64 protein-coding genes and 2 pseudogenes (2 of these 66 running past the window's edge) are annotated in these 54,751 nt (G+C 57.5%); 20 read left to right on the forward strand and 46 right to left on the reverse strand.

What is annotated here, in order from left to right:
- The 9 genes in view from B9P63_RS14140 to atpD are tightly spaced (at most 4 nt apart) and all read right to left on the reverse strand, a layout consistent with a single transcriptional unit that may run on beyond the window.
- Positions 1–468: the 5' portion of a F0F1 ATP synthase subunit gamma gene (locus B9P63_RS14140; protein ID WP_085309910.1), read on the reverse strand. 378 nt of this gene lie to the left of the window's left edge; the window shows 468 of its 846 coding nt (coding positions 1–468); the start codon lies at positions 466–468; its stop codon lies off the left edge, out of view.
- Entirely contained in the window at positions 465–2,018 is a 1,554-nt protein-coding gene (locus B9P63_RS14145) for a F0F1 ATP synthase subunit alpha (protein WP_085309912.1), read from the reverse strand. The genes B9P63_RS14140 and B9P63_RS14145 overlap by 4 nt, the downstream gene beginning before the upstream one ends.
- A complete protein-coding gene (locus B9P63_RS14150) occupies positions 2,008–2,742 on the reverse strand; it encodes a F0F1 ATP synthase subunit B (protein WP_085309914.1) in 735 nt (244 codons plus the stop codon). The genes B9P63_RS14145 and B9P63_RS14150 overlap by 11 nt, the downstream gene beginning before the upstream one ends.
- Before the next feature lie 4 nt (positions 2,743–2,746).
- On the reverse strand, positions 2,747–2,992 hold the full coding sequence (locus B9P63_RS14155; protein ID WP_085309916.1) for a F0F1 ATP synthase subunit C: 246 nt from the start codon (positions 2,990–2,992) through the stop codon (positions 2,747–2,749).
- Complete coding sequence (locus tag B9P63_RS14160) at positions 2,992–3,705, reverse strand: F0F1 ATP synthase subunit A (RefSeq protein WP_085309917.1); 714 nt, start codon at positions 3,703–3,705, stop codon at positions 2,992–2,994. The genes B9P63_RS14155 and B9P63_RS14160 overlap by 1 nt, the downstream gene beginning before the upstream one ends.
- Positions 3,702–3,992 (reverse strand): N-ATPase subunit AtpR, encoded by a 291-nt coding sequence (locus tag B9P63_RS14165; RefSeq protein ID WP_176219169.1) that lies wholly within the window; start codon positions 3,990–3,992, stop codon positions 3,702–3,704. Before B9P63_RS14165 ends, B9P63_RS14160 begins: the two co-directional genes overlap by 4 nt.
- The gene (locus tag B9P63_RS14170; protein ID WP_085309921.1) at positions 3,989–4,273 is read right to left on the reverse strand and encodes an AtpZ/AtpI family protein; all 285 of its coding nucleotides are present in this window, start codon (positions 4,271–4,273) and stop codon (positions 3,989–3,991) included. The genes B9P63_RS14165 and B9P63_RS14170 overlap by 4 nt, the downstream gene beginning before the upstream one ends.
- On the reverse strand, positions 4,270–4,680 hold the full coding sequence (locus B9P63_RS14175) for a F0F1 ATP synthase subunit epsilon (RefSeq protein WP_085309923.1): 411 nt from the start codon (positions 4,678–4,680) through the stop codon (positions 4,270–4,272). The genes B9P63_RS14170 and B9P63_RS14175 overlap by 4 nt, the downstream gene beginning before the upstream one ends.
- On the reverse strand, positions 4,677–6,125 hold the full coding sequence (atpD, locus tag B9P63_RS14180) for a F0F1 ATP synthase subunit beta (RefSeq protein ID WP_085309925.1): 1,449 nt from the start codon (positions 6,123–6,125) through the stop codon (positions 4,677–4,679). The genes B9P63_RS14175 and atpD overlap by 4 nt, the downstream gene beginning before the upstream one ends.
- A 231-nt stretch (positions 6,126–6,356) precedes the next feature.
- Here atpD and B9P63_RS14185 point away from each other — a divergent pair, with 231 nt between their 5' ends.
- Together B9P63_RS14185 and B9P63_RS14190 are read left to right on the forward strand one after the other, a co-directional pair.
- Entirely contained in the window at positions 6,357–6,776 is a 420-nt protein-coding gene (locus tag B9P63_RS14185) for a cupin domain-containing protein (RefSeq protein WP_085309927.1), read from the forward strand.
- Positions 6,777–6,869: 93 nt separating this feature from the next.
- Positions 6,870–7,175: an ElaB/YgaM/YqjD family protein gene (locus B9P63_RS14190; RefSeq protein WP_085309929.1), complete on the forward strand. Its 306-nt coding sequence runs from the start codon at positions 6,870–6,872 to the stop codon at positions 7,173–7,175.
- Positions 7,176–7,606: 431 nt separating this feature from the next.
- On the opposite strand, the gene B9P63_RS14200 is transcribed toward B9P63_RS14190, so the two are convergent.
- The 7 genes from B9P63_RS14200 to B9P63_RS14230 all read right to left on the reverse strand — a co-directional run bounded on the left by B9P63_RS14200 (position 7,607) and on the right by B9P63_RS14230 (position 13,314).
- Complete coding sequence (locus tag B9P63_RS14200) at positions 7,607–7,843, reverse strand: thioredoxin family protein (RefSeq protein WP_085309933.1); 237 nt, start codon at positions 7,841–7,843, stop codon at positions 7,607–7,609.
- 14 nt (positions 7,844–7,857) lie between these two features.
- Positions 7,858–8,868 carry a permease gene (locus B9P63_RS14205; RefSeq protein WP_085309935.1) on the reverse strand — a complete coding sequence of 337 codons (1,011 nt, stop codon included), beginning with the start codon at positions 8,866–8,868 and terminating at the stop codon, positions 7,858–7,860.
- Positions 8,869–8,964: 96 nt separating this feature from the next.
- Positions 8,965–9,921 (reverse strand): cation diffusion facilitator family transporter, encoded by a 957-nt coding sequence (locus B9P63_RS14210; RefSeq protein WP_281252360.1) that lies wholly within the window; start codon positions 9,919–9,921, stop codon positions 8,965–8,967.
- Between the two features lies 1 nt (position 9,922).
- Entirely contained in the window at positions 9,923–10,102 is a 180-nt protein-coding gene (locus B9P63_RS14215; RefSeq protein ID WP_085309937.1) for a hypothetical protein, read from the reverse strand.
- Positions 10,103–10,250: 148 nt separating this feature from the next.
- Positions 10,251–10,940 carry an ABC transporter ATP-binding protein gene (locus tag B9P63_RS14220; protein WP_085309939.1) on the reverse strand — a complete coding sequence of 230 codons (690 nt, stop codon included), beginning with the start codon at positions 10,938–10,940 and terminating at the stop codon, positions 10,251–10,253.
- Complete coding sequence (locus B9P63_RS14225; RefSeq protein ID WP_085309940.1) at positions 10,937–12,154, reverse strand: ABC transporter permease; 1,218 nt, start codon at positions 12,152–12,154, stop codon at positions 10,937–10,939. The genes B9P63_RS14220 and B9P63_RS14225 overlap by 4 nt, the downstream gene beginning before the upstream one ends.
- Positions 12,154–13,314, reverse strand: coding sequence for an efflux RND transporter periplasmic adaptor subunit (locus tag B9P63_RS14230; protein WP_245830688.1), 1,161 nt, complete (start codon positions 13,312–13,314; stop codon positions 12,154–12,156). Before B9P63_RS14230 ends, B9P63_RS14225 begins: the two co-directional genes overlap by 1 nt.
- 209 nt (positions 13,315–13,523) lie before the next feature.
- Between B9P63_RS14230 and B9P63_RS14235 the strand changes: the two genes are divergently transcribed.
- The 4 genes from B9P63_RS14235 to B9P63_RS14250 all read left to right on the forward strand — a co-directional run bounded on the left by B9P63_RS14235 (position 13,524) and on the right by B9P63_RS14250 (position 17,277).
- A complete protein-coding gene (locus B9P63_RS14235) occupies positions 13,524–14,471 on the forward strand; it encodes a DnaJ C-terminal domain-containing protein (RefSeq protein ID WP_085309945.1) in 948 nt (315 codons plus the stop codon).
- Positions 14,468–14,797 (forward strand): chaperone modulator CbpM, encoded by a 330-nt coding sequence (locus B9P63_RS14240; protein WP_085309946.1) that lies wholly within the window; start codon positions 14,468–14,470, stop codon positions 14,795–14,797. Before B9P63_RS14235 ends, B9P63_RS14240 begins: the two co-directional genes overlap by 4 nt.
- 34 nt (positions 14,798–14,831) lie before the next feature.
- Entirely contained in the window at positions 14,832–16,655 is a 1,824-nt protein-coding gene (locus B9P63_RS14245; RefSeq protein ID WP_085309948.1) for a heavy metal translocating P-type ATPase, read from the forward strand.
- 103 nt (positions 16,656–16,758) lie between these two features.
- Complete coding sequence (locus B9P63_RS14250; protein ID WP_217806510.1) at positions 16,759–17,277, forward strand: cytochrome b; 519 nt, start codon at positions 16,759–16,761, stop codon at positions 17,275–17,277.
- 210 nt (positions 17,278–17,487) lie between these two features.
- Here B9P63_RS14250 and B9P63_RS14255 read toward each other — a convergent pair whose 3' ends face one another.
- Positions 17,488–17,718 carry a BON domain-containing protein gene (locus tag B9P63_RS14255; RefSeq protein WP_176219170.1) on the reverse strand — a complete coding sequence of 77 codons (231 nt, stop codon included), beginning with the start codon at positions 17,716–17,718 and terminating at the stop codon, positions 17,488–17,490.
- Positions 17,719–18,089: 371 nt separating this feature from the next.
- Between B9P63_RS14255 and B9P63_RS14260 the strand changes: the two genes are divergently transcribed.
- The 8 genes from B9P63_RS14260 (at position 18,090) to B9P63_RS14295 (ending at position 25,426) form a co-directional block, all read left to right on the forward strand.
- Positions 18,090–18,302: a YgaP family membrane protein gene (locus B9P63_RS14260; protein ID WP_085309952.1), complete on the forward strand. Its 213-nt coding sequence runs from the start codon at positions 18,090–18,092 to the stop codon at positions 18,300–18,302.
- 5 nt (positions 18,303–18,307) lie between these two features.
- Positions 18,308–18,739 (forward strand): YeeE/YedE family protein, encoded by a 432-nt coding sequence (locus B9P63_RS14265; RefSeq protein WP_085310073.1) that lies wholly within the window; start codon positions 18,308–18,310, stop codon positions 18,737–18,739.
- A gap of 3 nt (positions 18,740–18,742) precedes the next feature.
- On the forward strand, positions 18,743–19,183 hold the full coding sequence (locus B9P63_RS14270) for a DUF6691 family protein (RefSeq protein ID WP_085309954.1): 441 nt from the start codon (positions 18,743–18,745) through the stop codon (positions 19,181–19,183).
- Between the two features lie 17 nt (positions 19,184–19,200).
- On the forward strand, positions 19,201–20,085 hold the full coding sequence (locus tag B9P63_RS14275; RefSeq protein ID WP_085310075.1) for an MBL fold metallo-hydrolase: 885 nt from the start codon (positions 19,201–19,203) through the stop codon (positions 20,083–20,085).
- Positions 20,086–20,110: 25 nt separating this feature from the next.
- Positions 20,111–21,799, forward strand: a complete 1,689-nt coding sequence (locus B9P63_RS14280) for a bifunctional protein tyrosine phosphatase family protein/NAD(P)/FAD-dependent oxidoreductase (protein WP_085309956.1) — start codon at positions 20,111–20,113, stop codon at positions 21,797–21,799.
- Positions 21,800–21,850: 51 nt separating this feature from the next.
- Positions 21,851–23,614: a SulP family inorganic anion transporter gene (locus B9P63_RS14285; protein WP_085309958.1), complete on the forward strand. Its 1,764-nt coding sequence runs from the start codon at positions 21,851–21,853 to the stop codon at positions 23,612–23,614.
- A gap of 267 nt (positions 23,615–23,881) precedes the next feature.
- Positions 23,882–24,460, forward strand: coding sequence for a hypothetical protein (locus tag B9P63_RS14290; RefSeq protein ID WP_085309961.1), 579 nt, complete (start codon positions 23,882–23,884; stop codon positions 24,458–24,460).
- A gap of 366 nt (positions 24,461–24,826) precedes the next feature.
- Positions 24,827–25,426: a DedA family protein gene (locus B9P63_RS14295; protein ID WP_085309963.1), complete on the forward strand. Its 600-nt coding sequence runs from the start codon at positions 24,827–24,829 to the stop codon at positions 25,424–25,426.
- Positions 25,427–25,466: 40 nt separating this feature from the next.
- On the opposite strand, the gene B9P63_RS14300 is transcribed toward B9P63_RS14295, so the two are convergent.
- Complete coding sequence (locus B9P63_RS14300; RefSeq protein WP_085309965.1) at positions 25,467–26,093, reverse strand: peroxiredoxin; 627 nt, start codon at positions 26,091–26,093, stop codon at positions 25,467–25,469.
- Between the two features lie 142 nt (positions 26,094–26,235).
- On the opposite strand from B9P63_RS14300, the gene B9P63_RS14305 reads away from it, so the two are divergent.
- Positions 26,236–26,682: a thioredoxin domain-containing protein gene (locus B9P63_RS14305; protein ID WP_085309967.1), complete on the forward strand. Its 447-nt coding sequence runs from the start codon at positions 26,236–26,238 to the stop codon at positions 26,680–26,682.
- 70 nt (positions 26,683–26,752) lie between these two features.
- On the opposite strand, the gene B9P63_RS14310 is transcribed toward B9P63_RS14305, so the two are convergent.
- Positions 26,753–27,598 (reverse strand): universal stress protein, encoded by an 846-nt coding sequence (locus B9P63_RS14310; RefSeq protein ID WP_085309969.1) that lies wholly within the window; start codon positions 27,596–27,598, stop codon positions 26,753–26,755.
- A 276-nt stretch (positions 27,599–27,874) separates the two neighbouring features.
- Between B9P63_RS14310 and B9P63_RS14315 the strand changes: the two genes are divergently transcribed.
- Complete coding sequence (locus B9P63_RS14315) at positions 27,875–28,579, forward strand: endonuclease/exonuclease/phosphatase family protein (protein ID WP_245830689.1); 705 nt, start codon at positions 27,875–27,877, stop codon at positions 28,577–28,579.
- Positions 28,576–29,856 (forward strand): phospholipase D family protein, encoded by a 1,281-nt coding sequence (locus B9P63_RS14320; RefSeq protein WP_245830691.1) that lies wholly within the window; start codon positions 28,576–28,578, stop codon positions 29,854–29,856. The genes B9P63_RS14315 and B9P63_RS14320 overlap by 4 nt, the downstream gene beginning before the upstream one ends.
- A 303-nt stretch (positions 29,857–30,159) precedes the next feature.
- On the opposite strand, the gene B9P63_RS14325 is transcribed toward B9P63_RS14320, so the two are convergent.
- The 7 genes and pseudogenes from B9P63_RS14325 to B9P63_RS14350 form a co-directional block, all read right to left on the reverse strand.
- The gene (locus tag B9P63_RS14325; RefSeq protein ID WP_085309973.1) at positions 30,160–30,837 is read right to left on the reverse strand and encodes a type 1 glutamine amidotransferase domain-containing protein; all 678 of its coding nucleotides are present in this window, start codon (positions 30,835–30,837) and stop codon (positions 30,160–30,162) included.
- A pseudogene (locus tag B9P63_RS14330) lies at positions 30,834–31,235 on the reverse strand (NADP-dependent oxidoreductase); the annotation flags it as partial. The gene B9P63_RS14325 and the pseudogene B9P63_RS14330, both read right to left, overlap by 4 nt.
- A 67-nt stretch (positions 31,236–31,302) precedes the next feature.
- Complete coding sequence (locus tag B9P63_RS19260; protein ID WP_176219163.1) at positions 31,303–31,446, reverse strand: hypothetical protein; 144 nt, start codon at positions 31,444–31,446, stop codon at positions 31,303–31,305.
- Positions 31,443–31,973, reverse strand: a complete 531-nt coding sequence (locus B9P63_RS14335; RefSeq protein ID WP_085309974.1) for a hypothetical protein — start codon at positions 31,971–31,973, stop codon at positions 31,443–31,445. The genes B9P63_RS19260 and B9P63_RS14335 overlap by 4 nt, the downstream gene beginning before the upstream one ends.
- On the reverse strand, positions 31,970–32,704 hold the full coding sequence (locus B9P63_RS14340; RefSeq protein WP_085309976.1) for a hypothetical protein: 735 nt from the start codon (positions 32,702–32,704) through the stop codon (positions 31,970–31,972). Before B9P63_RS14340 ends, B9P63_RS14335 begins: the two co-directional genes overlap by 4 nt.
- 23 nt (positions 32,705–32,727) lie before the next feature.
- Entirely contained in the window at positions 32,728–33,678 is a 951-nt protein-coding gene (locus B9P63_RS14345; protein WP_085309978.1) for an IS1595 family transposase, read from the reverse strand.
- Between the two features lie 69 nt (positions 33,679–33,747).
- A pseudogene (locus B9P63_RS14350) lies at positions 33,748–34,416 on the reverse strand (NADP-dependent oxidoreductase); the annotation flags it as partial.
- 470 nt (positions 34,417–34,886) lie between these two features.
- Between B9P63_RS14350 and B9P63_RS14355 the strand changes: the two are divergent.
- The gene (locus B9P63_RS14355) at positions 34,887–36,152 is read left to right on the forward strand and encodes an MFS transporter (protein ID WP_342743604.1); all 1,266 of its coding nucleotides are present in this window, start codon (positions 34,887–34,889) and stop codon (positions 36,150–36,152) included.
- Between the two features lie 213 nt (positions 36,153–36,365).
- Here the strand turns inward: B9P63_RS14355 and B9P63_RS14360 are convergent, their stop codons facing one another.
- From B9P63_RS14360 to B9P63_RS14435, 16 genes are all read right to left on the reverse strand, one after another.
- Positions 36,366–36,782 carry a CopG family transcriptional regulator gene (locus B9P63_RS14360; RefSeq protein WP_085309984.1) on the reverse strand — a complete coding sequence of 139 codons (417 nt, stop codon included), beginning with the start codon at positions 36,780–36,782 and terminating at the stop codon, positions 36,366–36,368.
- 10 nt (positions 36,783–36,792) lie between these two features.
- Positions 36,793–38,781, reverse strand: coding sequence for a conjugal transfer protein TraG (locus tag B9P63_RS14365; protein WP_085309986.1), 1,989 nt, complete (start codon positions 38,779–38,781; stop codon positions 36,793–36,795).
- Between the two features lie 30 nt (positions 38,782–38,811).
- Positions 38,812–40,551 carry a relaxase/mobilization nuclease domain-containing protein gene (locus B9P63_RS14370; protein ID WP_085309988.1) on the reverse strand — a complete coding sequence of 580 codons (1,740 nt, stop codon included), beginning with the start codon at positions 40,549–40,551 and terminating at the stop codon, positions 38,812–38,814.
- A gap of 243 nt (positions 40,552–40,794) precedes the next feature.
- Positions 40,795–41,469 (reverse strand): lytic transglycosylase domain-containing protein, encoded by a 675-nt coding sequence (locus B9P63_RS14375; protein WP_342743602.1) that lies wholly within the window; start codon positions 41,467–41,469, stop codon positions 40,795–40,797.
- A gap of 88 nt (positions 41,470–41,557) precedes the next feature.
- Positions 41,558–41,896: a DUF736 domain-containing protein gene (locus B9P63_RS14380; protein ID WP_085309992.1), complete on the reverse strand. Its 339-nt coding sequence runs from the start codon at positions 41,894–41,896 to the stop codon at positions 41,558–41,560.
- A gap of 12 nt (positions 41,897–41,908) precedes the next feature.
- Positions 41,909–42,487: a S26 family signal peptidase gene (locus B9P63_RS14385; protein WP_085309994.1), complete on the reverse strand. Its 579-nt coding sequence runs from the start codon at positions 42,485–42,487 to the stop codon at positions 41,909–41,911.
- Positions 42,484–43,005, reverse strand: coding sequence for a DUF2840 domain-containing protein (locus B9P63_RS14390; RefSeq protein ID WP_085309996.1), 522 nt, complete (start codon positions 43,003–43,005; stop codon positions 42,484–42,486). Before B9P63_RS14390 ends, B9P63_RS14385 begins: the two co-directional genes overlap by 4 nt.
- Entirely contained in the window at positions 42,995–44,059 is a 1,065-nt protein-coding gene (locus B9P63_RS14395) for a replication initiator protein A (RefSeq protein WP_085309998.1), read from the reverse strand. Before B9P63_RS14395 ends, B9P63_RS14390 begins: the two co-directional genes overlap by 11 nt.
- Before the next feature lie 21 nt (positions 44,060–44,080).
- Positions 44,081–44,362: a helix-turn-helix transcriptional regulator gene (locus tag B9P63_RS14400; protein ID WP_085310000.1), complete on the reverse strand. Its 282-nt coding sequence runs from the start codon at positions 44,360–44,362 to the stop codon at positions 44,081–44,083.
- Positions 44,363–44,548: 186 nt separating this feature from the next.
- On the reverse strand, positions 44,549–44,950 hold the full coding sequence (locus B9P63_RS14405) for a DUF2285 domain-containing protein (protein ID WP_245830692.1): 402 nt from the start codon (positions 44,948–44,950) through the stop codon (positions 44,549–44,551).
- Between the two features lie 121 nt (positions 44,951–45,071).
- Positions 45,072–45,320, reverse strand: a complete 249-nt coding sequence (locus B9P63_RS19650) for a transcriptional regulator domain-containing protein (protein WP_085310004.1) — start codon at positions 45,318–45,320, stop codon at positions 45,072–45,074.
- A gap of 113 nt (positions 45,321–45,433) precedes the next feature.
- Positions 45,434–45,697: a DNA -binding domain-containing protein gene (locus B9P63_RS19455; protein ID WP_281252357.1), complete on the reverse strand. Its 264-nt coding sequence runs from the start codon at positions 45,695–45,697 to the stop codon at positions 45,434–45,436.
- Between the two features lie 121 nt (positions 45,698–45,818).
- On the reverse strand, positions 45,819–46,073 hold the full coding sequence (locus tag B9P63_RS14420; RefSeq protein WP_085310008.1) for a helix-turn-helix domain-containing protein: 255 nt from the start codon (positions 46,071–46,073) through the stop codon (positions 45,819–45,821).
- A 190-nt stretch (positions 46,074–46,263) separates the two neighbouring features.
- Positions 46,264–46,587, reverse strand: coding sequence for a DUF736 domain-containing protein (locus B9P63_RS14425; RefSeq protein ID WP_085310010.1), 324 nt, complete (start codon positions 46,585–46,587; stop codon positions 46,264–46,266).
- 702 nt (positions 46,588–47,289) lie between these two features.
- Positions 47,290–47,613 carry a hypothetical protein gene (locus B9P63_RS14430; RefSeq protein ID WP_245830694.1) on the reverse strand — a complete coding sequence of 108 codons (324 nt, stop codon included), beginning with the start codon at positions 47,611–47,613 and terminating at the stop codon, positions 47,290–47,292.
- Between the two features lie 276 nt (positions 47,614–47,889).
- Complete coding sequence (locus tag B9P63_RS14435; RefSeq protein WP_217806511.1) at positions 47,890–48,831, reverse strand: DUF2493 domain-containing protein; 942 nt, start codon at positions 48,829–48,831, stop codon at positions 47,890–47,892.
- Here B9P63_RS14435 and B9P63_RS14440 point away from each other — a divergent pair.
- On the forward strand, positions 48,830–49,123 hold the full coding sequence (locus B9P63_RS14440; RefSeq protein ID WP_176219164.1) for a hypothetical protein: 294 nt from the start codon (positions 48,830–48,832) through the stop codon (positions 49,121–49,123). The genes B9P63_RS14435 and B9P63_RS14440 overlap by 2 nt on opposite strands.
- Here the strand turns inward: B9P63_RS14440 and B9P63_RS14445 are convergent.
- The 4 genes from B9P63_RS14445 to B9P63_RS14460 all read right to left on the reverse strand — a co-directional run bounded on the left by B9P63_RS14445 (position 49,120) and on the right by B9P63_RS14460 (position 53,917).
- Positions 49,120–50,202, reverse strand: coding sequence for a DUF7146 domain-containing protein (locus B9P63_RS14445; RefSeq protein ID WP_085310016.1), 1,083 nt, complete (start codon positions 50,200–50,202; stop codon positions 49,120–49,122). The two genes, B9P63_RS14440 and B9P63_RS14445, sit on opposite strands and share 4 nt — an antisense overlap.
- 60 nt (positions 50,203–50,262) lie before the next feature.
- Positions 50,263–50,463: a hypothetical protein gene (locus B9P63_RS14450; protein ID WP_085310018.1), complete on the reverse strand. Its 201-nt coding sequence runs from the start codon at positions 50,461–50,463 to the stop codon at positions 50,263–50,265.
- A 74-nt stretch (positions 50,464–50,537) separates the two neighbouring features.
- The gene (locus B9P63_RS14455; RefSeq protein WP_085310020.1) at positions 50,538–52,601 is read right to left on the reverse strand and encodes a ParB/RepB/Spo0J family partition protein; all 2,064 of its coding nucleotides are present in this window, start codon (positions 52,599–52,601) and stop codon (positions 50,538–50,540) included.
- Positions 52,602–52,723: 122 nt separating this feature from the next.
- A complete protein-coding gene (locus B9P63_RS14460) occupies positions 52,724–53,917 on the reverse strand; it encodes a DUF932 domain-containing protein (RefSeq protein ID WP_085310021.1) in 1,194 nt (397 codons plus the stop codon).
- A 212-nt stretch (positions 53,918–54,129) separates the two neighbouring features.
- On the opposite strand from B9P63_RS14460, the gene B9P63_RS14465 reads away from it, so the two are divergent.
- Positions 54,130–54,751, forward strand: partial view of a DUF6088 family protein gene (locus B9P63_RS14465; RefSeq protein WP_085310077.1) — the 5' portion only. Its footprint extends 35 nt past the window's final position; only the first 622 of its 657 coding nucleotides appear in the window; its start codon is at positions 54,130–54,132; its stop codon lies off the right edge, out of view.

Genomic DNA, 54,751 nt, shown 5'->3' on the forward strand with positions numbered 1-54,751 from the left:
CCGCGCTGCGACCGCCGCGTAGATTGCCGTTGTGATCTCGCCTGCCAATTTCGGAATGCCGGGCGTGTGGGAGGGCAGGGGTGCGCTCCAATGCGGTTTCATACCGCGTGCTGTCGCAATAGATAGCCCCCTCGTGCCGATGAGGAACAAGGTTTCGGTGCCCGATGCCCCGTTGATGCTGTCGAGCACACGTTCGCTGAATGCGCCTGCGAAACCTTGCTCGGCACAAAAGACGAGTAGACCCATTCGGTTGCCCGCGTCTTGGTCGGGGCCAGTTTTGGCGATGTCAGGCCCAAGAACACGCGACATCGCCATAGCAATGGTTGCGGCGTAACTGTCCACGGCGTCAACTTGCCCTCGGGCGACATGCGCACGGGCAGCGGCGATGCCTTTCATGGCATTCACCACCGCGCCCAACTCGCGAATACCTTCGATCCGGGCGCTGATATCGGCCAGTCTTTCGGTCATGGGCCGTCTGCTGCGGCTGTGTCTGTCTTCGCCGCTGTCTGCTCTCCGCCCAGTGACGTGGCGAGTTCGGCGAGCGTTTCCATCAGGCGCTCGCGAACTTTATCGTCAAGGTCTCCTGTCTCGGTCAGAGCTTTGAGCATCTCGGGCGCGTTCTTGTCCAGATGCGCTGGTAGACCTGTCCGATAGGCGGCCACCGCCGCAAGCGGCAAGGGATCCAGCAGCCCGGCCTGCACTGCGAGCATAAGTGCGACTTCATCCACCAAACGGAACGGCATATGCTGGGATTGACGCAGCGCTTCACGGATCCGCGCGCCACGGGTCAGCTGCTCGCGGACGCGGCCATCGGGCATGCCGCCGAAGCGAGTAAAGACCTCAAGTTCCAGAAACTGCGCATAGTCCAGACGCAGCGTGCCTGCGGCTTTGCGAAGGATAGGTGCCTGTGTCTTGCCGCCGACGCGGCTGACGCTCAGGCCAACATCCACGGCCGGTTTCTGACCCTGATGGAACAAGGCGGCGTCCAGGACGATTTGTCCATCGGTGATCGAGATCAGGTTGGTTGGTATGTAGGCCGACAAGTTGCCTGAATCAGTCTCTGCAATCGGTAGGGCCGTCAGTGACCCGCCGCCGCGGTCTTTGGACAGTTTAGCCGCCCGTTCCAGAAGTCGTGCATGGATGTAGAAGACATCACCGGGATAGGCCTCGCGACCCGGCGACTGACGGGTGAGGAGTGCGATTTCACGGTGGGTGGCGGCGTGTTTGGATAGATCATCAATGATGATCAGCGCATGCTGGCCCTTGTCGCGGAAGTATTCGGCCATGGTCATGCCTGCATAGGGTGCAATCCATTGCAGACCCGGCGCCTCAGACGAGCCCGCCACGACGACGATACAGCGTGCAAAATTGCCCTGTGCCTGAAGCGCATCGATGGCGCGGCGGACGCTGGATGTCTTCTGCCCCACGGCGACGTAGATGCAGATCATGTCGCTGTCACGTTGCGCGATCAGCGCGTCTATGGCCAGCGTCGTCTTACCCGTCGAATGATCGCCGACGATCAACTCGCGCTGGCCTCGGCCAAGCGCAAAAAGCGTATCCATCACCACGATACCGGTCTGGACAGGTTCTGTTACCAGATCCCGTTCGATAATAGAGGGCGCGGGTCGTTCTATTGGCAGATGTGTCTTGGCCTCTACGGGCCCTTTGCCGTCTAGGGCGCGTCCCAGCGGGTCCACGATCCGACCCAACAGCGCCTCGCCAACTGGAACATTCACAACCTCGCCGGTCCCGAAAACCGCGTCACCCGCTTCCACATCCGTGGCGGCGTCCAGAAGAACACATCCGATCAGATCGGGGTCGAGCACGCGGGCGAAACCCGTCTGACCGCCCTCAAAACGCAAGACCTCATCAAGTCGCACATCGCGCAGTCCGGAGATCATGGCAACGCCGTCGCCGATCTCTTCGACCCGCCCCTTGTGCATGGTGCGAGGGCCAAGGGCTGTGTTCTTCAATGCGTCTGCTGTTCTCGCGACCCAGTTTGACGTGTCAGGCGGCATCTTTCACCGCCTTCCGGACCTGTTTTAAGTCCTCAGCCCACGAGTTGTGGAGGGTGAAGTGCGGGCTGCGCAGCTCCAGACCGGCAATCAGGTCGGGATCGGTGGTGAAACGTATCTCTGTGGTGCCGCCTAAAGCGGTCTGAATTTCTTTTTCGACCTTCCCCTGCTCCGCCCCAGTATCGGTCGCCGAAACGATCTCGATGCCTTTTGGATCACTCGCTAGTGCTTTGCGGTCGGCGGCGGGCATATCTGCGATGGCGTCCACCAGTTGCGACAGAAAGGCGGATTGTACAGTGGGACCGTTCAGGCGTTCCAGCAGCCGGGCGGCAATTTTGAGCGACAACTCCGAGGCCTGGGCGTCATTGGCTTTGCGGGCGGCTGCGGCTTCATGGTTGATGGTGTCTTTCGCTGTGGCCAATATCGCCTCGGCTTTGGTGCGGGCCTCGGCGAGGGTGGATTTTGCTGCGGATTCAGCTTCTATCCTTGCCGCATCGCGCATCGCGGCGCGTTCTTCTGCGATGCCGGCGCGGGCCTTGGTGGCTTCGGCCAGTGCGGTGTCGGCCTTGGCCTGCGTGGCCTTTGCAGACCCGATCACCTCCTCTGCCGTTTCCTGACGCTTGGCAATGGCCGCCGCGACAGGACGCCAGAAGACCCGTGACAATAGCCAGATAAGGATCAGGACGTTGACCGCCTGCAGGCCGAGGCCCCAGAAATCGATTGTCATCGGCTCAGCTCAGCAGCGGGTTGGCAAAGATCAACAAGAGCGCGATGACCAGACAGTAGATCGCGGTCGTCTCGATCATCGCGAGGCCGACAAACAGTGTGCGGGATATCGTGTTCGCAGCCTCTGGCTGTCGGGCGATGGCCTCCATTGCGGCGGCAACGGCGCGGCCTTCTGCGAGTGCGGGGCCAAGTGCGCCAAAGGCCACGGCAAAAGCCGCACCGATGATACTGGCTAGAGAGAGGTAATCCATTAAGTGTCCTTTTGGTTCGGGGGAGTGGCCGGAGCGGCATCGCGCTCGGAGCGCTGTCCGTCCTCCACCGTGGATGTGATGAAAACCATCGCCAGCACGGCAAAGATGTAGGCCTGCACCAATCCGGTCAGCAGATCGAGCGCCATCAGCGGGATCGGCACCAGAAGGCCCGCCAACGAAGCGACGATGCCGATGACAAAAACGCCGCTCATTACATTGCCGAACAGGCGCACAAACATGGAAAAAACGCGCGTCAGGCTTTGCAATATGTTCAAAGGGATCATGATCGGGTTCGGCGCTGCGAAGGATTTGAGATAGCCACCAATGCCGTCGCCGCGCACACCAAACCAGATCACCGACAGAAAGACGAGAACGGCCAATGCGGCGTCGGTTTCCAGCCCGGCGGTTGGCGGTTCGACCCCCGGGATCAGCGACGACCAGTTGGCCACAAGAATGAACATGAACAGCGTGCCGATGAAGGCGCGATAGGGGGAAGGGTTTGCGCCGCTCGTCTCGACGATCTGGGTGTCCATTGTGGTGACGATCAGTTCAAGGGCGGCCTGCCGTTTGCCGGGTACAAGGTCCATCCGTTGGGTCAGTAGATAGGACCCGATGACCAGTATCGCCATGATCGCCCAGGTCGTCAGCACGGCCTGCGTGATGGGCAGAGGGCCAAGGTAGAAGAGTGCGATTGAGTCCAGTGGCGAATTCAAACCTCGTCCCTCCGCACCTTGTAGAGCATCAGAGCTTTGGCGCAGAGTACCCCTGCAAAAGTCGCCAGTAAGGCCAGCCCGCCAATCAACACAGCGATGAAAAAGCCCGTGACCAAAAGGGACAGACGCCCGAGGGTCAGGGCCAATCCCATCAGCGGTTGACCCTCGTGCACGATCAGATCAGCCGTCGCGCGTAGGGCGCGGAAATAACCATATCCGATAAAAAGCCCAGCCAGAAAACAGCTTGCTAGGAGGATGAACAGCGGCAGGCCTGAGAGATCAATCATTCCGCATTCATCCATTTCCATGCGGTCCAGCCGCCAAGGCAAACACCCAAAAACATTAAAGGGGCGCTCCAGAAAATGCCCGAGGCGAAGCGAGCATCGAGCCAGCGCCCCAAAAACAGGCCCGCCAGCGTCGGGACAACAAAGATCCAGCCTAACACCCCGATTTGCGCCAGACGGCGGCCCACGGACATGTCGCCGTCGCGAAGCCACCGGTCACGCCGGTCCCGGCGCAGGCGGGTTTGCGTCACTAGCGGATCATCTTCGGGCTCTGGGCGGGTCATCGGAACTCACCCGCGTTTGCACCGGGTTTCAGGCGACTGACCATGTGGCGGATGGCGTTGAACTGCAGGCGCATCGTCTCGACATGCTCGGTCCGCTCAACGTCTGCATCGGATTGGAAGCGGGCCAGCACATCGGCGTCGAGGGTGGAAAGGTTATCGCCCGTCACGGCCTCGCGTGTTGCAATATGAATGTCTGAGGAATCCCCCACAGTCATGACCCCACCGCGCAGGGCGCTAAACTGCTCGAGGTCTGCTTTGCGCCAACTGACAATCGAAAGCGCTAGTGCTGTGACGAAGGGCGCATGGCCAGCGAGGATGCCGAAACTCCCGCTTGCGTCCTCGGCGCGCAATCCGTCGATGTCTTCGTCCACAACGACAGACAGGGGTGTAATAATCCGCAACCTCATGCCGCAGCCTCTTTGGCGTTGGCGGCGTCTTCTTTCTTGCGTGCATCCTCCAATGTGCCGACCATATAGAGAGCGCTTTCGGCCCAATCGTCAGCGGCACCGTCTAGGATCGCGCGGCACCCTTTGAGAGTGTCAGCCAGTGAGACGCTGGCACCGGGCGTTCCGGTAAAGGCTTCGGTCACCATAAAGGGCTGGGTCAGGAACCGCTGCAGCCGCCGGGCGCGTTTCACGATGAGACGGTCGGCTGTTCCCAACTCCTCGACCCCCAGCAAGGAGATGATATCGGTCAACTCCCGGAAGCGGGCCAGGGCTTGCCGGACAGCTTCGGCGGTCTTGTAGTGCTCCTCTCCGACCACGAGTGGATCGAGCAACATCGAGGATGAGGCCAGCGGGTCAATCGCGGGATAGAAGCCTTCGGCGGCTTGGGCGCGTGACAGTACAATAACGCAATCCATATGGCTGGAGATCGTGGTGACCGCCGGGTCGGTGAAGTCGTCGGCAGGTACATAAACCGCCTGAATCGCCGTCACGGCTGACCCTGCGACCGATGCAATCCGTTCCTGAAGCCCTGCGACTTCGGTCGCAAGCGTGGGCTGGTAGCCCACACGGGAGGGCAGGCGGCCCAGAAGGCTCGATACCTCGGCACCGGCCTGCACAAAGCGAAAGACGTTATCCATCAGCAAAAGTACGTTCTTGTGCTTCTGATCCCGGAAATATTCCGAGATTGTCAGTGCGGTTAGCGGCGCGCGCCAGCGCGCGCCGGGCGGCTCATTCATCTGCCCGTAGACCAGCACCGTGCGTTCCAGCACGCCGGACTCGCTCATCTCTGTGAGCAATTCGTGTCCTTCGCGGGACCGCTCGCCGACACCTGCAAAGACCGAGATGCCTTCGTATTTCTCGACCATGGCCCGGATCAGTTCCATCACCAAAACGGTCTTCCCAACGCCCGCACCGCCGAACATCGCGGCCTTGCCGCCCTGGGCCATCGGAGTCAGCAGGTCGATCACCTTGATACCGGTCTCGAATACGTCCGTCGTGCGGGTTTGGGTGCTCAAAACGGGTGGCAGCGCATGGATTGATCGGCGTGGCGTATCCTTTGGCAGCGGTGGCCCATCGTCTTTGGGAGAGCCCACGACATCCAACAATCTGCCAAGCACCGCGTCGCCAACCGGCACGGCAACTGGCCCGCCGCTTGCATGCACCGCGACGCCGCGCGCGAGGCCCGCGGTTGATTGGAACGCCACTGCGCGTACCTTGGTCAAATCAAGATGGCTGTGAACTTCCAGGATAAGTGGGCTTGGCACATCCCATTCGACATTCAACGCGGCGTGAATTGGCGGCAGGTCCGCGCTGGCAAAAACCACATCCACAACTGCACCTCGTACAGCATGCACGGTGCCAATGTTCTGATGAAATGGATCTGTGGATTTGTGGTGGTTTTGCATCTGAGCGCGGTCTTTCTGAAAGGGCCATCTGTCTCAACTTACCCGGAGCGTCGGGGGACCGTGCTGATCGGTGTTAGCGTGGCGCCGGTAGCCGCGCAGGCGTACTTTACAAATCGGACACCTTACATTGAAAGCCATGGCCACTAACCCTGATCAGTGCGGAGGGGGCTATCTCTAGGCAAACATGAACGGATCGCTGCGTCATGTGGCGCAACCTTTGGGAGGTTTGTCGTGATTGGATACTTTGGAAACATCGAGGAATTGGCCGAAGAAAACACGGACTTCCGGCGGGTGCTTTATTCCGGAGCCAAGCTTCAGCTGGTTCTGATGTCGATTAATCCAGGCTCCGAGATCGGCGGTGAGATTCATTCCGACACGGACCAGTTCTTTCGTATCGAGGACGGCAAAGGGCGCGCGGTGATCGACGGCGTCACCCATAAGTTGGGACCCGGCGACGGTATCGTTGTGCCCGCAGGTGCGCATCATAACGTGATTTGCACAGGGCATGAGCCACTTAAGCTTTATACGATCTATGGCCCAGCACATCATCGCGATCAGCTTGTTCAGAAGACAAAGGCAGAAGCGGATGCCTCGGACGAGACCTTTGAGGGACAGACCACTGAAAACAAATCTGATGTGGTCCGGGTCTAGCGACTTGGTCCTGTTGCCGTTCTGACTACAACCAAAATGGGCGCATAATGTGCCACTAAGTCATCTTCAAACAAAAAAAACATGGAGTTCTTAATGTCACAAAATAGCAAAGCAACCACAGAGGCAGCGACCGATTTCGAAGCTGTAAGCCACCAGCTCGCCGCCTTGCGGACAGATTTGTCGCGTCTTGCCGAGACAGTTAGCGGGATTGCTGGAAAACGCGGTAGCCATATGGCGACTGATATCGCCGAAGGCTTTGGCGAAGCGAAACATTACGTCGAAAGAACAGGCAAATCCGCCGAACATCAGCTTGAGGCATCGGTTGCCGATCACCCGTTACTGGCCATTGGCCTTGCGGCGGGCGCTGGTCTTTTGGTCGGGGCCATGTCGCGCCGGTGAACCAGTTTCTGAAAGATGCGATGCGCGGCGTTGAAGGCAGTGCCCGATTCGCTGCGCAAAAAGTGCTTTGGCGCTTGTTTTTGGAAATATCAGTTGGCCTGATTGGGCTTGCGGGCCTTGGGTTTATCACTGTGTCTGCTTTCCTCGCACTTAGCGCGTCATTAGGCGCTGCGTTGGCCGCCCTTCTGACGGGGCTTGGTTTGCTTTTGGCAGCAGGAGGGTGTGTGGCGATCTTAAAAAAACCGTGGTCAAAACAGCAAGTTGCAAACGCACCCAAGGCCTCACCCATTCCTTCGGCGACGGACCCCACAGGCGTCGCGGCGACAGTTGCTTTTACTGCAGCCTTTGTCCTTGCCAGATATTTGGGCGACGACAAACCGGACTGATTTGATCAGAAACAGCGCGGCGAAGGCATCCTTTTCCTGATCAACTTACTTGTTCTTGAGAAGGCCCCCAATTTCGGATGCGCTCAATACGCGTCCGGTTGAGACGACCTTTTCGTCGATCACCAGACCGGGGGTGGACATGACCCCATAGCCGGAGATGGCGACAACATCGGTGATTTTTTCGATCTCGGCGTCGATGGCTGCAGCTTGCAAAGCTGTCTTTGCATTCTCGCCCAAGGCCACACATTTCTTGCAACCTGATCCGAGGATTTTGATGATCATTGTGTCTCTCCTTTTCAAACAAATAGATGGGCTGTGGCGTTAAAAATATAGCCAATCAGAATGATACCTGCCGTGACGATGCCGATGAACACCGCCAGCAGGCGCGGCTTGACGACGCGCTTGAGCATGATCATCGAAGGCAGTGAAAGTGCTGTGACAGCCATCATGAAGGTTAGCGCGGTGCCCAGACCAACGCACTTCTGAACCAACGCCTCGGCGATGGGCAGTGTGCCGAAAATATCTGCATACATCGGAACTCCCACAAGCGTCGCGACCAGAACGGACCACCATTTGTCCTGACCCAAGAGTGCTGAAATAAAGGCTTCTGGTATCCAGTTGTGGATTGCTGCACCGATCCCGACGCCGATCAAAACATAAAGCCAAACCCGGTGGGCGATATCCATCACTTGACCCGCGGCAAAGGCCAGTCGCTCGCGTAGACTGATCGCCCCATCATTGTCATGGTCACTGACAGGACTTTGATAGACAAATGCTTCAACCTGATCTTCCATTTTGAGTCTTCCGATCAGGGTTCCGCCCAACACAGCCAGCACCAATCCAATGGTCACGTAGGCTAGGGCGATGCTCCAGTTAAAAATGCTGGCCAGCAAGATCACGGAGGCCAGATCAACAAGCGGGGATGAGATCAGAAAGGAAAATGTCACCGCCAGTGGTAGACCTGCACTGGTAAAGCCGATGAAAAGCGGGATAGAGGAGCAAGAGCAAAAAGGGGTGATGGTTCCAAGAAGGGCCGCGAGGATATTAGCACCCAAACCGCTGCGCTGCCCAAGAATGCGGCGCGTACGTTCGGGTGGGAAATAGCTTTGCACATAGGAAATGGCGAAGATCAAAACCGAAAGCAGAATGAATATCTTGATCACGTCATAGATGAAAAAGTGAATGCTTCCGCCAATCTGGCTTGCTGGATCCAAACCGAACCCGTCGCGCACCAGCAATGTGACAAGATCCGACAACCACTGCATGCGCAGCAGTTGATCGTTCAGCCACACAAAGACATCGCCCATTCAGATATACTCCTTTGACGGTAAGGACATCGTTCCGCCATTTCCTCAAGCTCTAGCGAACCCGGGCGGCGTGGCGTTGATCTGCGTCAGGACAAGTCAATTTGTTGCTGAGGTGTGGCCGACAACTTGTACGTCTTCACACTCAAAGCCATGGCGTTCCAACTCGAGGGTGATGTGAGACAGCCCGAACCTAGCGCGAAGGACGATCTTCACGGCCTCTTTCACGCGATCAGCCTCGTTCCAGCGGCCTTCTTTGATCACAATATGGGCGTTCAATGCGGATTGGTGTTCCTGCATCTGCCACACATGAAGGTGGTGCACATTCTCAACGCCTGACACGCTGCGCATCGCCGTCAATACAGCTTGAGTATCCAGATCCGGCGGGCTGCCGAGCATCAAGATGCGCACTGAGCCGCCAATTTCGGTGATGGACTGCCACAGGATGTACCCCGCGATCAGTAATGTGATCAGCGGATCAATCAGCCGCCAATCATAGAGAATAATGACAGTGCCCGCGACAATGACAGCAACGGAACCAAGTGCATCCGCAACATTGTGCAGGAACGCCGCGCGAATATTCATGCTGCTTTTGGAGAGCGCGTAGGTCAGAAACGCGGTCAACGTATCCACCCCAAGCGCGAATGCCGCAATGATTACAACTGACCAACCGTCCACGTCCGTTGGGGCGAACAATCGCAAAACCGCCTCATACGTCAAAAAGAGGCCAAGCAGGATCAGCGTCGTATAGTTAATGAGCGCTGCGACGATCTCCGCACGGCCATATCCAAACGTCATGGCGTCGTCTGCTGGTCGCTGCGCGATTTTGCGCGCAAAAAATGCAAGACCAAGTGAAAGGGCATCTGACAGATTGTGGATCGCATCGGCGATTAACGCGAGGCTACCGGATAGAATCCCACCAACGATCTGCACCACGGTCAGCATGATATTGATCACAACTGCCCAAAGTATCCGCGTGTTTCCGGCTTTGGGGTCGATATGGTGGTGATGCCCGGGTTTGTTTAGGACATTCCTAGTTTTGACCGTATGCCCCAACTCAGACTGGCATATTGTCGAACAGGTCATCATCCTCAGCTGGCCTGAGTGCTTGCTTCGTACCTGTTGAAGTCGCTTTTTCGTGCGACTTCTTGCCATCACTCTTGTTGGCTGGTGTCGCTTCCTCCTCAGGGATTTCTGTGGGACCAAACGCCTTTTTGTCGAGGTCTTTGAAAGTCATTTGAAGCTCGCTTTCTCTGAAGAATATTGTGTTTATCAAGTGTCGTACAAAGGAGCATCGGCTTGCACTAATCCAAGTTAGGAAAGGCGGCATCTACCAAGACGCAGCGACCTGTTCAACGGATCGACGCCTCAAGCATGCGAGAACGCTAACCCGTCACAATCCCATCCCCCACCACCAGTTGACGCCGGCAAAGACCCGCTATCTTTTCGTCATGGGTCGAGATTAGAAATGTCGTACCTTCCTCGCGGTTAATCTGTCCGATCAGCTCCATCACTTGACTGGCCGAGGCGCGGTCAAGGTTGCCGGTAGGCTCATCTGCGAGCACCAATTCAGGGCCGTTCATCAGGGCGCGGGCGACGGCGACGCGTTGTTTCTGTCCGCCTGACAGTTTGGTCGAGGGGAAGTTGATCCGTTCCTCCAGCCCCATGCGCACCAGCAAGTCGCGGCCACGGTCGCGGGCGGCGGATGTCTCGCGGCCCATTCGGACAGCCGTCGGAAAGATGACGTTTTCCAGTGCGGTGAAATCGGGCAATAGGTTATGAAACTGGAAGACAAAGCCAATATGGAGGTTACGAAACACCGTCAGTTGATTGTCGTCCGCCGCGATCAGATCCTGATCTAACATGTTGTAGCTGCCTGATGTGGGCTTCATCAACGTACCAAGGATTGTCAGCAGCGTGCTTTTGCCCGAACCGGACGGACCCAGCAGGGCGGCCATTTCTCCCTTTGCGAGGGAGAGTGACAAGCCGCGCAACACGCGTGTTGCCACGTCCCCGGTTCCGAAGGTCTTGACCAGATCGCTCACCTCAAGAAGGGCGCTTTGCGAAATCGTCATTGTCCGATTGCCGTGACTGGATCGACCCGGGCGGCCGACCTCGCAGGAAGGATCGAGGCGAGTATCGCGCCGATGAGCGTCAGGGCAATGGCCAGTCCATACGATCCCTGGGTAATGTCCAACGGCAGAGTCCCTGCCTGAAACGCATCGCGCGATGGGAATGGCAACAAGGCAAGATACCCCAGGGCCGCCCCCGTGACCCCGCCCATCAGTCCTATCATGGCACCTTGAGTGACGAACACGAAAACAACGAAGCCACGACTTGCCCCCATCGCCCGCATAATCCCGATCTCGGGGCGGCGGCGGTAGGTGGAGAGCAAGAGCGCTGAGGCGACCCCGATGACGATGGTGATGAGCGCGAATGTTTTTAGGAAATACCCGGTCTGCGCCTGTGCGTTCAGCGCCTCCATCAACTGTTCGGCTCCGTCCGTCCACGGCACGGCATCCAGACCCGTGAGCCCACTGATCCGAAGGGCGGTGGTATCGGCGGCATTCAGATCGTCCAGCTTGATCTCGATCTGTGTCACGCCTTGGGGCATGGCAAAGAGGGTTCGCGCAGTCGAAAGGCTGACAAAGGCGCGCGCGCCGTCCATCCCACCATTGCCCGTATCAAAGATGCCGCTCAGTGTGAGTGTCGCCGTGACCCCGTTTGAGCTTTGCAACCGTAGTGTCTGGCCGAGCGATAGGGCCAGATCATCTGTCAATCTATTGCCCAGCACGATGAGACCCGAGCCGAGCCGTACGGTTCCCGCGACCATGTAGCCCTCAAGGTCCAGGATCGCGGATTCTTTCCCAGGCTCCAAACCTGTCACGCTGACCTGGCTGACTTGTGCGCCGCGTGTCAGAAATCCGGCACCGGTGATCTGCGGCGAGACGGCGCGCACACCGGGTACTGCCTCGATCAGGGGAAGCCATGTCGCCGCATCACTCAGTGTGGCGGTCCGGTCGCGGCCCCGTTCGGTGACGAACAAGACATGGCCGCCATCCAAGTCATTTGGTGAAATCAATACGGCAGGGTCATCGATCTCGGCCTCGATCGTGATATGCGAGATATCGCCCACGGTGCGCGACAGGATGAATTCGGCCAACCCCCCGATCAGGGCCGACATGAAAATGAAGATAAACACGCCCACCGCGACCCCGACGATTAGGAGCGCTGTTTGCGCCTTGCTCGCCGTTAGGTATCGGCCCGCGATCTTGAGGGCGTAAAGCATCAGGGTTGGTCCGACACGACGGCCTGCCCAACTTCGATGTTGGTCGGGTCGATGATCACGGCGTCACCCTCGGTAAGGCCTCCTGTCACGATCAGCCGTGCGGCGGGCCAATCGACCACCGAAACGGGTTGGAACATTGCGATTCCGTCTCTGACCACAAGAACGCCCGTGCCATCCGCGCCTGTTTGCAGGGCGGTGCGCGGTAGGGTCAGCGCCGCATCGCGTCTCTCCACGATGATGTTCGTCGCAACCGTCAGACCGATGGGAGCCATGACCGGGGCCTCAAAGGCGATCTTGACCGCCAGACCACCGGTTGCCGCATCCACAAGGGCAGACACAAAACTGACGTGTCCGTCTCGATTGCGTGCCTCACCCGCCAGTTGCAGCACAGCAGGTTGTCCTAATGCAATCTGTGTCGCATAGGCTTCGTCCACATCTGCCTCGACCACCAGATCGCTCAAATCTGCCAGTGTCAGCAAGGGAATTGTGGGTCCGGTAAGTTGGCCCAGCTCGGCGTCAAGCGCCACAACAGTGCCGCTGCGCGGCGCGCGGATGGTGTGATTGCCAAGCACGACTTGGGCTTGATCAAGAGCGGCGGTTTGGCGCGCAACCTCCTGCACCGCCGTTTGGACGACATGGGCATCGGTTTCGAGCACGCTCCTGGCGATATTTGGGCCAAGGGACAGCGCGCGCTCGTAGCTTTCGGTTGCCTGAGCTTGGGTAACGAGAGCTGCATCCAGGCCAGCCATGGCTTGCCGCACAATTGCATTTTGCGCGGCGGCGTCCACTTGTGCGAGGATCTGGTCTGCCTCGACCACATCACCTTCGGTAACGGCAATTGCTATCAGTGTGCCTGTAACAACGGGCCGGATGTCGACGGAATTGACTGCAGCAATACGTCCGTTGACGGCGAGAAGGCGTGTGACGGGCGCCTGCTGCGCCATTTCGACAGTGACCACCGACGGCCCTGCCATCCACAGTTGTGAATATGCGAGAGCCGCCAACAGAAGACCCATGACGCTTGCACTGATCCAGAGCCAAATCCTTCGGTTTGGTGATGCGACTGGCGCCGGATGACGTAGGGCAGGGACGGGGGCTGGACTCAAAGCGAGCAGATCGGTCGTGCCGTTCTCATTGGAAGTTTTATCAGTTTCCGTCAATGTGACGTCCTTTTCGAATTGAGTTTGAGACTGTAAGTGCGTCAGTCTCCGACCCTGTGTCTGCTAGGGCAGAATAGGCGTTCCTGCACCTACGGTGCTGACATGGATCAGGACGGGCCCCTAACTGACATGGCACCTTAAGCGGACAGAAGCACCGGACGGTCGGATGGTCCGCTTACTGCGTTTTAGTCAGAGTTAAGGGAGTCTGAATGCCCGACGATCCATACGAAGCGCTTGGCTTGCCCAAATCGGCCACGGCAGACGCAATCAAGAAAGCATATCGCAAACTGGTGCGCACCAGCCATCCGGATCTACATCCCGACGACGCGGGCGCAGAAGCACGGTTCAAGGCCATTGCCGCTGCGTATGAAGTGTTGAAAGATCCCGAGACCCGTGCGCGCTTTGATGCCGGCGAGATTGACGGACTAGGTGCGGAACGCCCTCAGCGCCAGTATTACCGCGATTTCGCACATGCACCTGACAACGCTTATCAACAAGGTCATGGCTTCGGGGCAAATGCCGATCCCGCCGACATCTTTGCGGAGATTTTGCGGCACCGGGGGCGCACGCGTGGTGCCGACGACTTTGGCGCGCGTGATTTTCAGGCCGCCGGGGCGGACGCGCGCTATACATTGGAAGTGCCTTTCCTTGATGCCGTGCGGGGCAGTACAACGAAGATAACTCTGCCGGACGGCCAAAGCCTTGAGGTCAAGATCCCGCGCGGCACGGAAGATGGTCAGACCCTACGACTGCGCGGCAAGGGCAGCCCCGGCTTTGGTGGTGGACCACCCGGTGATGCATTGATCACAGTCCTTGTGCGACCACATCCGGTGTTCCGACGGGACGGCGACGACATCTTGCTGATTTTGCCGATTACAATAGACGAGGCCGTTCTGGGCGGCAAAGTCACCGCACCAACCATCGACGGACCGGTCGGTCTGACAGTGCCACCTGGAGCCAGCACCGGCAGAGTACTGCGTTTGAGGGGGCGCGGCGTTGCGCGGACGGGGCGAAAGACGAAAGGCGATCAGAAGGTCGAACTAAAGGTCGTTGTACCGTCTGACCCCGATGAGAGCTTACGCAACTTTCTGTCCGAATGGCGCCAAAATCACGGGTTTGATCCGCGCGTTGATCTGATAAAGGGGGCAAAGACATGACGGACTTTTTCTCAGAAGATGAGGTCGTCATTACGGTAACACGATTGACCCGCGTCCAGCTTGTGCGCTTTATCGAAGGCGATTTCATTAAGCCGCAGCGCCATACCGACGGATATGTTTTCCGTCCCATAGACATCGCGCGGTTGGAGCTCTTGTGCGATCTGTCTCAGGATCTCGATCTTGATGAAACAGCGCTTGGCATTGTGATCTCGCTCATCGATCAATTGCACGCCGCGCGACAGGATCTTGCGGCAATCGCCCAGGTGATTGACGCCCTGCCTGTGGATCTGCGCAACCGGATCGACACCACGTTGAAACAGGGCTGAATAAGGTGTGCGAAAGATCAACGGATGACTTTTGATGCTTAATGATCGCTTAAAGACCGCTCTGCTGGCCATTGCTTTGCTGGGCCTGATATCCGGTGCGGGCCTTTGGATGGCCGGTTTGCCGGAGTTCGCTGACTTGGCCTGGTCGGCTGGTGTTGTGCCGGTTCTTGCCGCCCTTGTAATCGAGATTATTCGAAGTCTCGCGCAGGGGCGGGTCGGGCTCGACATCGTCGCTGCTTTATCGATGTCGGCGGCGTTGGTTTTTGGCGAAGCGCTCGCAGCCGCAGTGGTCGCACTGATGTATTCAGGCGGCACGTTTCTGGAAAGCTTTGCCGAGGGTCGTGCCCGGCGCGAGATGCGCGATCTTCTGTCCCGGGTCGCGCGGACAGCGACGCGGCATCATGATGGACGGCTGGAAGAGGTCGCATTGGACGCCATCGTGCCGGGGGATCTGTTGTTGATCCGGCAAGGCGACGTTGCTCCGGTTGACGGCGCTCTGGAAAGTGCGCAGGCCATGTTGGATCAATCTGCCTTGACGGGTGAAGCGATGCCGGTACGCTTGGAGCGTGGTATGGACGTTATGAGTGGCTCCACCAACGCGGGCGAGGCTTTCGATTTGCGCGCAACTCGTGTTGCGTCTGAGAGCACCTATGCCGGTATCGTGCGGCTTGTCGAGGCGGCACAGAAATCTCGCGCGCCTATGGCGCGACTGGCAGATAGATACTCACTGCTCTTTCTTGGGGTGACGGTCGCGCTGGCGACCGGGGCCTGGTGGTTTACCGGCGATCCGATCCGGGCGGTCGCTGTCTTAGTCGTTGCTACCCCGTGCCCTTTGATCCTGGCCGTGCCTGTGGCCCTTGTTGCGGGCATGTCGCGGGCGGCGCATTTCGGCGTGCTGATCAAAGGCGCACAAGCGCTTGAGGCCATGGCACGGACCCGGACACTGATATTTGACAAGACGGGAACGCTGACGGACGGGCGCCCAAAGATTACGGGGGTCACTTCGACCGGCGATTTGAGCGAAGAGGACATCCTGTATTTTGCAGCGTCCCTTGATCAGGGCTCCAAGCACCCCGTGGCACAGGCTGTTGTTGCTGCGGCGCAGGCGCGCGGCGTTGAATTGCCGGTGCCCAAAAACGTTGTTGAGACACCAGGCGAAGGTGTCACCGGTATTGTGGATGGCCGGCCCGTCGTGGTCGGCGGAACCGGATTTATTGCGGCACAAACAGGAACGCCTGCAGATATGAAACCTTTGGCAACGGGGGCTGTTGTGGTGTCGCTCGCCGTAGATGCAAGACCTGCAGGGTGGATCGAGATGGCCGATACGTTGCGAAGTGGGACGACCGAGTTGCTGTCCGAACTTCGCCGCAACGGGGTTGCACGCCTCTTGCTGGCGACAGGCGACAGGCACGCCGTTGCAGATGCGGTGACAGAGGGACTGGGCCTTGATGCTGTTCATGCGGATCTGACACCGGATCAAAAGGTGCTTTTGGTCCTATCCGAGCGCAAACACGGCCCGGTTATGATGGTGGGCGACGGTGTAAACGATGCACCCGCACTTGCGGCGGCGGATGTTGGCGTGGCGATGGGTGCACGCGGTGCCGCGGCATCAGCCGAGACTGCGGATGTGGTTCTTTTGGTGGACGACCTTGGGCGGCTTTTGCCGGGTCTGGTGATTGCTCGCGGTGCGCGCCTTATCGCGTGGCAGAGCGTCATTGCAGGGATTGGCCTGTCAGTCGCGGGCATGTTTGCTGCGGCCTTTGGCTACCTGACTCCGGTGCAGGGCGCATTGCTGCAAGAGTTGATCGACGTCGCGGTCATCCTCAATGCACTCCGGGCGCTGAGGATCGAACCGTGACACGTCGAGCCGTGTGATCGTTTCCGACACTGATCCACATCAACGCAGCGCACGCTGCGGCGTGGGACACCCTTCACTGACCACGGATCGAAAGGCATTCAAAGTGACCCATTCCCCCAAGAGCACCGTCGCTATTCAAAGCTACTCGGCCTATCAGATTGGCCTGCACTGGCTGATAGCAGCACTCGTCCTTGTGCAGCTTGTCTTCGGGGAAAGTATGACCGCGCTGATCGAAGCGATCGAAGAGGGTGGTTCCGTGTCGTCGCTCGATAACAGTCTTGGAGGATTGCACTATTATTCCGGTATCGTAATTCTGACGCTTGTGGCAGTCCGCCTTGCCTTGCGCCTCAAGACCGGTACTCCGCCACCTCCCGTTTCAAGCAGGTTCGTTGAATTGGCCGGCAGATTGGCGCATTGGCTTTTCTATGTGTTGTTGGTTGTTGTCCCGATCATGGGATTGCTTGGGTTTTACTTTGGCGATCCATACGGCGAAATTCACACCTTCGCAAAGCCGGTTTTCATCGGCCTTATCGTCTTGCATGTATGTGCTTCACTCTATCACCAGTTCTGGTTGAAGGATGGTCTTTTGATGCGCATGATACGGGTCCAACCAAGGTCTTGATTGGTTCAACCGAGTAACAGGCATCCGAGCAGGAAATGTCTGGCTTCACTTCTTTTTCTAGGCTGCATCTGAGCGGGCGGCACCATCACGTTGATAATACCAAGGAACCTCACCGGTCAGGGTGACGTACCCTTTTTGAACCCGAGTTTCTCCGCGTCCTTGGGGATGGAAGAATCCCATGAGAGCCGATGCAACGCTGCCTTTGCTATATCATCGTCGCTGTGGTGAACGCTGCCATCTGATCTCCTCGGCGATAGCGCGGACACACTGTACTCTGCCTGCCGCACGTTCTGCTGCGGCTTTCTGCCTATAGCTATCCACGTGTCCGGTCAGGGTCACAACTCCCCCATCGGCGGTGACGCCGATATGATCTGACGTGACGCTCGGTTCCCAGTCCAATTCGGCCTGCACCGCATTTTTCAGCTTGTGGTCGTCGTTCATGATACTCTCCATTCTCAACGATGCCTGTAAAAGTTCCGAGCGTAACCGGACATCGGAAGCGGTCGCGCGTTTGATGTGGAGGGCGGGTCAAGTTCTGCTCCACTCAACTAAGACCTTTAGAGGCGAACGAGATCTGCCAAGCTGATCCAAATCAGGCGTACCATCCCTATCGGCTGTTTGCGGCTTGTTCGAAAGGCGCACAGCTGCTCGGTGCTAACACACGCCTTGTGATCCCGCCGCTTGATCCAGGTTAGCGACACCGCCCACGCCACATGAAATAGCTACTAGTGTGATCCGTATTCGCTCGCGCCACAGCAGCTATCTCGCATGCGCCATTTTTGAATACGGACAGTTGAACAGGAGTTAGAGAAATGACAACCAATGTGGGAACTGTGGACCGTGGGGTTCGGCTGGTTTTGGGTGTTGCGCTCATCGCGGCGGCGCTTTTCAGTGGACTGACCATTTTTGACGGTGCCGTTATGAAATACGGCGCGATCCTCGTAGGGGTGGTTCTTGCGGTAACAGGCCTGATGCGAACTTGCCCGGCGTATTCAATTTTCGGCATTCGCACCTGCAAGGTGTGAGTTGGGTGGATACCGTCTTTACACCTTGGCAATCGCTGGCTGGCGGAGCTTTGATTGGTCTCGCATCAACACTGCTTATGCTGATGCTAGGCCGGATCATGGGGGCAACAGGTATCCTGGCTGGGCTTCTGTCGACCTCACCGTTTCACGATAGTGGGTGGCGTCTGGCGATCCTGCTGGGGATGATAAGCGGACCGCTCGCGGTGCTGGCCATAAGCGGTCAAATGCCGCTAATTCAAGTGCCAGTATCGACACCAATGCTGGTTGTTGGGGGCTTCATCGTAGGTATTGGCGTCACTTATTCTTCGGGATGCACCTCAGGCCACGGAGTTTGCGGTGTGGCACGGCTGTCGCGCAGATCAATCGTCGCCACTGCGGTTTTCATGATCGCAACGGGATTGACCGTTTATGCCGTTCGGCATCTTTGGGGGGCATGAGAGATGCGTCTCATCACTAGCTATTTCATCGGTCTGATCTTCGGGATTGGCATTTCTATTTCAGGCATGGCCAACCCGGCCAAGGTGTTGAATTTCTTTGATATCGCGGGCACTTGGGATCCCAGCCTCATCTTCGTGATGGGAGGTGCCGTCGCGGTCGCCTTCATCGGGTACCGGATTGTATTTCTGCGCAAGACACCTGTCTTTGACGCCGGTTTCCAGTTGCCGACCAACACACGGCTTGATGTGCGTCTGATCGCCGGCTCTGCTGTCTTTGGTATTGGTTGGGGCATCTCAGGTTTCTGCCCTGGTGGTGCACTTCCGGCATTGGGAACTGGCCGCATCGAAGTCCTGATTTTTGTTGCAGCACTGATCGCTGGAATTCTTGCCGCGCGCGGTCTGATTGCCTTTGGCGGTGCGCGCTTACTGTCTGGCAAAACATAATAATGGAGGAGAAACACATGACAGAATACCCGATCAACCTGGATGTAGAACCCACGGTAGAGGCGTTTTTCGACGCAGTGACCAACACCATCAGTTACATTGTCAAAGACCCGTCGTCCGACGCTTGCGCGGTGATCGATTCAGTTATGGACATCGACTATGCTGCGGGGCGCACCACATACGACCATGCCGACCTTTTGATCGCCTACATCCGCAAGCATGACTTGAATTTGGAATGGATTATCGAAACCCATGTGCACGCTGACCATCTGAGCGCCGCGCCCTATATCCAGAACGCTCTTGGCGGCAAGATCGGCATCGGTGACCAGATCATGGTGGTGCAGGACACCTTCGGTAAGGTCTTCAATGAAGGCACCGAGTTCCAGCGCGATGGCAGTCAGTTCGATACGTTGTTCAAAGACGGCGACACCTACCAGATTGGCGATTTGAAGGCGGTGGCGATCTATACGCCCGGACACACACCAGCCTGCATGGTGCATGTGATCGGCAACGCGGCATTCGTGGGCGACACCCTTTTCATGCCCGACGGCGGCTCCGCACGCGCCGATTTTCCCGGTGGAGACGCAGCAACGCTCTATGACAGCATCCAGAAGGTGCTGGCCTTGCCTGATCAGATGCGTCTGTTCATGTGCCACGATTATGGCCCTGACGGTCGCGACGTTGCGTGGGAAACAACGGTTGGCGAGGAAAAGGCACACAACATCCACGTTGGCGCGGGCAAGACCAAGGAAGAGTTTGTTAAGTTCCGAACCGAACGTGATGCGACGCTGGGAATGCCCCGGCTCATTATTCCTTCCCTTCAAGTGAACATGCGCGCGGGTGAAATGCCGACCGATAAAGACGGCCGCCTGATGATGAAGGTGCCTGTCAACGTTCTTTGATCCCAAACACCAGAAAGGCCCCATAATGGACCCCAAATCGCTATCGGCTGACCTTTCGGTCAGCCCCCAGATTACCCCGGAAGATGTTTCAAAGGCGCGCAAGCTCGGATACCGCGCGATCATCTGCAACCGGCCTGACGGTGAAGGGCCCGATCAACCGGGTTTTCAGGAGATCGAACAAGCCGCGAAGTCTGCGGGTATGGAGGCGCGATATATTCCGATCAGTGGCGGGATCGTGGGCGATGAAGATGTCTCGGTGTTTCAGACGGCCATTTCAGAGTTGCCGGGTCCGGTTCTTGCTTATTGCCGTACCGGAACGCGCTCCGCCACGCTGTGGTCGCTCGCACAAGCATCAGACACCCCCTTACCCGAGATTCTTGCCGCAACCAAGGCTGCGGGATATGACATGGGTGGCGTTGCGCGCCGCATCGCCAATGGCGGCAAAACACCGACGGACAAAGCCGATGCTACTTATGACATCGTGATCGTTGGGGCAGGGGCCGCAGGCATCGCTGTTGCAGCCAGCCTGCTGTCACGCAAACCGGGGTTGGAGATCGCGATCATCGACCCCGCAGACGTGCATTACTATCAGCCGGGTTGGACCATGGTTGGTGCGGGCATCTTCACGCAACAGGAGACGTCGCGCACTATGGGGTCGCTGATCCCGAAAGGTGTGCACTGGATAAAATCTGCCGTCGCAGCGTTTGAACCAAAGACCGATACCGTAATCCTCGATGGCTGCCGGGTGGTTGGGTATAAGCGGCTGGTCGTAGCACCGGGTCTGAAGCTTGACTGGAACAAGGTCGAGGGGCTCGTGGAGACGCTGGGCCGCAATGGTGTAACCTCGAACTACCGCTATGATCTGGCACCCTACACTTGGGAGTTGGTAAAGGGTCTGAAATCTGGACGAGCACTCTTTACGCAGCCTCCAATGCCGATCAAATGTGCGGGCGCGCCGCAAAAAGCGATGTATCTGTCGGGCGATACCTGGTTTCGTAACGGCGCGCTCAAAGACATCGACATTCAATTCATGACAGCGGGTGGCGTGCTTTTTGGCGTCAAGGACTATGTGCCGGCGTTGATGGAATACGTGAAGAAATACGATGCCACCCTGAATGTCTTTCATAATCTGGTGGCTGTGGACGGGCCTGCAAAGAAGGCTTGGTTCGACGTCTCAAAACCTGAAACACCGACCGAGCAGATCGAGGTCGAGTTTGACATGATCCACGTTTGCCCGCCTCAATCAGCGCCGGATTTCATCGCAGTCTCTCCGCTGGCCGATGCGGCGGGTTGGGTGGATGTCGATCAGGCAACATTGCGCCACATGACCTATCAGAACATATGGTCGCTCGGGGATGTGATGAACGCGCCCAATGCCAAAACGGCGGCAGCAGCGCGGATGCAGGCCCCTGTGGTGGCCGAGAATATCTTGGCGGATATTCGGGGTAGATCGGCGGTGTCGCAATACAACGGTTATGGTTCCTGTCCGCTGACGGTCGAGAAGGGCAAGATCGTGCTGGCGGAATTTGGCTATGGCGGCAAGCTATTGCCAAGCTTCCCGACCTTTTTGATCGATGGCACCAAGCCCAGCCGCGCCGCGTGGTTCCTCAAGGAGACGATGTTGCCACCGATCTATTGGCGGGGCATGCTGCGCGGGCACGAATGGCTGGCCAAGCCCGAAAAGATTGTAGTGGCCCGATCCGTTGCGGAATAATTCCAAATCATTGGTTTTTGAACGTCCGGTTTCTTCTTCGAGATTGAATCTATGACTCACAAACCACTCAAACGGTATCTGCCTATCCTGCAATGGGCACAAAGCTACAATCGGCAGGCGCTTTCGGGCGATTTGCTGGCTGCGGTGATCGTCACCTTCATGCTGATCCCGCAGTCGTTGGCTTATGCCTTGCTGGCCGGTTTGCCCCCCGAAGCGGGACTATATGCATCGATCGCGCCGATTCTTCTTTATGCGATATTCGGGACCAGCCGGGCACTGGCGGTTGGACCAGTCGCAGTTGTCTCCCTGATGACCGCAGTCGCACTCCAGGCGGTCGCTGAGCAAGGTAGCATGGGATATGCCGTCGCCGCTCTGACCCTAGCTGGGCTGTCCGGGGTGATGCTTTTGGCCATGGGATTCCTGAAGCTTGGCTTCATGGCAAACTTTCTGTCACATCCCGTGATCGCGGGCTTTATCACGGCAAGCGGGATCCTGATCGCCGCCAGCCAGATCAAGCACATCCTTGGCGTCGATGCAGGCGGCCATACCCTGCCTGAACTTGTTGTTTCGTTGAGCGAACATCTGGACCAGACTAACCTGATCACATTGGGCATCGGGGTGGTTGCGATGGGCTTCCTGTTCTGGGTCCGCAAGGGGTTGAAACCTTTGCTGCGCCACTTTGGTCTTGGCCCACGACCAGCAGATATGATTACCAAGGCTGGGCCGGTTGCCGCCGTGGTGGTCACGACGGTCGTGGTCTGGGGGCTGGGACTTGACGCGCAGGGCGTCAATATCGTTGGTGCCGTGCCACAAGGCCTGCCGCCATTTACGCTGCCGTCTTTCTCGCCGGATCTAATCCGCCTGTTGATCTTGCCAGCCTGTCTTATTTCAATCATCGGGTTCGTGGAATCCATTTCGGTGGCCCAGACGCTGGCTGCGAAGAAACGCGATCGGATTGACCCTGATCAGGAGCTGATCGGTCTCGGAGCGGCCAACATAGGTGCCGCCTTTAGCGGCGGTTTCCCTGTCACCGGCGGTTTTTCACGGTCTGTGGTGAATTTCGACGCCGGGGCCGAGACAGCGGCCGCAGGGGCCTTTACGGCTGTCGGGCTTTGTATCGCCGCATTGGCGCTGACGCCGTTGATCTATTTTCTGCCAGTCGCAACGTTGTCGGCAACGATTATCGTCGCCGTTCTTAGCCTTGTTGATTTCTCGATCCTGAAACGTAGCTGGTTGTATTCGAAAGCCGATTTCATTGCGGTCACGGCCACAATCTTGTTCACGCTGGGCATGGGGGTCGAGACCGGCGTATCAGTAGGCGTTGTTTTGTCTATCGTACTGCACCTTTATCGCAGTTCTCGCCCACACATTGCCGAGGTCGGTCTGGTGCCCGGAACCCAGCATTTCCGAAATATCAACCGTCACAAGGTGCTGACCGATCCGAGCCTTGTGACGATCCGCATTGATGAAAGCCTTTATTTCGCCAATGCCCGGTTTTTGGAAGACTACATCTACGACCGCCTCGCTTCCGATCCAGCGATCCGTAATGTGGTGTTCATGTGTTCAGCCGTCAACGAGATCGACCTGAGTGCGCTGGAAAGCCTTGAGGCGATCAATCAACGGCTGCAGGACATGGGAATCAAACTGCACCTATCAGAAGTGAAAGGGCCGGTCATGGATCGGCTGGAAAGGACGCATTTCCTTGATGCGATGACCGGGCAAGTGTTTCTGTCACAATACGATGCCTGGATCAGGCTCGCGCCGGTCCCGAATGAAGTGCAAATGCCGGAAGTCGGGGTATCATCGATAAATTGAATGACGTTAGTGAGGATGATTGTGGTCCTGCCAAACAATTTGTGACCAAGTATCATGACTTTATTTGGTTTAACCTCAGGCAGCGTAAGGTCCATTATATAAAATTCAGTTTGGGATTGTCGTTGCTTGCTTGGGGACGAGATGGCCAACTGCTCTGTCTGTGATCGCCCTTCCACCTCATGCGAGACTAACATCGATCAATTCGTTGCCAGTTTTTCCCACGTAAACTGAACGAAATGACGAATTTGCCGACAACGGGAAGAACTGATGAATCACATCGAACAACGAACACATACGACGACATCGATCAATATTCCCGAAGCCGTTGGAGTGTTTGACAAGGTCGAAGATTTTCAGGCGGCTTTCTACGATCTTCGTGCGGTGGGATTCAGTCGGTATGACATCAGCATTCTCGCCAAACAGGAGGTTCTCGAAGAGAAGTTGGGAAAAGCGTATTGGCGCGCTTCTGATCTAGAGGACAACCCAGACGCGCCGCGCGCGGCTTTCGTTTCGGAGGAAGCGATTGGCGAACTGGAAGGGGCCATAACCGGTGGGTTCTTCTTTCTGGGATCGTATGTTGCGATGGCGGCGATGCTTACAGCTGCTAGCACACTTGCGGCGTCCGTTGCCGCTATTGCAATCGGAGGCAGTCCGGCGCTCGTGCTTGGTGCGTTGCTGGCGCGTCGGGTTGGCAAGCAGCACAAGGACTACTACGCAAACCAGATTGAGCACGGCGGTATTCTGCTTTGGGTCCGCGTAAACGACGCGGCGAAGGAGGATTTGGCCGTTAAGATCATGAAAGCGCATTCAGGACGTGATGTGCATGTCCATCCATGGAGCGAGTGATTTCCGACGTCGCACTGAACAGCTGCCAGTTTCGCTCCAGCAAAGAAATCACACAACAGGGTCGGTCGTGCTTACGCAGATCAATGCCGACTAAATTCGAGCGGAGTAGCTGTTGTCCCCTCGACAACCATATTCCATCGGAGGTTCAGAATGATGGTTACTGGCAAGAGAAATGAAGAGCAGGTTGCGTTTGAACGAGGGCGTCAGTCCGTTCGGGATGGGACAGTTGGAAACCCGTATAGATTAGAAACAATGCTTTACTCGAAATTTGATGAAGGAGTAACTTGTCAGGCTGAGTGCGAAACCGAGCAGCCGCTGGGGCAAGTGGGTGTCTTACGTCTCGTTCAATAAATAGGGGCGAGAGTATTGTTTGATCTGATCATTTCTTGGCTGATTACTTACGGTGGATGGGGCGTTGCCTTTCTGATGTTCTTGGAAAACGTTTTTCCACCGATCCCCTCAGAGCTTGTTATGCCGTTTGCAGGGTATCTGGCAGCAGACGGCACGCTTAGCTTTTCGGTCGTGGTTTTGGCCGGAACGACTGGTTCTGTTGCGGGTGCTTACCTTTGGTATTTGGTTGGTGTCCTCTTAGGTGAGCAACGCTTGCATCGTCTTATTGAGAAGTATGGAAAATGGCTGACGCTCACCACTTCTGACCTCGATCGGGCGTTGCTCTGGTTCCAAAGACACGGAGAAGCGGCGGTGTTCTTTGGCCGCATGATCCCCTGGATCAGAACCTTCATCTCAATTCCCGCAGGGGTAACTGGCATGCCAGTTTGGTTATTCATTTGCTACACGACCTTCGGTAGCATAATTTGGACTATGGCTCTCGCGGCCGCAGGCTTCTTTCTCAAAGCGCAATTTGATCGTGTTGAGGCGTGGCTAAATCCCGTGACCAATGTTCTTCTCATCGGCCTCGCCGTTGTCTACTTCTGGCGATTTTTCAAAACCACGCCCGCTGAGTAATGCAGCAACATAAAGAGATTACTCTATAGCCGATTCCATTTTAGAGCGTTGTGGTGCGCAAATAGGGGCGTACCTCGGTCCAACCCTGAGGGAACAAGTCTTTCGCCTCGGACTCTGAGACTGAAGTGGGAATGATGACCTTACCACCTGGCATCCAGTCAGCAGGCGTTGCGATCTGCTTTGCATCGGCGGTCTGCAGTGCGTCGATCACCCTCAGGATCTCGTCAAAATTGCGCCCTACATTCATCGGATACGTCATTGTCAGGCGGATCTTACGTTTCGGATCGATGATGAAGACCGACCGGACGGCCGCCGTCGTGCTTTCATGGTCGTGGATCATGTCGTAGAGCCTTGCTACGGTGCTATCCGGATCGGCGACAATTGGGAACGTGACGGTCGTGTTCTGCGTGTCGTTGACGTCTTTGATCCATTTCAGATGCTCCGCGACACCATCTGTCGAAAGCCCAAGCGGTTTCACCTTACGTTTTGAGAATTCGGCAGCTAGCTGTGCAGTCCGGCCAATTTCGGTCGTACAAACCGGTGTAAAATCGCCCGGATGGCTAAAGAAGAAAACCCAATCATCGCCGATCCAGTCGTGAAACTGGATTTCACCAGTCGTCGTCTCAGCAGTGAAATCAGGGGCGACATCGCCAATATGAAGGCTCATTCGGTAGGTTCCTTTGCTAGAAGCGTATAGTTGCCATTATAGTGCGAACTAAAGGCGCGAGACCTAATTCAGATCAGTGCAGATGTAGCAATTTGCGCCATGATGCACCCATGCCAGACTATTCAAAAAGTGGAGTTGATTGATGACCATGGCTGCCAAGATGACTTGTCTGAGTTGCGGTCAGATCAACCGTGTTCCCATACCAAAGCTTGATGCCGGTCCAAAATGTGCGAAGTGCGGTGAGCGTCTAGTGAGCGGTCTCGTCGCTGAACTGGATGTCCGCCTGCACAACAAGGCCACTGGTCAGGATGAAATGCCGATCATTGTTGACTATTGGGCACCATGGTGCGGACCGTGCCGTACAATGGCCCCGGAATTTGCAAAGGCTGCGCTCAGATTGAAAACGAAAGCCCGTTTCGCGAAGATTGATACGGAACAGCATCCTGAAATTTCGCAAAAGTTAGGTATTCGAGGTATTCCGCTCTTGATCCTGTATTCTGGTGGACGAGAAGTTGCGAGGCTACCTGGCGCACGGCCTGCTACCGATATTGAGGCGTTTATTTTGGAGAATATCAATGCTGACGGTTAGAGTGCCGCTACGAGATAGTGCATATTAGTATACGCGCGGATGTATCTCTCGACGGCATTTTTGGTGTGCCTCAATGCGCTAAGAGCACCGGCTGTTCGGTTTGCTCTATCATGGTACGTGTGGTGCCACCAAAGATGGCCTCGATCATCCTTGCATGGCCATAGGCACCCATGACGACAAGGTCGGCTCCCTGTTCTTTGGCACGATCCAGAATACATCGTCCAACCTCGCGACCACCTGTCGGAAATTGAGAGACAGTCACCGAGCAACCATGGTGGCTGAGCCAAGCGGCCACATCTGTTCCGGGATCCGCGCCTTCACCTTCGACAGTAGCAATAGGGTCAAAACAGGCCACGACAACGTCCTTGGCCGTGCGCAAATATGGAAGGGCAACATGCACAGCGCTCGACGCCGCTGCACCGGTGTTCCAGGCGACAAATACTCGGTCTGCATGCTTGGATGGGGAGGCATTCAATATCAATCCGATAGGAGAGTTAAACAGTACGCCATGTGCGACTTCGTGCATCACATCTGACTTAGCGCGCAGGTTGGGTGCAATGTGCGCGGTGTCGCAAACCCTTGCGCGTCGCGCGACGGTGTTTTTGATATCCGCCGTTGGGCATAAAACAGACTGAACATCTGCAGAAACGCCACTGCGCGCCAACAAGACTTCGATTTCTGACTCTCGGTCGATCAACGCCTTCCGCGATGAATTCAAAAGCTCCCCCCAGTTGTCTGGCACGTGCATGCTACCATAGGGGGAAATCCCGTAGGCATACATTGGTGGAACTGGAGCAGGACCAATCATCAGGCAGCTTAAATGTGTTTGCTTCTGGAAGGCGCTTTCAGCCAAGTCAGCGACGACAGTGTCAGCTGTGTCAATGTCGATGACCAAGAGGGTTGTTGTGTTTTTCATTTTTTGTATCCGTCCAAGAACTTCGTGCGCAATCGCGTGAGCGACCGTGCAGACAGTTTAACGGGGATTTCCCGGCCGGCGCTTACACAGATCAATCCAGCCTCTGGTAAAGACCGTAAATTGGATGCAAATACTTTGAAGGGACGCTAAATGCCTAGATCACTCAAACGGCAGCGGCGGCGATGAGGTTGTTGTTGGTGCGGGTCATCGCGAATGCCCTGCGGCTGCGCAATGGAAAACTTTAGGCCAATCATGCATGCGCAGCACGACCTATCTGTGGCAACCTACAACATCCATAAAGGTATCGGCACCGACCGACGCCGTGATTTGACGCGAACTGCGGCGGTGATCGCTGAAATCGGGGCGGATATACTGGCTGTGCAGGAAGCAGATACGCGGTTTGGCAACCGCAAGGGCCTGCTTGATCTGGATCAGATACGCAGTGATCTGGGGTTAATCGCGGTCCCGATGGACGATGTTGGGGATGCGCACGGCTGGCATGGAAATCTTTTGCTGGTGCGCAATGCGCTGGTCCAAGAGGTTCATCAACTGATCTTGCCAGGACTAGAGCCGCGCGGGGCGCTGGTGACTGATCTGATTATCGCAGGGCGACCTCTGCGCGTTGTGAACGCACATCTGGGATTGCTGCAAGCCTCGCGAACAGCGCAGGTGCGAGCGTTGCTCGACAAGATCGGGAGTATGGAAGGGCGTCCAACGTTACTCATGGGCGATCTGAATGAATGGCGCGGGGCAGGGGGTGCGTTCCAGACTTTAGAGAAACATTTTACGTTTGCACAAGCGCGTCCCAGTTTCCCCTCTCGCTATCCGCTTCTGGCACTTGATCGCATGATGATGTCGCCACAGGGCGCATTGATGGACGTTGTGGCACATGACAGTCCATTGTCACGCCGCGCCTCTGACCACTTACCGATCAAGGCAAGGCTGCGCTTTGGTCTCGATCATAAAGGCAGCCAAGGATGATATCCGATCTCCTGACTTTTCTTGTCTGGATCGTTGTCGCAGTGGCACTGGTGGCAATCGCTTCTTGGTTGGCACACCGCTCGTATCGTCGCTTTTTGCAGGAATCGCGTGGGCTTGACTCAATTGCTCTGCCTTGTGTCGCGCCAGCCACGCTGCTCGATGCGCTGCTTGGCCCTCTGGAGCAAGGACATCTTGGGGAAACAGGTCTGACGCTGCTTTTGGACAATACCGATGCCTTTGCCGCCCGCATGCAGGCCGCAACGCAAGCAGGCCGCAGCCTTGATCTGATGTATTACATCTGGAGTACCGACACGGCCGGATTGCTGCTGATCGATGCATTTGTAACGGCTGCGGATCGGGGCGTGCGTGTCCGTCTGCTGCTTGATGATGTCAATGTGCAGGGCTTTGACCGCACGTTTCTTGCCCTAACGCAGCATCCGCTGATTGAGGTGCGCCTGTTTAACCCGACACGCAATCGTGGCCAGGCATTGCGCCGTTTGGTGGAGATGCTTTTGGGGTTGGCGCGTTTCAACCGCCGCATGCACGGCAAAATGTGGATCGCCGACCGGCGGCTGGCGATCATTGATGGCCGAAATATCGGCGATACCTATTTTAGTGCGGCCAACGGAACCCGAAGCTCGGTTGATGCAGATGTGATGTTAGTTGGTCCGAAGGTGGCCGAGGTTTCGGATGTGTTCGATAGCTATTGGAACCTTGGCTTATCCTTGCCGATTGCTGCGCTTTGGCCTGCGTTACGTGCAAGCCCTCGCGCTTTTCGCAATAGACTGGCGCGGCATATTCAGTCCGCCGCGTCATGTGAATTTATTAGGAAGGTTCAGAATGGAAACTCACCAGATAGCTTTCTGACCGACCGCCTGTATTGGACAGACAAAGTGCAACTGCTCGCCGATCCTCCCGACAAGGCCTATGATCTACATACCGCCCCCTGGATGGACACCGCCATCGCGTCAATACTGGAGGCAGCAGAAACCGACGTGCAGTTGGTTACGCCCTATTTTGTGCCGGGTGCCGCTGGAATTGCAGGTCTTACCGCTTTGATGACGCGCGGGGTAAAAGTCTCCCTGATTACAAATGCTTTGTCAGCAACGGACTTGATCACAGTGTACGGAGCGTATCGGCATTTTCGCAGCCCGATGTTGGCTGCTGGGGCCAGCATTTTCGAGTTTTCCAAACCTGCGCTTGAGGGGCGCAAGCGAGATGTCGTTCATTCCAAGGTGTTCATGATTGATGGGCGGCAAGGCATTGGGGGTCGCTGAATTTTGACTTGCGATCCGCTTATATTAATACTGAACTGGGGCTGCTGTTCGAAGGGCCACCCCTACTAGCTGAACTGCGTGCTATGTTCGACACGCTATCTTCGCCTAAACAAGCATACCAAGTCACCAAATTCGGTCGCTCTGTACAGTGGCCTGCCACGCGCGCGAACCAACCGACTGTGATGGCTGTCGAGCCAGAATCGGGCTGGTCCAAACGCGCGGTGTCATGGATGGTTGGACACCTGCCGATCCAGAAGTATTTGTAAACAGACGGGTATTTTTCCGTTCCGGCGTACAACCCCGCTAGCTAAGCAGCTTCAACAAGGCTTTAGCCGCGTCTTTGGAAGATGCGGGATTCTGCCCCGTGACCAGTTTACCGTCTACGACGACATATGGTGTCCAATCGGCCCCTTTGGAATATTTACCGCCATTTTTACCCAGCATATCTTCTACAAGAAATGGCACCACATCTGTCAAACCTACCGCCTCCTCTTCGGAGTTGGTAAATCCCGTCACATTGCGACCTGAAACGAAGGGCTTCCCGCCCGCGCCCTTCGTGTGGCGAAAGATTGCAGGGGCGTGGCAAACTGCAGCGATGGGCTTGCCACTGCTGGCAAAGTTCTCAATCAGATGGATGCTGGCAGGGTCCTCTGCAAGATCCCACAATGGGCCGTGCCCGCCGGGATAAAACACCGCATCGAATCTGCTGAGGTCCAGATCGGACAGTTTGACCGTTGCGGCCAAAGCCTTGCCTGCGGCTGCATCATCTTTGAAGCGGCGCGTGTCGTCTGTCTGCGCGTCGGGCGCATCGCTCGAGGGGTCTAGCGGGGGCTGCCCCCCTTTGGGAGAGGCAAGCGTGATCTTGGCGCCAGCGTCACTCAGGACATAATAGGGTGCCGCAAATTCCTCCAGCCAGAAGCCAGTTTTCTTGCCAGTATTGCCAAGGGCATCGTGGGAGGTCAGAACCATCAGAACATTCATGTTGAGCTTTCCTTATTTTCGATTATTTTTTCGGGACCCACATGGATCACTCGTTTGCCAAAGTTCTCACCGCGCAGCAGGCCGATTAAGGCACGCGGCGCCTCTTCCAGCCCTTCGATCACCTCTTCGCGGTAGTGTATCTTGCCCGCTGCAAGCCAGTCGGTCATCGCAGCGGCAAATTCAGGGTAGAGATGCCAAAAATCCTGAAAGATGATAAAGCCCCGCATCGTCATGCGCTTGCGTAGGATTTGACCCATCAGCCAGCCCATCCGGTCCGGCCCTGTGGGCAAAGCGGTGGCGTTATAACCCGAGACAAGGCCGCAAACCGGAATGCGAGCCGCAGTGTTCAACAGCGGCAGCACTGCGTCAAATACCGCACCGCCGACATTCTCAAAATAGGGCGATTGTATATTTGACAAACCCAGCAATTGCAGAAGGTTTATCTGACCGCCGAGCACAGCCCGATCAGTCGTCTTTTTTGGCGTCGTCGGGCTTCTTGCCAGCCTTTGCGATCTTCTTGAGTGCAGCGTCAAAGCGCGTGTCGTCATTGTCGCACTCAAGTTCGCGCGCGGCTTCTTTGAAGCGTTCAGCTTGGGTTTTCTCAGTCATTCTCCGCCCTCCCATAAAGGAGGTTGCTTTATTTTATCGGGCAAATCCAAGTCCCAAGTGTGCAGAACCTTCAAGCCCATCTTCTCTGCAAAAATAGTCTGTGTCTTGTCGTCTGTATAGAAAATCTCTGCGCCATTGACTTGTGCAACAACAGCAATCTGGCGGTCGAATTTGATCTGATTCCACCCCGCTTCTACACCAGACTTCTTATCATTTGCCGCAAAGGCTTTTCTATTTATGTCGGCCAATTCAATCGCGCACCTAGCATCGAATGGGAACACATCGATAGCCACACTTTGGCCAATCATTTCGACCGTTCGGGCCATATCTGGAACTGCGCACAGCATTTCTGAAAAACATGGGGAAGGCACGATTACTGATCCGTTTTTCTTGCTTAGATCATCAATCAGCTTCTCAACACGCTCTTTGCTGAATTCAGTTACTTCACCTGTTTTAAAGTTGGGCGTTGGCAGGGTGTTGGGGTTGAACGCCAATGATAAAAACGTGTTATCGAAAGCAACAATCATCCGCTCATTGCTCCCTTTTCTTCGATGTCACGAATGATCCCCAGGGCATCATCTGGCCAGGCCACTCCTGCGGACCTGATCCGATCTATAGATTGGCGTAGGCTTTCTTTTTTTACTGGAGTGAAGTCAGTAATTGCAAAATCGTCAATATCCCAAGCCCCAGACCCGTCTCGCGTCCAAGTGCCGCGCCCGCTGACCTTTATGTCTTCAAACAGAAAGTCTCGCAATGCCTTGGCTATGTCTCTTGTAGTTGTGCAAAAAACGACACCATATGCTTCCGTTGTCAGGCGAATCTTCGCATCATCTTTAGTTCCGGCAATATGATATAGCTCTCCAACAAAAGTTGCCGCGTCACGGATTCTTATACTGCTTTGTGCGTCTAAGCCCTTGCCGGGAAAAACGATAACGTTCTGGCCCATACTGTCCACGAAGTCTGCGCTCGTCGCATCCGCCTTTAGCATTGCGTTCAAATTGTCTTGCGCTTTTGTGGCGGTCTTAGGTGCGGTGCCTTCGTTCAATTCTGCAATTCGCTTTTGCAGTTCAGTTTCATGGTTGAAATCTACACGAAACCTGTTGCCGTGGCTGCTTTCAAATATGTCAGTCAGATGCAGGTTGTCGGATACTCCAAGCATCTTCTTGAGTTCTGCATAATAGTCTACCAGTCTCCCGAACGGCATCGTTTCGGGAGTGAATTTTTGAATTCTAAAAGAGTAGTGCTTTGCATCGCTCATCGGCTGCGCCTCCTGCGCAGATTCTAAGCGCCCAATGAGTCCCTGTACAGGACTCGTTTACCTACAATGCCCTTAAGTGCGACATTTGCACGGCATAAATCGTCCACCCCATTGGCGATGCGGTTATTATACCGAAACTCAAACTCTGCTGCATAACGATGAAGATGTTGTTTACCACAATGCTGATAAACGCCCTTCATGCCGCGCTTAAAGATGCTGAAATAGCCCTCAATCGTGTTTGTGTGTACAACGCCACGGCCATATTCTCCCTTGCTGTGTGTCGTGAAGTCGTGATCTGCGAAGTGCTTTCCAATGCCAGTGTATTGCTTGGCTTCGTCGGTGTAGACGGTCGCCTCTTTGGCAATGTTTGCCTCTAGGATTGGCACCAGAGTTGCTTTTGTTACGTCCTTGACCACGAAAGACTTGGATTGACCTGTTGTGCGATCCACAAGGGAAAGCATCGCGTTCTTGTGGGCGTATCCGCGCGCGCCTTCTTTCTTTTTGTGCTTTTGCCCAATGAATGTTTCGTCAACTTCGACAACGCCGCCACCAGAACCGAACATAGGGCCACCATCGGAGCGCATAGCCTCGCGAATGCGGTGAGACATGAACCACGCACTTTTATATGTGATTTCGAGAACGCGGTGTAGCTGGTGGCTGCTTACGCCCTTCTTGCTGGATACCATAAGGTGAATTGCTTGGAGCCACTTGTGCAATGGGATGTGGCTCTCTTCAAAGATTGTGCCGATGCGCACCGTGAATTGCTTGCGGCATTCCGCGCACTTCTTGAGGCCGTGACGTTCAACGCCTTCGGGGTTCTTCTTGGAAGGCTTGGAGCGGACGCCCTTGAGTTCATAGATTTTGTCGCAGTTGCCACAGTGTGGGCAAACTGGACCGTCTGCCCAAAGCATACCTTCAACGTGCTTAAACGCTGCGGCTTCGTCGTACATGTGTGCTTTGGACAGAACAGACATTTCGTTTCCTCTAACTCTATGAGAAGAATATACGAAACTCATTTGGGTTTGTCAAATATACAATCGCCCAAAATAGACATCAATGCCTTTGGGTGCAGCAGCCTTCAGCTTCTCGGCAAACCCGTCTGATTTATGGTCGATACAGGCATCAAACCCCAATTCTTTGACCGCGTAGGCGCATTTCTCTGCGCCACCCGCGATGCCGACGACATGACATCCCATCAGCTTGGCAATCTGTCCGACCGTCGCGCCCACTGGTCCGGTCGCGGCGGCCACACAAACAGTCTCGCCTGACTTTGGAACGCCGATCTGGGTCAGGCCTGCCCAAGCTGTGAAACCCGGCATGCCCATTATTCCCAATGCCCAAGATGGATGTGCAAGATCAGAGCCAAGGACCGTAACACCCGTGCCATCCGACACCGCAAAATCCCGCCAGCCGTTAAAGCTCAGCACCCAGTCACCGGGGCTGAACCCGTCTAAATGCGACACGACAACCTGTGCGACTGTGCCACCTTCCATCACCGCGCCCAAAGCCACAGGTGCCGCGTAAGAGGGGGCATCGCTCATCCGGCCACGCATATAGGGGTCAAGCGACAGATATTCTGTGCGTAGCAACAGCTGGCCGGGCGCAGGATTGGGCACGGGGCTGGTTTCAAGGCGCAGAGTATCTGCGTCAGGTTCGCCTTTTGGCCGTGAGGCCAGTACGAATTGGCGATTAATCGTCAAGGATTGGGACATAAGCAGTATTCTCCCATCGGTGATGTAGTGCCAAGCGAACAGCGGATGATTCCATTGCCGAGTTTTCGACCACGCACTGGTTGATTTACAAATCGACTGAGAAACGAAGTGCCATTTCCCGTCCACCGATTTGTCATCGACCGCACGGCAACCGTTCGTCAGGTCGCTTTCGGCGACCAAGGGGGGATCGCCATAGCTCAATGATGCCTACACTACGTTAGAGGATAAGGGACTGATCGATGTTAGGTGTGGGCGGACACTTTTCTGATCAGATAAAATCAGGGCGTTGGCGTCTACTAGCAGCAAGTTTCTGTAATATTGCAAGTTAACGCAATCATCGCTTCACGGTTGGAAAGTGCGGCGGTTTCCAGAAGTAAAAACACTCTCTCGCCGCTCGAGTTTTCCAAGTGGTTGTGTCAGGGAGGGCCTAGGAAATGATACGAAGCCTTCTGCCGATGACCGCCCTTTTGATGGGATCAGCATTCTTGCTGTTTGCTGGCGGCATAAACAGTTTGATTTTGCCCGTGAGGGGAGAGGCCGAAGGGTTCAGCGCCATCTCACTTGGCCTTCTGGGCACCGGTTGGGCGATTGGCTATGTCGCGGGGTGTTTGCGAACCCCCGTACTCGTCGCGCGGGTGGGTCACATACGCGCATTCGGTGCAATGTGTGCGCTCGCCGCCATTGCTGTGTTATTGTCACTGGTGTTGATTGACCCCTGGGTTTGGATTCCCGTGCGGGCGGTTTCCGGTTTTTGCTTTGCCGGGGCGGCGATGATTGTCGAAAGCTGGCTGAGTGAACGTTCAGAAAAAGCCTCACGTGGCCGTATCTTTGGCATCTACACCATGGTCAATCTGGCTGCCACCACGGCAGGGCAAATGGTTCTGACGTTGGGTGATGCCAAAGGGTATTTCTTCTTCGTGCTTGCGGCGATGATTTACTGCCTTGCGTTACTTCCAACAGCAATTTCTGCCACCAAGACGCCACAACCCCTGACCAGCGTTTCGCTGGACTTGCGAGGCCTTTGGAAAAACTCGCCGATATCTTTCTTTGCCGTTTTCATGGTCGGTGTATCGAATGCAGCTTTCGGCACACTCGCAGCGGTCTATGCAGCCCGGATGGGGCTGACACTGGGCGATATCGCGCTGTTTGCAAGTCTTCCAATCTTGGCCGCGGCAGCATTGCAAATCCCGGTGGGTATTATCTCAGATCAATTTGACAGACGGATTGTCCTGATCGTGATCGGTCTGATTGCTGTCCTGGTAGATTCTCTGTTCCTCTTTGGAGGTTTTACCGATCCGATTATGCTCATGGGACTATCAGCCATCTTTGGCGCGATGATTTATTCAATGTACCCGGTGATTGTCTCCCACGCCAATGACCGCGCGGCTCCGGGGACGTTCATTCAGGTCAGTGGAGGTTTGCTGCTCGTTTATGGCGTCGGATCGATCATCGGTCCGGCGATGGCTGGATTTGCGATGTCCAGCTATGGCGCGCCAAGCTTGTTTGCAGTGGCGGGGGCCGCCCATATATTGCTTATCCTATTCGCACTCATGCGGCTTAAATCGACACCCGCTGTTGAGCCGCTCGACAAGGGCAGTTTCAAATCGACACCAATGGTCCTGGTCTCGACGCCGGAAACGGCAGCACTTGCCGCGGATGAGGCGGAGCTCAGTTCTGATCGAGAGCAACACAGCGCGCCTGACCACGACCAACCACCCGCCGCGGAAACCGAATGAGCGCTCTCGCTCTTGTTATCATCGGTCTGGTAGGATCAATCATCGGAGGTGAGCTTCTTGTGCCATGCGCGACGGATCAGTAACTGCGTGTGAGATTGTTTTGAATGGGTGGCTGGTAAAGGGGCCCAAGAATCTCATGCAGAATATTTAACATCCGATCGACGCAGCAAAAATCGGATGTATTCGTTGAGCCTCACACCATTGAAGCGAAAGTTAGTTAGGTGAGTCTTCCGAAACCTCCTGACGGAGGGCTGGTCCCTTGGCCAGACGTCGTCCAAGTGCGGCGATGAACGCATCATAGCGGTCGCCTGCCTGCGCTTTGGCCGCAGCCCGCGCAGGTTCAGGCAGTGGCGGATTGGTGGTCAACCAAAACCGAACGAACAGTGCCAGGGTTTCCACCGAGATGCTGACGTCGCGCTCTAGGCGGAGCATGCGGCGGTCAATTTGGTCAAGGCGTTTGGTCGTTGCTGCTTCTTGGCGTTCGGCAGCATCTGGCGAGAGGAAGGACGCAATCGCAGCCTCCGCGACAAGCGAGCGAGAATGGTCACGCCGAGCTGCGTAGTCGACAAGCGCCGTCATGATGTCCGGGTCAAGGTAGACGGATAGGCGGTGTTTCTTGGGCTGTTTCATCCTGATGCCTTTACATATCGATGCCATCGTTTGGGTCCATTGAAGCCTGTCGGGCAAGTTGCCGCGCTTGTTGCTCAAATTGCGTCAGTTGAACGGCTTGATCGGTGGCTGGCCTCTTGAAATCAGTTTCAAACTCGTCCTCGGTTGGTCCACTCGGATCCACTGACGGCTGCCGGTCGATTTCAGGCTGTTGCCGTTTTTCATGTTGGGCCTCGCCCATTTCATTCTGTTCAGAGAGTAAATCTGGATCGTCGGGTTTAGGGCGCGGTGGCAGGGGTCGTGTTGTCCAATCGTCAGTATCCGTCCGCGCAGCCGAGGTATGTGCGGTCGGTGCAGGCAAGATACGTGCTTGGAACTGATCATCCTCGAAGTATCGCGCCTTCTTGGCTCGGATCGGCGGGGTGCCTGCGACCATGACGATCTCGTCCGAAGGTGGGAGTTGCATCACCTCACCGGGGGTCAGCAGCGGGCGCGCAGTCTCTTGTCGGCTGACCATCAGATGCCCGAGCCAGGGCGACAGGCGATGCCCGGCGTAGTTTTTCATGGCGCGCATCTCGGTGGCGGTGCCCAAGGCATCCGAGACGCGTTTTGCCGTGCGCTCGTCATTCGTCGCGAAGCTCACACGCACATGGCAATTGTCGAGGATCGAGTTGTTCGGCCCATAGGCTTTTTCAATCTGGTTGAGCGATTGGGCGATCAGGAAGCTCTTGATGCCGTAACCGGCCATAAAGGCGAGCGCGCTTTCGAAGAAATCAAGACGACCGAGGGCAGGGAACTCGTCAAGCATCAACAGCAGCCGATGGTGTCGGGTCTTGCCGTGCAGGTCTTCGGTCAACCGGCGTCCGATCTGATTGAGGATCAGGCGGATCAGCGGCTTGGTGCGGTTGATGTCGGAGGGCGGCACGACAAGGTAGAGCGTGACGGGATCGTCGCTTTCGACAAGCTGTGCGATGCGCCAGTCGCAGCGCCGGGTCACCTGTGCGACCACAGGGTCGCGATAGAGGCCGAGAAATGACATTGCAGTCGACAAGACCCCGGATCGTTCGTTGCCAGATTTGTTCAGGAGTTCCCGCGCGGCGCTTGCAATAACGGGATGCGCGCCAGCCGGTCCTAAGTGCGCCGTCGCCATCATGGCTTGGAGCGTCGCCTCAATGCTGCGTTTGGGATCCGATAGAAAATTGGCGACGCCTGCCAGCGTTTTGTCCGCCTCCGCATAAAGAACGTGAAGGATTGCACCGACAAGCAAGGCATGGCTTGTTTTCTCCCAGTGATTGCGTTTCTCAAGGGAGCCTTCAGGGTCGACAAGAATATCGGCAATGTTCTGTACGTCACGTACTTCCCATTCGCCGCGACGGACTTCTAGTAGAGGGTTGTAGGCGTCTGATTTTGTATCGGTTGGATCAAACAGCAGGACCCGGCCATGGCGAGCTCGAAACCCGGCCGTCAGCTGCCAATTCTCACCCTTGATGTCGTGCACGATCACCGATCCTGGCCAGGTGAGGAGCGACGGGATGACAAGCCCAACACCCTTGCCCGATCGCGTCGGTGCGAAACAGAGCACATGTTCCGGTCCGTCATGTCGCAGATAATGCTGGTCGAGCTTTCCCAGCACGACGCCACTTGGATCAAACAGCCCAGCGTTTTTGACATCTTTTTGATCTGCCCAACGTGCGGATCCATAGGTGTCGACCTCCGAGGCCTCGCGCGCCCGCAACACTGACATGAAAATCGCAACCCCAACGGCCATGAACCCACCTGATGCTGCGATGAGCGCACCTTCAATGAAGATCGGCGGGGCGTAAGCGTCATAGGCATACCACCACCAGAAGAAGGCGGGCGGATGATAGATTGGCCAGCCAAAGAGCTCGAACCACGGCGTGCCGAGTTGCGGTTGGAATCCGAGCCGGAGGGCCGTCCATTGTGTAGCGGTCCAGGTGGTAGTGAGCACGATCAGCGAAACGATGATGATTTGCCCCCAAAGGATCTTTGTCCCAGTCATGGTGCTGTCCCTTTCTGGCGATATCTGCCGTTACAAGCTCAGACCGCGGTTGCGCCCGAAGTTCCAATCGACACCGCCATTGCTGCGCGCGATTCCCGAGATGTGTTTGCCCAGATGTCGCTCGACGGACGGTGTCCAGGGCACGAGTTGAAACCCAAATCCGTCGTTGATCATGGCGAAGCGACCGGAGGCGAGGGCGAGGCGACGTTGATAGGTTCCGGATACAAATTCACCAGCTGACGATGGCGTGTACGTCTGGCCTGTCTCAGTGGTTAGTTTTTCTCCCGCTATCGCCAGTTCGCGTGTGCGCAGCTGCGTCAGCAGCGCGCGATGGAAGATTACCCGGTTGCCATGACGCTTGGCCAAGCCTTCGGCGATCAGGTGCTCAGCGCGTTGGTTGAGCGCGTCGCTGACTTCTGCACCGAAGCCACCATTGCCCAACGGTACCGGATCGCGGGCAATTGCATGGCGATCAAGCCAGGTCGCGCCTGTTGCTGTCACCTGCTGTTCAATCGAATAGTCGGACCGAACGGCAAGCGCGACCCGGCGGCGACCTTTGGCACCCTCGAACTTGCGCAGTTCCACGATCGATCCCGGCGCGCTGTCTCCGGCGGCATCGATATGCGGAAGCCGAATGTGATGGGTGCGACCGTCAACACCGTCGATCACGGCATAGGCTGTGCCTTTCAACTCGTCGTCCAAACCACGATCGAGGAGTCGCCCGACAATGGGATCGTTTAGGCCGTCGCTTGCAAGGACATAGTTAGCTGTGCTGCGCGCGATGCCGCGTGCTGTAAGTCCGCGATGGATGCGCTTGATGATGTCGCCGCGCTCGCCGAGTTCGCGCAAGGTTGGTTCTGCGTCTTCGTCCATCACCCATTGGCCTGGGCCAACTTGATCGGCCAGACAAAGTGTTTCCAATTTGCGCAACCGGCCGATCTTGAGCGCATGACGTTCGTCAGGCTTGTGGCCAGACACCGGCGCGAGATCAATAATGCCGAGGCGATTGGCGTCTCGTGCAAGCTGCCGATCGAGGTTGGTCCAACTTTCGCTGTCGATCTGGCGCTCGAGCGTGTTGTGAATGTCGCGGTCTGTCCGGTAGCCAAGGTCTTGCGTGATCAGATCTTGAGCCCGCGCCCGCATCCCTTCCTTGATATAGTCGCGCGCGATGACGAGGTCTTCGCCATTATCGACACGACCCCTGGCGATGACATGAATGTGCGGGTGTTCGGTGTTCCAGTGATCGACACCGACCCAATCCAGTTTTGTGCCCAGATCCTTTTCGGCTTGGTGCATCAAGTCGCGGGTGAAGGATTTGAGATCCATCATCTCGACGGCGTCTTCGGGCGAGACAATGAAGCGGAAGTGATGTCGGTCGCCTTCGCAACGTTCGGCAAACTTCTTTGCGTCGATCTCGTCCGCCTCAGGTCCGAACAACTGTGCCTTTTCCCCGTCGCGCGTGACGCCGTCCCGTTGGAGGTAGGACAGATGGGTGGCGAGGGGAGCGCTGCGACTGCCGTGCCGGACGACGCGCGTCTTGATGACGGCGACACGGGACCGTGGGGTGAGCCGACGAAAGGCCTGCACGCTGGCGCGTTTGCCGCGTCCAAAGTGAGACAGATTGCCAGAGGTGATTTTACCCGCACGCGTGACCTTGCCACCCGCGCGTTGAGCAGCCGCAAGGGCTTGCGAGATGAAGGGCCGCGCGCGTTGGCAGGACGATGATCGGACGCGGCCAGGGCGGATGCGGAAGGTGTCCTCATCGCTCATTCGCCACCCCTGCACATCGCGCTAACGTTCTGAAACGATTGCAGAACAGGCTAGGCCGCAGGCTGCGCTGATGATGCGCACCTCGTGAGTTCTCTACGTAAGTCTCTGAAATCACTCTCCACAACCGCGGCACACATCGTGCCCTTTTATCTCGCCATCCCCTTCCTCTGTCGTCTGTTGCACACCTCTTGATACGCCAGACTGTGCGGTAGACCTCTGCGGTGCGATTTCGCCTCATGCCCATCATTGCGAGGGATCCGAGCGAGATGGTGTGACGAATATCCCGTCCGGACGATCCGGGGGCGGGGCAAGGGCATGCGTTTCCTGGGCTCTCGGATCAGCGTCAGGTTGACGGTTTATTTGCGCTGGAAATGTAGTCGGTGCACCATCGACAGGCGCTACAAAGAGCGCGGCGTCACGCCAATCCGTCGGTCGTACGGTAGTATGACGGCTGCCCGGCGGAAACTCTGATCCGATCATCGGCGCAAGCATCGCGACGTAGGCGCGGGTTTCGCGCGGCAGTGGACGTCCCGTCGCGAGATGCTCCGCATAGCGGTTTGGACCCGCGTTGTAGGCGGCGAGAAAGCCCGGCGCGCCGAAGAGATCGTACATCTCGCGCAGGTAAGCCGTGCCGCCGAGGATGTTATCGCGGGGCTCGAAGGGGTCGTTGCCGAGACGGTGGCGGAGGCGCAGTTCCGTCCAGGTGCCGGGCATGATCTGCATCAGACCCAATGCTCCGGCGGACGAGACTGCTGTCACCCGACCCGCACTTTCCACCTCCATCACCGCCCTGATCCAATGCTCTGGAATATCGAAACGCTGCGACGCTTCGGCGATATGGTCGGCATGAGGATGCGCGGATGAACGCTCTGCCGCAAAGTTCTGAGCATGTACAGGTGTCGGTGGGGCGGCATTCACAAGCAGTCCGGAAAGAAGGAGGAGTGGCAAAAGTCGTGTGGGTGATTGCCACCTGCACGTTCGGTTTGGTTGTGGGTTGCGCATCTGATCAGGACCGGTCGCGGCGCTTCGAGGGCCGGTTCCAGGTGAGGAGGTAGAGTTCATTGTCCTGCACGGAGTGGAACAGATTGGCGTTGATTGGATGCGGCAATGCTGGGTCGTCAATCAGCACCGAGACGTAAGCCCCAGCCTTCTCGCCAGTGCGTTTCCAGCCCGCACCGACTTCCACGCTTTGGTCGTCTGTGCCGATATGCACGCGGTAGTCGGGCGCATTCTCTGCATCGTTGTGGTCGGTCGGAATGAGCGTCAGCTCGATATCAAGGGTGAGGGTTTTTAATCGACCGCAATAGCCGTCTCTGGTGCGGGTGAACTGTCCGATATGTGCCATGAGGTTTTCCTTTCAGGGCGTGCTGGTGATTGTGAATAGGGTGTCGTCGATCACATCGGACGACGATGGTTGGTGCGCGGCGTGATCTTCGGCGGTCCAAATTGGGATTGCTTCGGCGAGGAGGGCGTTACGCGGGATCGGTCCGAAATAACGACCGTCGAGGCTGGTCTCGACATGCGGATTCATGAGGAAAACTTGGTCGGATGTGATGCGGCGGCAGCCTTGCCAGACGGGCATTTGGTGCCCGTGACTGTCGGTCTGCTGCGCCTCTCCCAGACTGATTCCATCGACCGTGATGCTGCGGTCAAACCGGCAAACGATCTGTCCCGGCAGGCCGGCGACATGTTTGAGAAGTGGGATATCTGGTGGCAGATAGCCCCGGTCCGCGATGAATGCGGCGATCGGGTCGGGCGCAGTCACGGCGACGAGATCGCGCGGGCCAAGATGGTCGATCGACTGCAGACGATAGAGGCCGATTGGGACGGAGGGGCTGGCATTCCAGAGGAACAGCGTTGGCATTGCGACGGCAGTTGAAACGGCAATCGCTCCGACTGCGATGAACACGACACTTGCCCAGATGCGGCGCGTCATTGACTGGCCCTCCGGCGCTTGATCCAAGCCATATGTCGTTGGATTGTGTACACGCGCGGAGGTTCACCCGCCGCAATCCGGTTGTGGACATGACGCCAATAGTCCTGCGCGACGTCTGCGGGATTGATGCCGAGCGCTTCGATGGTGTCGGTCGCTTGCAGCACTTGCTGGACCTTTGGCCAGCCTGTCAGGCGCAGGAGACTTTCACCCCCCGGCCGGACGTACGGTAAGGTTTGATGCGGTTCACTGGGATCGACGGCCCTTAGGATGTCGATGCGCGACATGATCGTTCCATAGTCGTTCGACCGCCAACGGACTAAGGCAAAGATACGGTCTGGCGCAAAGCTGATGATGCGTCGATGGCGATCCAGAATTCGTTCTTTCGCGACGCGCCCGAAGCGGATCCAGTATTCGATCTTACCTTCGATCCAGAGCAACTCGACATGCGTTAGTGCGCAGGTGCTCAGATCATTGCGCGTACCGGTGACTGGTCGGGTGTGATGGTGTTCACTGGTCATCGCGGGTCTCCGCGATGCTGGCGTCGCGCGTCTGGGCGTCGTTTTCCTCTACGCGGCGGTCCCTACTACCAAAGTTAGAATCTGTGTTAGATTCTAAGTTAGGGGCCGGATTTTCTGCTTGTGTGTCTTGGGTTAGGGCGGCTTTCGGTTCCTGAAAGCACGAGCCATCGGTTCCCGATGGCACGATAGGGCTGGTTCCCGATGGCACGAGGCCATCCACAGGTTGTCCACAGGTGACGGGCGCGAATGCGAGGAGTGTCTGTCCTCGGGGCCCGATTTCGATCCACAAACTGTAACCGGGCAGGGGCTGGCGGTGAACAATGCCGCGCAACTCGAAGGCGAAGCGCTTGAATGGCGAGAGGCTGCCGGATTTCAGATAGAGATGGCGGAATTCGAACTGCCAGCCGTTGCGTTGGCGGCCACCGTGCTTGCGCACGAGGCGATAAAGCCAGCGGTCATAGCCACCGGTGAGGTCAAAATAGGCGCGGTCGATGGTTAGGATCAGCGCATCGTCAAGGACAGCATTGTAGAACCAGTCCGGCACGATCAATTCGAGGCCTGCAGGCCTGCCTTGAAGATCGAAACGCTCGACCCATTCGTTGATCCAGGAAAAACGGTGCCGCCGGCCTTCGCTGGATTGGCGGATGGTCGTTGCAATGGCGGTGGATTGCAGGCGGTCCAATGCGGCTTTCAGGCGCTGATAGTCACGCGCGCTCACGCCGCGTCCGATGAAGGTGAGGATTTCGTAAGGGGTTGCGGCCATCAGGCGGGAAGTGCGCAAGCCTGCGTCGCGCGCTTCGACGATTTGGCTGGCGGCCCAGATCAGAATATCTGCGTCCCAGATCGTCGCCATGCCGTGTTCGGCCACGGCCTCAACACGGATCACAACCCCTGACACTGCGTAGTCGATGGGTTGGGTGCGCCGCGATTTGGCGAGGCTGAAGAACGGATAGGCCATCAGATCCTGCGCATCGCGCGGGGCAAGAGCGGTGCCGTGCGCCCGAAACAGCTCAAGCTGACCCCGTTCGGAGGAGAGGAGGGAACGTTTGACCATGACAGAGCTCCGTCCGACGGATCAGCGTGACTGGCTGCCGGAGCGGGTCAGCGCGACAGGGTCATGATGTTTGGCCGGTAGGACTGACCCGCGCGGGTCAGACGTCGATGTGACGGCACCGCGATTGGCCCAGGCTTGCAGATCTTCGATGGAATAGACGACCCGTCCGCCAAGCTTGTGGTACGCGGGGCCTGTCCCATAAGTGCGGTGTTTTTCCAATGTGCGGCCGGACAGGCTGAGAAAACGCGCCGCTTCGGGCGTGCGTAGGTAGCGTGGCGGCAAGTCGGTTGTATTTGCTGGCATGATCGGGCCTCCGTGGGTTCCAATGCAGCCACCTGAGAGGGGCGGCGGATTGCGGCCACGATGGCGAAGAAGAACTGGGAAGGGGGATGGGGAAGTAAAGGGTGCAAAAATCGCACCCCTTTGACCCAGTCACAGCTCCAGCCGCGAACACCACTTAGATGCATGCGCAATATGAATGGTCGCGTGTTACTTCCGGCGGCGCTGACGCAAAAGGCTGCGATATCCGCCATCAATCATGGCCCGACCGTCCCGGACGAGGCTGATCGTGCTGTCCCGCAGCGCCGAGGTCTTCCAGACGTCTGCGGCAATGCGGGATTTGCCGTAGAGGACTTTTCCAATGTCGCGGTAACTCGCCCCATCGATGTGCCCGTCAATTGCCTGCAGCATCCGGCGCAACCTTTGACGACGCTGCGCAGTCAGTCGTCCATTCGGCGCTGACGGACGACCCTGTAGCATGCGCCAGAGGCGGAGGGCTGCTTCGATGCGATCCAGAACGGCGTCATCGAGCGGTATGACCGCCACGAGGGGCGTGTCGGGCCCTGCGTCATCAATGAACAGAACGCGCAGCGCTCCAAGGTCATCGGACAAAGTCAAACTCGTTCCATCCGGGTCGCGCATGGTGGTGTCCGGTTCGACCGGCGGGAATTTGACGGGTTGAAGACCTGCGATTGGCGATCTGGACGAAAGGATCACCGTGCCCGGATCTGTCTCAGGCTGCCAATAGACAACCGCCTGCAGGGCAGTCCGCTGGGGATTGATCGGGAAATCGTAACCCCCAAGACCGACGCATCATGTGCGTCAGATCACGGGGGTCCTCTTTCCTCTCAGTGGCGCGGGCATACTCGTGCTGGTAGTCCGTATTTCGACGCAACCATTCCCATGCGAGGTCCGGTGCCGTCAGGGATTCGACATAGTCATACTCTGATGCCGAGCGCCAACGCGATGGGTCTCGGGGCATTTCAATCCTCCGGACGGGCACATTGGTTTAAGGGTTAGAGTTTCAATAAAATGGCGAGTCGAAACAAGCTGGCAAAGTGCGTAAAATAGGGGCACTGGCAGAATTCTGCTGGATCAGCGCGGTGATTTACCCAAAAGTTGCCGATATCCATGCTCGGTCATCCAGTGAGCGCGGGCCAGATGGCTGTCATGAATGTGCCGCGCACGTTCAGGATCAATGGAGGGATCAAGCGAAAACAGGACGGACACGACCTCTCGCCAATCCGCACTGTCGGCATAGGCGTCCAAGAGGCGCATGTAGAGTGTGACATGCGTCCGGTCGTAATCTGTCAGAACCGCACTTTCAGGCGGTGCATCAAGGAAGTCTGCGTTCGTCAACGTGCCCCCCTTGTTCGGCACGTTACTGCCGATTGAAGCGTCTGTTAACCATTTCCAACCTTCGCGCGCCGGAGCCCCCAATTTCATGCAATGACGCAGTCAACTGGTTGAGCAATCTGCTCTAACGGGTTCCTTTGCCAACCTCATCGGACTCGTTAATCAACACACCTTCGCCTTGAGCGGTCGTCAGAAATACGATGCCGACGGCTTCAAGCGCCCGGCGCACCTGATCATCGGTCGACTCGAAGACCCGCTTGCCGTGGGGCGACTCGAGGCGTTTCAACGCGGTCAATGAGACCAGGGCCCGTTCAGCGAGCGTTTCCTGAGTCCAACCAAGTAACGCGCGCGCGGCCCGTGTTTGTCGGGCGGTGATCATGCATGATCACCTCCACGGACACATCTGCGCACGCCAGAACTACGACTATATTAGTCGTTCTTGGCGTTGATGGCGAGTGATTATCTGTTTTTGAGCAGGTGTTTGGCGGAAATCGCCCAATCCGATTCGGTTGGGTCTTGAAGTGCGTGTCCCCGCCCGGTGCGTCCGGGCGGGGTTGTGCTGCGGTGGCTCAGTCGCCGTTGCGGCGGACCGGGCGGGACCAGATCAGGCTGTAGGCGTCGCCGTCCTCCTCGTCGAAGAGGTTGGCGTAGATCGGAGCGGTGAAGCTCGGATCGTCCAGCTTGAGGCCCAGATACGCGCGGCCTTCGTTGGAGGTCTTCGACCAGGCGGCTCCGATTTCGGCGCGGCCCACGAGGACGCGGTGGCTTGGGGCGTTCTCGCTGGTCTGGCTGGTTTCGGGAACGATGCGGACGTTCTTGGCCTGAACGTTGAGGGTGACGATTTCGCCGGTGTATTCGGTGCCGGACTTCTTGAAGGTGCCGATGGTTGCCATTGTGGTTCTCCTTGATCAGATGTTTTCGAGCCCGCACCATTGCGGCCTCGATGGAGATCGACAGGCCGGAGGCGACCGGCGGCTCACCCGGCACGGGCCGGAACATCAGTGGAGGACGGGGACGGGAGACTTTCTTGTCGCGCGAGGAATGGCGGCGCAGCCGACTGGGGAAGAAAGTCGACCAACCCCGTTGAGCCTTAGGCGGTCGAGGCGCAGCCGTCCTTCGGCCAGATCAGTCCATTGACGAGGCCATATGGAGCGGTCGACCAAGGCAGAGATGATCAGTGGAGACCTTGGCACCCATAGGCACCCCATGGGGTCAGGCACGACCGAATTTCCGACAATCGTCTCGCGATTCAGGCCAAATGACCTGGAGCTTCATAGTTCCAAACAGCCTTTGCGAGACCGCTGCCGCCACAGACTGTGACGTGCCGCGTTGAACGGAACTGCCTTGAAGACAATCGAGGTGGCCCCGCTACGTCATGGCTCAAGCTGCCCATCCCAGCGGTCCCCACTCGGTCACTCATCGAAAACATCGAGAGTTAAGCGACGGCCCTGATCTTCTTTCCGGCCAAACCCATGCGGCTAAGCTTCGCTGGCTATTTCCGTGCGTGGATCGGGTGGGGCTACGCCTGCTATCCGAAACAATGCGGTGAAGCCGACTGCCACAGCACCGATGATTGCGACGACTATCTGCCATGTTTAGGACGGCATCGCGAATCTGGTGATGCCAAGGGTCGCCGCATACCCGGCAATCGCAGCGGGACCTGCAAAGAAGGCTGCAACGAGGGCGCGGACCCAGAGGGGCCGTGCGAAAGCGAACGCAAGTTGGCCGACAATCGCCACGGCACCTGCGGCAACTGCGCCCAAAAGGACCCCCCCGACGGCCCCCGTTCCAGTCTCATAGGCCCACACTCCGACCGTGACGCCCGCGAGCAGTGGCAACGCATAGACGGCTAGGGTGAACACGAGCCAACAGAGAAACCCGACGGTGACGAGCAAGAGGACGATATTGAGAACAAGCATGGTGAATGCCTCCGTGCTAATCGGTTGAATGATTACGCCATCCACCACCACCTCAGCGCAACCGAATGGTAGTTCAAAAAGCGGGTTTTTGGTAGTCTTGAGCATTGTGACCGGGAGTGATCGGCGAGAATTTGCAACTGATCACACGCCTTCGAACTGAAGTTTCAATGGGACCAGCGTGACGCGAACTCGGACAGTGAGACCTGATCGGTGTCACGGGTAGTGTCTGGAGCGTATTGGCATCTGGATGTTCAGTATTGCTCGTAAATGCAGCGCTCACGCGCTGCACCCTTTGCGAAAATCAAAGGCCTTGATGCCGAGCTTGCGGGCCTTGTCTGCGAAATTATCTTGGATGCCTGTGCCGGGGAAGATAATGACGCCGATGGGCAGGACGTCGAGGATCTGATCGTTGCGCTTGAAGGGGGCGGCTTTGGCGTGGCGCGTCCAGTCGGGCTTGAAGGCAACTTGTGTGACCTTGCGGGTCTCGGCCCATTTGGCAGCGATCAGTTCGGCACCGCGCGGCGATCCGCCATGCAGCAGCACCATGTCGGTGTGCTTGGAATGAACCTTGTCGAGGGTATCCCAGATCAATCGGTGATCATTGAACTCGAGCCCACCGGTGAAGGCAATTTTGGTTCCTGCTGGCAGATAGACTTCAGTATCTGCTCGGGTTTTTGCGGCAAGGAAGTCCCGACTGTCGATCATGGCCGCAGTGAGATTGCGGTGATTGACCCGTGATCCGGTGCGGGTCGCCCAAGGGGAGCCCGTCAGACGCAGATAATGCTCGGCGGCATGGTCGCGGAAGATCTCCATGCAGTCGCGGCGGTTGAGGAGCGTTTGGCCGGTCGCGATCAGATGTTCGAGCTGGACGGATTTGACCTCTGAGCCGTCCTGTTCGCGCTGGCGGCGTTTTTGCGCCTGTTCGTTGTCGTCGAGTTTGCGTTCGATCCGGTCGGTCGCGCGATGGAACATGTTGACTGCCGACCAGAGCATCTCGTCGAGATCGGCATCGAGGCTGGTGTCGGCCATCGTGGCGACAAGGGCGTCGAAGATGTCGCTGACGGCACCTGCGATCAGGCGATCTTCGGGTACGTCGCGGGGGTCGGGGTCGTTTTCGGAATGACGGTAGCCGTAGAGTTCCAGATCGCTGCAGATGGCGTGGGTGGGGGACGCGTCGTGGTGTGGCTCGGCATCTGTGTGGTGGGGATCGGCATACATGGTGTGCTCCTTCGTCGGTTTGACCGCGACCGCCGCGGCCTTCATGGCGCCGAAAGAGGGCAGGCGGGGCGGACCTGCACCCGCATGGGCCGCAGCGCAGCGGAGGAGGCTGGAGGCCGGTTCTTTTGGCTCGCGATGGAAAGGCGGCTCTGCCGCCGCCGGAAAAGAACCGGGCGCAGGCGTTGCGGGTCCGTTCCGTTTGCCGTCCGGTCGCCCTCCCAAGAAGGCCGGGGTCGCGCGTCCCACCGAGCTGGGGGCACCTCCCTTGCTGGTCACAGCGGGGGTGCACTAGCCGGGTGCGGCCTCGTTCGCGGTCAAAGCTGCAGCATCCATGAAGCGGGCGACGTCTTCCGGCGCGATCTGGACCCGAAGCGCGTTTCGGAGGGCATCGGCTCCAAGCAGGCGGAGATCGTCGTTGAAATCACCGAACTGCGGTGACAGGGGGATAGCCTCGATGCCTACCTCTTCGGCGCGTTGGGTCAGGCGAGCCGATGCACCATCGCCGGCTGGATCGTTGTCACGGACGATATAGAGGCGTTGGAGGGACAGTGGGAAGCGGATGGAGGCAAGATGGGCAGCGGACAGCGCTGCGGCCATCGGCAGATTGGGCAGGATAATTCTGAGCGACAGAATGGTTTCGATGCCTTCACCTGCTGCCATGACATCGCGTGCGGTGCCAAACCGGACAGCGTGGCCGAGCAAATTGCCCATCGCACGGCGAGGCGTGTCGATTGGGGCTTTGCCCAAGTTTGTCTTCGAGAAGCCGTTCGGATCAAGCCACGTGCGATGTGCGCCGGTGATCGCGCCATTGAGATCGGTGACCGATGCGATGAGGGCGGGCCAGATTTCGGTCTCGGAATGCCGATCTGGTCGGTAGTAGCATCGCGGATGAAACCGCAGGCTTGCGGTGTTGTTCAATGCTGTCAGTCCACGGTTGTGCAGGTATTCTTCGGCCAGCGTCCCCGCAATCGGCTGCGACATGGCAATGAGCCGCTTGGCTGCTTTCGGCGATCCGGTCGGTGCGGGATCAGATCGGGACGCTATGTCGTCTGGGCGTTTTGGAGGCGGCAGGCTGAGAAATCGCCGGGCCTCTTGTGCGATATCGGCAAAATCGACGAAACCGCAGGTCTCGCGTATGATGTCGAGCAGATCGCCATGCTCTCCGGTGGCTGCATCGGTCCATTTCCCTGCAGCACCTTTGCCGGAAAGCGGCCCTTTGAGACGGACAAACAGGGAGCGTCCGGGCGTGTTGCGGGCATCGCCAACCATCCAGTAACCGCCTTCACGATGCCCGTTCGATAGGTAGTGCCGACAAACAGCTTCAGCATCGCTGGCGAGCGCTTCGGTCAGATCGACAATGGAACGGGACATATTGATACCTCCAATGAAAAAAGGGCCCACCTCGCGGAGGACCCAGTGGGGAGTACGTTGTCATTCCGCGGCGGTGCACTGCTTGTCCTGCCTCGTATCGTCAGGATGGCCGGGGCCATCGTCTTGGTCGATAGCCCAATTGCCGTCATTTCGGCGCTCCGCTGCGATTGGGGCCATTTTTGGCGTTTCAATTGTGCGACGTTCAGCTTCCCAAACGGCGAAGTCGAAGGTCGAGGCGGGTGTGGTGTCTGGTTCGGTCATCGGAGTGCTCTTGCTATAAAAGAGGAAGGACCCGGCGTGAGGGCCGGGTCCATGGTTGGTTGAGGGAGACTGAGCTACTCGGCTGCGACCGGTTCGACCTCAGGCGTATCGTCCGCACCGGGTATATCCGCTGCTTCGATGGGGCTGTCAGCGCCGGTCTCGGCTACCGCTGGCTTATCCGCTTCTGATACTGTGGCATCGTCGCCCGGTGTGCGCAGTGGTTCGGGCAACCAGCCGGTCCCATGCAGCAACTCTTCGGCGGCAGTCACCATCTCAGGCTTCTTCAAGCCCGTGATCCGGTTAGCGGCATCGTCACCTTTGGCCTCCCGCACCGCTTCGAGAATCTGCGCCTTGGTCACGCGTGACAGGTAGGCCTCCGCCGTTGGTGTCCAGCCCACTGCGGCCATGTCGAGCCTCAGCGCAGTGGCCAGAATGTCGGCATGGGCAAGTGCCCCAGGGCGGCGATTGTAGGCCGCTTGCACCGCGTTGAGCGTCAGCGACACGCAATGGGCGAAGAGGGCCTGACGGCTGTCACTGTCGAAGTCGATCAGCACCTCCCACAGGTCTTCCGGAGCTTTGGGCAGGTGCTTGACCCAGTTCTCAGACCGCGCCTCGATGGCCTGTGCCGAGGGGGTATCGGCCAGACCGGGGGCTTGGGCGGAGAAGGCGGCGCTGCGCGGGTCGATCTCGATGCAGCTGTTGAGGCCGTAGCGGTAGAACAGCTTGAGCGTCAGCACATGCAGGGCTGCCACGAAGGCGATATGTGGATCGCCCGCAAGTGCGTCGCGCAGGGCCAGCGTTCGATGTGCCGTCAGTTCCGTGACGAGGCGGTCAGAGAGCGGTTTGATGCCGTCGTCTTCGTCCTCCTCGTCATGTGGTGCTCCGGCGTCAGGATCAATGTCGGCGTCATCAACATCCGCATCGGCTGTACCCGCGTCAGGTTGATCTTCAGAGGGAAGGGCCGGCTCGTCTTCCGGACGCACATAGCCGCGTTCGACGCGCAGCCGCCCCGAACTGTCGATGCTGACGAAGGCCCCGGCGATTGCCAACTCGTCCTCCTCGAAGCGGACCGGACGATCCTGCAACGTCTCCATCGCCGTCTCGATCTCGCCCAACCGCGCATCGACCTCGTCTGGCAATTCGTCGGCATCGGCATGATCTGCCTCAAGTTTCTCGAACTCCGTCTTGAGCGCATCGTAGGTCGCCACTTCCTCGTCGGTCATCGGTTCGACCTCACCCGCCATGCGCCGCATGCCGTAGGTGTGGCCATAGGGAAAGTCGGTATCCACCTCGAACCAGTGCCAACCTTCGGCCTGAATGGCCTCGGCATCTTCGCGCAGCTTTTCGGTGACCATCAGGCCGAGCAGTCCGGCATCCTGCAGCCAACCAACATCATCGGTCTGGAACAGGTCGCGCAGGATCGCACCGCCCGCATCCACATAGGCGTCCAGCCCGACATATTGCGCGCGACGGTCGGAGGCGCGCACCGCGCCTTCTGTGAGCATGCGGCGGATTTCATAGGGCTGCTTGGAGTAGTGCCGCTGCAACGCTTCCCAGACCTGTTCCTGCCGTTCGTGGTCGGGATTGACCGTGAAGGCCATCAGCTGGTCGAGAGTCATTTCCTCCTCGGCATAGGCGTCGAGCAGGGACGGCGCGACGGCGGCAAGCTTGAGCCGCTGTTTGACAATGCTGGCCGAGACGAAGAACGCGGCCGCGATCTCTTCCTCGCTCTTGCCCTTCTCGGGCATCGCCTGAAAGGCGCGAAACTGGTCGAGTGGATGCAAAGGCGCGCGCTGGATATTTTCCGCCAAGCTGTCTTCCTCGGCGAGGCCGTCTGTGCGGATGATGCAGGGCACAGGTGCGGTGCGATTGAGGCGTTTCTGCTTGACGAGAAATTCCAGCGCCCGGAAACGCCGCCCGCCCGCCGGGATTTCGAACATGCCAGTCTCTGCGCCGCTCTCGTCCAGAACGGGCCGGACCGTCAGGCTGGCCAGCAGGGTGCGCCGGGCGATGTCCTCGGCCAGCTCCTCAATCGACACACCCGCCTTGGTGTGACGGACGTTGGACTGGCTGAGCAGGAGCTTGTTGAAGGGGATATCGCGCGAGGCGCTGAGGGTGATTTTCTGTTGCTTGGTCATCGGGGTTCTCCGCGACGGGCCGGTCGGGAACCTCTCTCGACCTTCAAACCCGTCACGAAAAACCCGACCCACCTCTTCCTCTGGGGAAGGGACGGACCGGGACAATCTGGGTGCGACGTTGTTCAGGCGGCAGCTTCCAGAAGCTTCTTGGCGCGGGTTTCCATTTCCAACCGCGCGTCTTGCTGGGGTTTGTTGCGCGCGACCGCCGTGATGCCCTGCACGAAATCAAAGACGCTTTCGGGCGGGCGGTCTTCTTCGGTCAGGACGGCGTCGATGATTGTCGACGCCGCTGCTTTCGAGAACCCGCGCTTGCGCAGAAAATCGGACCGATCGTCGTCGTTGCGGGCGACAATCTTCTCGCGCGCGGCGCGGATGCCGTCGATGAAGGGCGCGGGCGATGAGTTGGCGAAATTCTTGAGGGCCGGGGCGGCCTCATGCGCGAAACGGGATGCGGCATATTTCGAGTGACGGATTTTGATCTCTTGGAAATCCTCGACGCCCCAGAGGTTGCGGTTTTGGCAGACGGCACGGAGGTAGAAGCTGGCGATGCCCAGCGTTTTGGCACCGACTTCCGAATTCCAGCAATAGAACCCGCGGAAATAGAGGTCTGGCGAACCATCGGGCAGGATCCCCGCCTCGATCGGGTTCATGTCGTCGACCAGGAACAGGAACACATCACGATCCGAGGCATAGAGCGTTGTTGTTTCCTTGGTCACGTCCACACGCGGATTGTAGATGCCCGTAGACCAATCCAGCACGCCCGGCACCTTCCAGCGCGTATCACCGGTGCCGTTGCCCGCGATGCGTTGCACGGCGGAGACCAGTTCGTGGTCGTAGATGCGCCCATAGTCGGGGCCGGTGACGGCACGCAGTTCCGTGCGCCCGTTCGCGACCTCCATGGTCTTGATCTGCTCTGCCCGGTGGTTGGTCAGCCCATATTGCAGGTTGATGCCTGCAAGCGGTGCGGGCAACTGACGCAGATAGGCGGCAGGCGCGCCGACAATGCTCGACAATTGTCCAAAGCTCCAATGCGTCGGCGCGATTGGTTCGTCGGCCCCGGGTAGGACCAACCCCAGTTTCTCGGGGTCATCGCGATGCGCCTCGACCCGGATCGCGGCACTCTCCACGGTCCGTGTTCGGCTCTGCTCAGCGCGGGTTTTCACAGACGCGAAGAGGTCGTCGAGGGACAGGTATCGCTCATCATCGGGGCGCGAGAACCACTCCGACGAGACGCGATCCACGTTTTCACCGCGTGACACATCAACCTTGTAACCGCCACTGGCGTTACGCCCGGCATCGATAATTTGGGTATTCATTGGGTATCTCCCGCGACGGGCGGTCGGGAGCCTCTCTCTCGACCTCCAAACCCGTCACGGGAACAGCCTCCACTCTCTCACTCCGATGGCTTTGGGGGATGAACGCTTCCTTTTTGGAACTCTGGTTGTTGAACTCAGGTGTCCGATGCTTGTATGCAAATTTCGGACAAGTCACTTCCATCATGTCCGAAATCATGCTACAGATTTCGGACATGGAACATGCATCAACAGATCTAAAGAGCGATATCCTGACACGGATTACGAATGGCACGCCGCGGGGCGTTTGGACGCCGAGGGATTTTCTGGATCTCGGCGAGCGTGATGCCGTGGACAAAGTGCTGCAACGACTGACGCGGGCAGGAGCTCTGCGCCGGGTGGATCGTGGCCTCTACGATCAACCGTCGACCAATCGCCTGACCCAGAAAGACAGCCCGGCAGATCCTCGCGAAGTGATTGATGCCATTGCACGCCGAGATCAGATACGCGTCCTTGTCGATGGGATGACGGCCGCCAACGATCTGGGTCTCACCAATGCTGTCCCGGCCAAGATCCTGGTGCATACGGATGCCCGATTGAAATCGATCTCCCTTGGCCAGCTCGACATCGTGTTCAAACCAACAGCTGCCAGCAAGCTCTATTGGGCCGGACGGCCAGCTATGCGCATTGTCCAAGCTCTGCATTGGCTACGGGATACGATGGGCCAGTCTGACGAGGATCAGGTCCTGATCCGCCGCCTGACGGCGCTTCTCAAGGATCCGACGAAAGGCAAGCGCCTTCGCGACGATCTAGAGGACGGGCTAACGACATTGCCGAGTTGGATGCAAAGCTTGTTGC

The sequence above is a fragment of the Planktotalea arctica genome (genome assembly GCF_002105285.1).
Lineage (GTDB): Bacteria > Pseudomonadota > Alphaproteobacteria > Rhodobacterales > Rhodobacteraceae > Planktotalea > Planktotalea arctica.

What these genes read in the sequence shown, in the direction of transcription:
- B9P63_RS14370 (WP_085309988.1), bottom strand. Translation starts at nt 40,551, where the DNA reads ATGAGCGATGAGGACACCTTCCGCATCCGCCCTGGCCGCGTCCGATCA.
- B9P63_RS14395 (WP_085309998.1), bottom strand. Translation starts at nt 44,059, where the DNA reads ATGGTCAAACGTTCCCTCCTCTCCTCCGAACGGGGTCAGCTTGAGCTG.
- B9P63_RS14175 (WP_085309923.1), bottom strand. Translation starts at nt 4,680, where the DNA reads ATGAGGTTGCGGATTATTACACCCCTGTCTGTCGTTGTGGACGAAGAC.
- B9P63_RS14290 (WP_085309961.1), top strand. Translation starts at nt 23,882, where the DNA reads ATGAATCACATCGAACAACGAACACATACGACGACATCGATCAATATT.
- B9P63_RS14235 (WP_085309945.1), top strand. Translation starts at nt 13,524, where the DNA reads ATGCCCGACGATCCATACGAAGCGCTTGGCTTGCCCAAATCGGCCACG.
- B9P63_RS14390 (WP_085309996.1), bottom strand. Translation starts at nt 43,005, where the DNA reads ATGACCAGTGAACACCATCACACCCGACCAGTCACCGGTACGCGCAAT.
- B9P63_RS14420 (WP_085310008.1), bottom strand. Translation starts at nt 46,073, where the DNA reads ATGATCACCGCCCGACAAACACGGGCCGCGCGCGCGTTACTTGGTTGG.
- B9P63_RS14215 (WP_085309937.1), bottom strand. Translation starts at nt 10,102, where the DNA reads ATGACTTTCAAAGACCTCGACAAAAAGGCGTTTGGTCCCACAGAAATC.
- B9P63_RS14430 (WP_245830694.1), bottom strand. Translation starts at nt 47,613, where the DNA reads ATGCTTGTTCTCAATATCGTCCTCTTGCTCGTCACCGTCGGGTTTCTC.
- B9P63_RS14450 (WP_085310018.1), bottom strand. Translation starts at nt 50,463, where the DNA reads ATGACCGAACCAGACACCACACCCGCCTCGACCTTCGACTTCGCCGTT.
- B9P63_RS14260 (WP_085309952.1), top strand. Translation starts at nt 18,090, where the DNA reads ATGACAACCAATGTGGGAACTGTGGACCGTGGGGTTCGGCTGGTTTTG.
- B9P63_RS14170 (WP_085309921.1), bottom strand. Translation starts at nt 4,273, where the DNA reads ATGACCCGCCCAGAGCCCGAAGATGATCCGCTAGTGACGCAAACCCGC.
- B9P63_RS14380 (WP_085309992.1), bottom strand. Translation starts at nt 41,896, where the DNA reads ATGGCACATATCGGACAGTTCACCCGCACCAGAGACGGCTATTGCGGT.
- B9P63_RS14365 (WP_085309986.1), bottom strand. Translation starts at nt 38,781, where the DNA reads ATGACTGGGACAAAGATCCTTTGGGGGCAAATCATCATCGTTTCGCTG.
- B9P63_RS19650 (WP_085310004.1), bottom strand. Translation starts at nt 45,320, where the DNA reads ATGCCCCGAGACCCATCGCGTTGGCGCTCGGCATCAGAGTATGACTAT.
- B9P63_RS14385 (WP_085309994.1), bottom strand. Translation starts at nt 42,487, where the DNA reads ATGACGCGCCGCATCTGGGCAAGTGTCGTGTTCATCGCAGTCGGAGCG.
- B9P63_RS14300 (WP_085309965.1), bottom strand. Translation starts at nt 26,093, where the DNA reads ATGAGCCTTCATATTGGCGATGTCGCCCCTGATTTCACTGCTGAGACG.
- B9P63_RS14440 (WP_176219164.1), top strand. Translation starts at nt 48,830, where the DNA reads ATGGTGTGCTCCTTCGTCGGTTTGACCGCGACCGCCGCGGCCTTCATG.
- B9P63_RS14355 (WP_342743604.1), top strand. Translation starts at nt 34,887, where the DNA reads ATGGGATCAGCATTCTTGCTGTTTGCTGGCGGCATAAACAGTTTGATT.
- B9P63_RS14200 (WP_085309933.1), bottom strand. Translation starts at nt 7,843, where the DNA reads ATGATCATCAAAATCCTCGGATCAGGTTGCAAGAAATGTGTGGCCTTG.
- B9P63_RS14145 (WP_085309912.1), bottom strand. Translation starts at nt 2,018, where the DNA reads ATGCCGCCTGACACGTCAAACTGGGTCGCGAGAACAGCAGACGCATTG.
- B9P63_RS19260 (WP_176219163.1), bottom strand. Translation starts at nt 31,446, where the DNA reads ATGACTGAGAAAACCCAAGCTGAACGCTTCAAAGAAGCCGCGCGCGAA.
- B9P63_RS14280 (WP_085309956.1), top strand. Translation starts at nt 20,111, where the DNA reads ATGGACCCCAAATCGCTATCGGCTGACCTTTCGGTCAGCCCCCAGATT.
- B9P63_RS14400 (WP_085310000.1), bottom strand. Translation starts at nt 44,362, where the DNA reads ATGCCAGCAAATACAACCGACTTGCCGCCACGCTACCTACGCACGCCC.
- B9P63_RS14460 (WP_085310021.1), bottom strand. Translation starts at nt 53,917, where the DNA reads ATGAATACCCAAATTATCGATGCCGGGCGTAACGCCAGTGGCGGTTAC.
- B9P63_RS14270 (WP_085309954.1), top strand. Translation starts at nt 18,743, where the DNA reads ATGCGTCTCATCACTAGCTATTTCATCGGTCTGATCTTCGGGATTGGC.
- B9P63_RS14150 (WP_085309914.1), bottom strand. Translation starts at nt 2,742, where the DNA reads ATGACAATCGATTTCTGGGGCCTCGGCCTGCAGGCGGTCAACGTCCTG.
- atpD (WP_085309925.1), bottom strand. Translation starts at nt 6,125, where the DNA reads ATGCAAAACCACCACAAATCCACAGATCCATTTCATCAGAACATTGGC.
- B9P63_RS14245 (WP_085309948.1), top strand. Translation starts at nt 14,832, where the DNA reads ATGCTTAATGATCGCTTAAAGACCGCTCTGCTGGCCATTGCTTTGCTG.
- B9P63_RS14190 (WP_085309929.1), top strand. Translation starts at nt 6,870, where the DNA reads ATGTCACAAAATAGCAAAGCAACCACAGAGGCAGCGACCGATTTCGAA.
- B9P63_RS14425 (WP_085310010.1), bottom strand. Translation starts at nt 46,587, where the DNA reads ATGGCAACCATCGGCACCTTCAAGAAGTCCGGCACCGAATACACCGGC.
- B9P63_RS14320 (WP_245830691.1), top strand. Translation starts at nt 28,576, where the DNA reads ATGATATCCGATCTCCTGACTTTTCTTGTCTGGATCGTTGTCGCAGTG.
- B9P63_RS14325 (WP_085309973.1), bottom strand. Translation starts at nt 30,837, where the DNA reads ATGAATGTTCTGATGGTTCTGACCTCCCACGATGCCCTTGGCAATACT.
- B9P63_RS14220 (WP_085309939.1), bottom strand. Translation starts at nt 10,940, where the DNA reads ATGACGATTTCGCAAAGCGCCCTTCTTGAGGTGAGCGATCTGGTCAAG.
- B9P63_RS14255 (WP_176219170.1), bottom strand. Translation starts at nt 17,718, where the DNA reads ATGAACGACGACCACAAGCTGAAAAATGCGGTGCAGGCCGAATTGGAC.
- B9P63_RS14335 (WP_085309974.1), bottom strand. Translation starts at nt 31,973, where the DNA reads ATGATTGTTGCTTTCGATAACACGTTTTTATCATTGGCGTTCAACCCC.
- B9P63_RS14155 (WP_085309916.1), bottom strand. Translation starts at nt 2,992, where the DNA reads ATGGATTACCTCTCTCTAGCCAGTATCATCGGTGCGGCTTTTGCCGTG.
- B9P63_RS14345 (WP_085309978.1), bottom strand. Translation starts at nt 33,678, where the DNA reads ATGTCTGTTCTGTCCAAAGCACACATGTACGACGAAGCCGCAGCGTTT.
- B9P63_RS14435 (WP_217806511.1), bottom strand. Translation starts at nt 48,831, where the DNA reads ATGTATGCCGATCCCCACCACACAGATGCCGAGCCACACCACGACGCG.
- B9P63_RS14165 (WP_176219169.1), bottom strand. Translation starts at nt 3,992, where the DNA reads ATGATTGATCTCTCAGGCCTGCCGCTGTTCATCCTCCTAGCAAGCTGT.
- B9P63_RS14285 (WP_085309958.1), top strand. Translation starts at nt 21,851, where the DNA reads ATGACTCACAAACCACTCAAACGGTATCTGCCTATCCTGCAATGGGCA.
- B9P63_RS14275 (WP_085310075.1), top strand. Translation starts at nt 19,201, where the DNA reads ATGACAGAATACCCGATCAACCTGGATGTAGAACCCACGGTAGAGGCG.
- B9P63_RS14340 (WP_085309976.1), bottom strand. Translation starts at nt 32,704, where the DNA reads ATGAGCGATGCAAAGCACTACTCTTTTAGAATTCAAAAATTCACTCCC.
- B9P63_RS14445 (WP_085310016.1), bottom strand. Translation starts at nt 50,202, where the DNA reads ATGTCCCGTTCCATTGTCGATCTGACCGAAGCGCTCGCCAGCGATGCT.
- B9P63_RS14240 (WP_085309946.1), top strand. Translation starts at nt 14,468, where the DNA reads ATGACGGACTTTTTCTCAGAAGATGAGGTCGTCATTACGGTAACACGA.
- B9P63_RS14305 (WP_085309967.1), top strand. Translation starts at nt 26,236, where the DNA reads ATGACCATGGCTGCCAAGATGACTTGTCTGAGTTGCGGTCAGATCAAC.
- B9P63_RS14310 (WP_085309969.1), bottom strand. Translation starts at nt 27,598, where the DNA reads ATGAAAAACACAACAACCCTCTTGGTCATCGACATTGACACAGCTGAC.
- B9P63_RS14455 (WP_085310020.1), bottom strand. Translation starts at nt 52,601, where the DNA reads ATGACCAAGCAACAGAAAATCACCCTCAGCGCCTCGCGCGATATCCCC.
- B9P63_RS14225 (WP_085309940.1), bottom strand. Translation starts at nt 12,154, where the DNA reads ATGCTTTACGCCCTCAAGATCGCGGGCCGATACCTAACGGCGAGCAAG.
- B9P63_RS14205 (WP_085309935.1), bottom strand. Translation starts at nt 8,868, where the DNA reads ATGGGCGATGTCTTTGTGTGGCTGAACGATCAACTGCTGCGCATGCAG.
- B9P63_RS14360 (WP_085309984.1), bottom strand. Translation starts at nt 36,782, where the DNA reads ATGAAACAGCCCAAGAAACACCGCCTATCCGTCTACCTTGACCCGGAC.